The sequence below is a fragment of the Ruegeria sp. D4 genome, assembly GCF_056534475.1.
This window is the reverse complement of the sequence record NZ_JBQFPJ010000011.1, coordinates 1-57453: the sequence shown is the minus strand read 5'-3', so window position 1 is coordinate 57453 and position 57453 is coordinate 1. Positions and strand designations below refer to the sequence as shown.

50 protein-coding genes, 1 tRNA gene and 1 pseudogene (1 of these 52 only partly in view) are annotated in these 57453 nt (G+C 57.7%); 22 read left to right on the top strand and 30 right to left on the bottom strand.

Features of this window, described 5'->3' with window-relative positions; translation table 11 throughout:
- From ACR0MI_RS15150 to metG, 3 genes are all read right to left on the bottom strand, one after another.
- A protein-coding gene (locus ACR0MI_RS15150; protein WP_170616252.1) for an efflux RND transporter permease subunit crosses the window boundary here: on the bottom strand, positions 1-1053 show its beginning. Its footprint begins 2085 nt before the window's first position; only the first 1053 of its 3138 coding nucleotides appear in the window; it begins with the start codon at positions 1051-1053; the stop codon falls past the left edge of the window.
- 3 nt (positions 1054-1056) lie between these two features.
- Complete coding sequence (locus tag ACR0MI_RS15145; RefSeq protein ID WP_170616254.1) at positions 1057-2235, bottom strand: efflux RND transporter periplasmic adaptor subunit; 1179 nt, start codon at positions 2233-2235, stop codon at positions 1057-1059.
- A 237-nt stretch (positions 2236-2472) separates the two neighbouring features.
- A complete protein-coding gene (gene metG, locus ACR0MI_RS15140; protein WP_170616256.1) occupies positions 2473-4191 on the bottom strand; it encodes a methionine--tRNA ligase in 1719 nt (572 codons plus the stop codon).
- 176 nt (positions 4192-4367) lie between these two features.
- Between metG and ACR0MI_RS15135 the strand changes: the two genes are divergently transcribed.
- Positions 4368-5303, top strand: a complete 936-nt coding sequence (locus ACR0MI_RS15135; protein WP_170817264.1) for a hypothetical protein — start codon at positions 4368-4370, stop codon at positions 5301-5303.
- 118 nt (positions 5304-5421) lie between these two features.
- Here the strand turns inward: ACR0MI_RS15135 and ACR0MI_RS15130 are convergent, their stop codons facing one another.
- The 7 genes from ACR0MI_RS15130 to ACR0MI_RS15100 all read right to left on the bottom strand — a co-directional run bounded on the left by ACR0MI_RS15130 (position 5422) and on the right by ACR0MI_RS15100 (position 11614).
- Positions 5422-6645 (bottom strand): MFS transporter, encoded by a 1224-nt coding sequence (locus ACR0MI_RS15130; RefSeq protein ID WP_170616260.1) that lies wholly within the window; start codon positions 6643-6645, stop codon positions 5422-5424.
- 78 nt (positions 6646-6723) lie between these two features.
- Positions 6724-7320, bottom strand: coding sequence for a YceI family protein (locus tag ACR0MI_RS15125; protein WP_170817265.1), 597 nt, complete (start codon positions 7318-7320; stop codon positions 6724-6726).
- A gap of 133 nt (positions 7321-7453) precedes the next feature.
- Positions 7454-8074 (bottom strand): hypothetical protein, encoded by a 621-nt coding sequence (locus tag ACR0MI_RS15120; protein ID WP_170616264.1) that lies wholly within the window; start codon positions 8072-8074, stop codon positions 7454-7456.
- 60 nt (positions 8075-8134) lie between these two features.
- Positions 8135-8716: a TIGR02281 family clan AA aspartic protease gene (locus tag ACR0MI_RS15115; protein WP_170616277.1), complete on the bottom strand. Its 582-nt coding sequence runs from the start codon at positions 8714-8716 to the stop codon at positions 8135-8137.
- A 41-nt stretch (positions 8717-8757) separates the two neighbouring features.
- The gene (locus ACR0MI_RS15110) at positions 8758-9378 is read right to left on the bottom strand and encodes a MarC family protein (RefSeq protein WP_170616279.1); all 621 of its coding nucleotides are present in this window, start codon (positions 9376-9378) and stop codon (positions 8758-8760) included.
- Positions 9375-9767 (bottom strand): ACT domain-containing protein, encoded by a 393-nt coding sequence (locus ACR0MI_RS15105; protein WP_170616281.1) that lies wholly within the window; start codon positions 9765-9767, stop codon positions 9375-9377. Before ACR0MI_RS15105 ends, ACR0MI_RS15110 begins: the two co-directional genes overlap by 4 nt.
- A complete protein-coding gene (locus tag ACR0MI_RS15100) occupies positions 9764-11614 on the bottom strand; it encodes an ABC-F family ATP-binding cassette domain-containing protein (RefSeq protein ID WP_170616283.1) in 1851 nt (616 codons plus the stop codon). The genes ACR0MI_RS15105 and ACR0MI_RS15100 overlap by 4 nt, the downstream gene beginning before the upstream one ends.
- A 106-nt stretch (positions 11615-11720) precedes the next feature.
- Between ACR0MI_RS15100 and ACR0MI_RS15095 the strand changes: the two genes are divergently transcribed.
- A complete protein-coding gene (locus ACR0MI_RS15095) occupies positions 11721-12923 on the top strand; it encodes a multidrug effflux MFS transporter (protein ID WP_170616285.1) in 1203 nt (400 codons plus the stop codon).
- Positions 12924-13025: 102 nt separating this feature from the next.
- Positions 13026-13448 (top strand): nucleoside-diphosphate kinase, encoded by a 423-nt coding sequence (gene ndk, locus ACR0MI_RS15090; RefSeq protein WP_155143779.1) that lies wholly within the window; start codon positions 13026-13028, stop codon positions 13446-13448.
- 58 nt (positions 13449-13506) lie between these two features.
- Here ndk and ACR0MI_RS15085 read toward each other — a convergent pair.
- Positions 13507-13854: pseudogene (locus ACR0MI_RS15085) on the bottom strand (TfoX/Sxy family DNA transformation protein).
- A 283-nt stretch (positions 13855-14137) separates the two neighbouring features.
- Here ACR0MI_RS15085 and ACR0MI_RS15080 point away from each other — a divergent pair.
- The 3 genes from ACR0MI_RS15080 to ACR0MI_RS15070 are packed head-to-tail and all read left to right on the top strand — an operon-like array spanning position 14138 to position 16866.
- On the top strand, positions 14138-15655 hold the full coding sequence (locus ACR0MI_RS15080) for a CHAD domain-containing protein (RefSeq protein ID WP_170616290.1): 1518 nt from the start codon (positions 14138-14140) through the stop codon (positions 15653-15655).
- 3 nt (positions 15656-15658) lie between these two features.
- Positions 15659-16402, top strand: coding sequence for an AAA family ATPase (locus ACR0MI_RS15075; RefSeq protein WP_170616293.1), 744 nt, complete (start codon positions 15659-15661; stop codon positions 16400-16402).
- Positions 16399-16866 (top strand): CYTH domain-containing protein, encoded by a 468-nt coding sequence (locus ACR0MI_RS15070; protein ID WP_170616296.1) that lies wholly within the window; start codon positions 16399-16401, stop codon positions 16864-16866. Before ACR0MI_RS15075 ends, ACR0MI_RS15070 begins: the two co-directional genes overlap by 4 nt.
- On the opposite strand, the gene ACR0MI_RS15065 is transcribed toward ACR0MI_RS15070, so the two are convergent.
- From ACR0MI_RS15065 to ACR0MI_RS15025, 9 genes are all read right to left on the bottom strand, one after another.
- On the bottom strand, positions 16863-18233 hold the full coding sequence (locus ACR0MI_RS15065) for a sensor histidine kinase (RefSeq protein WP_170616298.1): 1371 nt from the start codon (positions 18231-18233) through the stop codon (positions 16863-16865). The genes ACR0MI_RS15070 and ACR0MI_RS15065 overlap by 4 nt on opposite strands.
- A complete protein-coding gene (locus ACR0MI_RS15060) occupies positions 18226-18906 on the bottom strand; it encodes a response regulator transcription factor (protein ID WP_170616300.1) in 681 nt (226 codons plus the stop codon). Before ACR0MI_RS15060 ends, ACR0MI_RS15065 begins: the two co-directional genes overlap by 8 nt.
- Positions 18907-19070: 164 nt before the next feature.
- The gene (locus tag ACR0MI_RS15055) at positions 19071-20507 is read right to left on the bottom strand and encodes a DegQ family serine endoprotease (protein ID WP_170616301.1); all 1437 of its coding nucleotides are present in this window, start codon (positions 20505-20507) and stop codon (positions 19071-19073) included.
- Between the two features lie 748 nt (positions 20508-21255).
- Entirely contained in the window at positions 21256-21858 is a 603-nt protein-coding gene (locus ACR0MI_RS15050; RefSeq protein WP_170616303.1) for a nucleotidyltransferase family protein, read from the bottom strand.
- 31 nt (positions 21859-21889) lie between these two features.
- Complete coding sequence (locus ACR0MI_RS15045; protein WP_170616305.1) at positions 21890-24307, bottom strand: GcvT family protein; 2418 nt, start codon at positions 24305-24307, stop codon at positions 21890-21892.
- Positions 24308-24454: 147 nt separating this feature from the next.
- On the bottom strand, positions 24455-25762 hold the full coding sequence (locus ACR0MI_RS15040; protein ID WP_170616307.1) for an HlyC/CorC family transporter: 1308 nt from the start codon (positions 25760-25762) through the stop codon (positions 24455-24457).
- Positions 25763-25824: 62 nt separating this feature from the next.
- Positions 25825-26778 (bottom strand): tyrosine recombinase, encoded by a 954-nt coding sequence (locus ACR0MI_RS15035; RefSeq protein ID WP_170616310.1) that lies wholly within the window; start codon positions 26776-26778, stop codon positions 25825-25827.
- A gap of 2 nt (positions 26779-26780) precedes the next feature.
- Positions 26781-28304, bottom strand: coding sequence for a hypothetical protein (locus ACR0MI_RS15030; protein WP_170616312.1), 1524 nt, complete (start codon positions 28302-28304; stop codon positions 26781-26783).
- Positions 28294-28443, bottom strand: coding sequence for a hypothetical protein (locus tag ACR0MI_RS15025; RefSeq protein WP_170619029.1), 150 nt, complete (start codon positions 28441-28443; stop codon positions 28294-28296). The genes ACR0MI_RS15030 and ACR0MI_RS15025 overlap by 11 nt, the downstream gene beginning before the upstream one ends.
- 79 nt (positions 28444-28522) lie before the next feature.
- On the opposite strand from ACR0MI_RS15025, the gene ACR0MI_RS15020 reads away from it, so the two are divergent.
- On the top strand, positions 28523-29110 hold the full coding sequence (locus tag ACR0MI_RS15020) for a shikimate kinase (RefSeq protein WP_170616314.1): 588 nt from the start codon (positions 28523-28525) through the stop codon (positions 29108-29110).
- Positions 29111-30223 carry a 3-dehydroquinate synthase gene (aroB, locus tag ACR0MI_RS15015; RefSeq protein WP_170616315.1) on the top strand — a complete coding sequence of 371 codons (1113 nt, stop codon included), beginning with the start codon at positions 29111-29113 and terminating at the stop codon, positions 30221-30223.
- Between the two features lie 13 nt (positions 30224-30236).
- Here the strand turns inward: aroB and ACR0MI_RS15010 are convergent, their stop codons facing one another.
- Together ACR0MI_RS15010 and ssb are read right to left on the bottom strand one after the other, a co-directional pair.
- On the bottom strand, positions 30237-31307 hold the full coding sequence (locus tag ACR0MI_RS15010; protein WP_170616317.1) for a site-2 protease family protein: 1071 nt from the start codon (positions 31305-31307) through the stop codon (positions 30237-30239).
- A gap of 18 nt (positions 31308-31325) precedes the next feature.
- Positions 31326-31829, bottom strand: a complete 504-nt coding sequence (gene ssb, locus ACR0MI_RS15005) for a single-stranded DNA-binding protein (protein WP_170616319.1) — start codon at positions 31827-31829, stop codon at positions 31326-31328.
- A 208-nt stretch (positions 31830-32037) separates the two neighbouring features.
- Between ssb and ACR0MI_RS15000 the strand changes: the two genes are divergently transcribed.
- The 3 genes from ACR0MI_RS15000 to ACR0MI_RS14990 all read left to right on the top strand — a co-directional run bounded on the left by ACR0MI_RS15000 (position 32038) and on the right by ACR0MI_RS14990 (position 34792).
- Positions 32038-32616, top strand: a complete 579-nt coding sequence (locus ACR0MI_RS15000) for a lytic transglycosylase domain-containing protein (protein ID WP_170616321.1) — start codon at positions 32038-32040, stop codon at positions 32614-32616.
- A gap of 97 nt (positions 32617-32713) precedes the next feature.
- A complete protein-coding gene (locus tag ACR0MI_RS14995) occupies positions 32714-33676 on the top strand; it encodes a LuxR C-terminal-related transcriptional regulator (RefSeq protein WP_170616338.1) in 963 nt (320 codons plus the stop codon).
- A gap of 129 nt (positions 33677-33805) precedes the next feature.
- Complete coding sequence (locus ACR0MI_RS14990) at positions 33806-34792, top strand: MBL fold metallo-hydrolase (protein ID WP_170616341.1); 987 nt, start codon at positions 33806-33808, stop codon at positions 34790-34792.
- Between the two features lie 119 nt (positions 34793-34911).
- Here ACR0MI_RS14990 and ACR0MI_RS14985 read toward each other — a convergent pair whose 3' ends face one another.
- The 5 genes from ACR0MI_RS14985 to miaA all read right to left on the bottom strand — a co-directional run bounded on the left by ACR0MI_RS14985 (position 34912) and on the right by miaA (position 42666).
- Positions 34912-36999, bottom strand: a complete 2088-nt coding sequence (locus ACR0MI_RS14985) for an ABC transporter ATP-binding protein (RefSeq protein ID WP_170616343.1) — start codon at positions 36997-36999, stop codon at positions 34912-34914.
- A gap of 97 nt (positions 37000-37096) precedes the next feature.
- On the bottom strand, positions 37097-38560 hold the full coding sequence (locus tag ACR0MI_RS14980) for an ABC transporter permease (RefSeq protein WP_170616345.1): 1464 nt from the start codon (positions 38558-38560) through the stop codon (positions 37097-37099).
- Between the two features lie 12 nt (positions 38561-38572).
- Positions 38573-39619 (bottom strand): ABC transporter permease, encoded by a 1047-nt coding sequence (locus ACR0MI_RS14975; protein ID WP_170616347.1) that lies wholly within the window; start codon positions 39617-39619, stop codon positions 38573-38575.
- Between the two features lie 135 nt (positions 39620-39754).
- Complete coding sequence (locus ACR0MI_RS14970; protein ID WP_170616349.1) at positions 39755-41425, bottom strand: ABC transporter substrate-binding protein; 1671 nt, start codon at positions 41423-41425, stop codon at positions 39755-39757.
- Positions 41426-41766: 341 nt separating this feature from the next.
- Positions 41767-42666 (bottom strand): tRNA (adenosine(37)-N6)-dimethylallyltransferase MiaA, encoded by a 900-nt coding sequence (gene miaA / locus ACR0MI_RS14965; RefSeq protein ID WP_170619027.1) that lies wholly within the window; start codon positions 42664-42666, stop codon positions 41767-41769.
- A 95-nt stretch (positions 42667-42761) separates the two neighbouring features.
- Between miaA and pyrH the strand changes: the two genes are divergently transcribed.
- The 9 genes from pyrH (at position 42762) to ACR0MI_RS14920 (ending at position 53236) form a co-directional block, all read left to right on the top strand.
- Positions 42762-43514, top strand: coding sequence for a UMP kinase (gene pyrH, locus ACR0MI_RS14960; protein WP_170616353.1), 753 nt, complete (start codon positions 42762-42764; stop codon positions 43512-43514).
- Positions 43515-43943: 429 nt separating this feature from the next.
- Positions 43944-45170: an aminotransferase class V-fold PLP-dependent enzyme gene (locus ACR0MI_RS14955; protein ID WP_170616355.1), complete on the top strand. Its 1227-nt coding sequence runs from the start codon at positions 43944-43946 to the stop codon at positions 45168-45170.
- A 48-nt stretch (positions 45171-45218) separates the two neighbouring features.
- A complete protein-coding gene (locus tag ACR0MI_RS14950; RefSeq protein WP_170616357.1) occupies positions 45219-46643 on the top strand; it encodes a cryptochrome/photolyase family protein in 1425 nt (474 codons plus the stop codon).
- 69 nt (positions 46644-46712) lie between these two features.
- Positions 46713-47921, top strand: a complete 1209-nt coding sequence (locus ACR0MI_RS14945) for an SAM-dependent methyltransferase (RefSeq protein ID WP_170616359.1) — start codon at positions 46713-46715, stop codon at positions 47919-47921.
- 16 nt (positions 47922-47937) lie between these two features.
- Positions 47938-48378: a TrgA family protein gene (locus tag ACR0MI_RS14940; RefSeq protein WP_170616361.1), complete on the top strand. Its 441-nt coding sequence runs from the start codon at positions 47938-47940 to the stop codon at positions 48376-48378.
- A 28-nt stretch (positions 48379-48406) separates the two neighbouring features.
- Complete coding sequence (locus ACR0MI_RS14935) at positions 48407-49522, top strand: NUDIX domain-containing protein (RefSeq protein ID WP_170616363.1); 1116 nt, start codon at positions 48407-48409, stop codon at positions 49520-49522.
- A gap of 70 nt (positions 49523-49592) precedes the next feature.
- Complete coding sequence (locus tag ACR0MI_RS14930) at positions 49593-50627, top strand: cysteine synthase A (protein WP_170616365.1); 1035 nt, start codon at positions 49593-49595, stop codon at positions 50625-50627.
- Positions 50627-53056 (top strand): DUF3772 domain-containing protein, encoded by a 2430-nt coding sequence (locus ACR0MI_RS14925; protein WP_170817269.1) that lies wholly within the window; start codon positions 50627-50629, stop codon positions 53054-53056. The genes ACR0MI_RS14930 and ACR0MI_RS14925 overlap by 1 nt, the downstream gene beginning before the upstream one ends.
- 90 nt (positions 53057-53146) lie before the next feature.
- Positions 53147-53236 (top strand) — tRNA-Ser (locus ACR0MI_RS14920).
- Between the two features lie 334 nt (positions 53237-53570).
- Here the strand turns inward: ACR0MI_RS14920 and ACR0MI_RS14915 are convergent.
- Genes ACR0MI_RS14915 through ACR0MI_RS14905 form a run of 3 tightly spaced genes read right to left on the bottom strand, consistent with a single transcriptional unit; the run spans position 53571 to position 55875 of the window.
- On the bottom strand, positions 53571-55232 hold the full coding sequence (locus ACR0MI_RS14915; protein WP_480854766.1) for a recombinase family protein: 1662 nt from the start codon (positions 55230-55232) through the stop codon (positions 53571-53573).
- Positions 55229-55636, bottom strand: coding sequence for a DUF2924 domain-containing protein (locus tag ACR0MI_RS14910; protein ID WP_170504183.1), 408 nt, complete (start codon positions 55634-55636; stop codon positions 55229-55231). The genes ACR0MI_RS14915 and ACR0MI_RS14910 overlap by 4 nt, the downstream gene beginning before the upstream one ends.
- Positions 55633-55875, bottom strand: coding sequence for a DUF3489 domain-containing protein (locus ACR0MI_RS14905; RefSeq protein ID WP_170504181.1), 243 nt, complete (start codon positions 55873-55875; stop codon positions 55633-55635). Before ACR0MI_RS14905 ends, ACR0MI_RS14910 begins: the two co-directional genes overlap by 4 nt.
- Positions 55876-55979: 104 nt before the next feature.
- Between ACR0MI_RS14905 and ACR0MI_RS14900 the strand changes: the two genes are divergently transcribed.
- Both ACR0MI_RS14900 and ACR0MI_RS14895 read left to right on the top strand, forming a co-directional pair.
- The gene (locus ACR0MI_RS14900) at positions 55980-56111 is read left to right on the top strand and encodes a hypothetical protein (protein WP_480854764.1); all 132 of its coding nucleotides are present in this window, start codon (positions 55980-55982) and stop codon (positions 56109-56111) included.
- A gap of 114 nt (positions 56112-56225) precedes the next feature.
- On the top strand, positions 56226-57407 hold the full coding sequence (locus ACR0MI_RS14895; protein ID WP_480854762.1) for a DNA methyltransferase: 1182 nt from the start codon (positions 56226-56228) through the stop codon (positions 57405-57407).
- Positions 57408-57453 lie beyond the last annotated feature (46 nt).

Genomic DNA, 57453 nt, shown 5'->3' with positions numbered 1-57453 from the left:
AATGAAGGTCAGGATCAGGGTCGAGACCACATCGTTCAGCGATTGCTGGACAAAATCGGTGGTGTTGAACGGCACCTGATATTCGACATCTGTCGGGAAGGCGCGAGACAATCGTTCGAGTTCCGCCTGCACACGCTCGGACACGGCCAGCGCGTTTGCTCCGGGTGCCTGATAAATGCCAAGCACGGTGGCCGGTACAGATTGGAAATACCCCGAAGCCGAGTAGAACTGGGCGCCAAGTTCAACCCGCGCGATATCCCGGACCCGAACGATCGAGCCCGCATCACCGGTCCGAATGACAATTTCACCGAATTCGGCAGCCGATGTCAGGCGTCCCTTAGTCTTGATCGTGTACTGGAATGTTTGTCCTTCCGGCACGGGCGGCGACCCGATTGAACCTGCCGAAACTTCGATATTCTGTTCGCGGATGGCGTTGATCACATCGCCGGGCGTAATGGACAGCGCGGCCATCTTGTCGGGATCCATCCAGATCCGCATGGCGTATTCCAGATTGGTCAGAACATCCGCCTTACCTACACCCTGCACACGCGCCAGCGCGTCCTTCAGGTTAATTGAGGCATAGTTCGACAGGAAGACGCTGTCATAAGTGCCATTGGGCGATGTCAGCGTTACAAGCAGCAACATGTTTGTCGATGCTTTCTGTGTAACCACGCCGGATGCAGTCACTTCGGTCGGCAATGACGACATGGCCTGCGCCACGCGGTTTTGCACGTTGACCGAAGCGATGTCAGGGTCGGTGCCCACTTCAAACGTAATGTTCAGCGAATACGATCCGTTATCGGATGAGGTTGACGTCATGTAGATCATGTCGTCCACACCGTTAACCTGCGCCTCGATCGGGGCGGCCACGGTGTTTTCCACGGTTTCAGCGTTCGCGCCTGTATAGGTCGTCGTGACGCTGACGACAGGTGGCGTGATGTCAGGGAACTGGGCGACCGGCAGGACAAGGTAGCCGATGCCGCCCATGATCGTCAGAACAAGCGAGATGACAAGCGCCAGCTTGGGCCGGCTGATGAACAGGGCTGAGAACATCCGTTATTCTCCCGGTTGCTCGGATGCGACAACCGCATCCACCGCGACACCCGGGCGAACCCTTTGCAGCCCTTCGACGATGACGCTTTCTCCCTCGCGCAGCCCGTCAAGCACGATGATGGCGGTGCCGAATGTATCGCCGGTGGTGATATAGCGTTGTTCGACCATCTGTTTGTCGTTGACGACCAGAACGAATTCGCCGCGCTGATCGCGTTGCAGTGCAGCCTGCGGGACCAGAACCCGCAAGGTCGGCTCCAGTGCCTCGATATGGACATTCAGGAATGCACCGTCGAGGATCAGGCGGCTTTCGTTGTCGAACTGGGCGCGAACGGTGATGGCACCGGTCAGCGGGTCAATGCGGTTGTCGACAAATACGATCTCGCCGGTTTCGTCCAGCTCTGTGCCATTGGGCAGCGTCACCCTGACCACCGGGCTTTTGTTGCTTTCGGCCAGGGATGAGGCGTTTTCATCGACGGCCTGCAGAACCGTGGTGAACTGTTTTTCGTTCAGCGAGAAATTGACATAGATCGGCGCTTCGCTGACCAGATTGACAAGTGGCGGATTGGTCGGGCCGACGACGTCGCCGACACTGGTGGATACCCGTCCGATCCGGCCCGTGAAAGGCGCGTGAATTTCAGTGTAGCTCAGGTCCAGTTCTGCCTGTTGAATGGCGGCATTGGCCGCTTTCACCTCGGCCTCGGCGACCAGTTCGTTGGCGCGGGCAATATCGCGTTCCGATTCCGGCGTCGCGTCGCGCTTGTACAATTCTTCCTTACGGGCCAGATCGACCTTGGCCAGTTCCAGATTGGCCTCGGCGCGATCCAGATCGGCTTTGCGAGCCTCCAGAGTGGCCTGATACAGGTCGGGTTCAATAGTGAACAGCAGGTCGCCCTGGGTCACGGAGGCTCCGTCCTCGACATTCTGGCTATCTAGGAACCCGCTGACCCGGGCGACAATATCGACCTTGTCGATGGCTTCGGCGCGCCCGATAAACACGGCCTCGTCAGTGATTTCCTCGGAATAGGCGGCCGCGATGGAAACCTTGGGCGGCGGCGCGTCGCTTTGTTCCTGTGCCAGTGCAGGTTGTACCATGCCCAAACAGGCCAGAACGGCAAAATACTTGCCAAGTGTCCTGACTGCTCCGCTGCTACGGAAAATCGGGTGCTTTGCTGCAAGGGACATGGAAAGAGCCTCGTTCAATCTATGGATTAGGCGCCGCGATGGCATGTGTGCCTTTTTTGAGTCGGCGGAATTACGTGGCAGGATGGCCGCTTTAAGACAATATCTCAAGTGTCTTGAATGTGTTCCCTTCCACTATGCATGCAGAGATTTCTCCGCCGATTGGTACATTTAGGTCGGTGCCCAAACAAAAACGGGGGCTCAAGCGGCCCCGTTTCGGTATTTCACATAGATGTTCGGTCAGGTGCGCGTTCCGGCAAACCGCGTTTGCCAGTCTTCGCGTTGTTCGTCGGTGATCTTGGCGAACAAAACCTCGGGCACTGTGAACGCGTGACCGGCGGGCAGGGCGTTGAGTGCGTCGGCGACATTGTCGGGCCAGCCGGTGTCCAGCGTGTTCATCGCGCTCAACATCCGGGCCGAGGTGTGGGGGATGAACGGCGCGCTTAGAACTGCATAAAGCCGGATCAGGTTCAGACCCAGCCGGACCTGCGCGGCAGCCTGTTCAGGGTCTTCCTTGAAGGTCGACCAAGGGGCGGCGGCTTGCAGATATTCATTGCCCGCAACCCAGATGGCCCGCAATTCTTGCGCGGATTTGCGGACATCCATCGCCTCCATGTGACCTTCATAAGCGCGAACACGTTTGGTGAGCTCCACAATCAGCGCCTGTTCCCGGTCGCCGAAGGCACCGCCTTCCGGCACGGCCTCGCCGAATTTCGAGCGGCAGAACTTGGTAATACGGCTGACGAAGTTGCCCAGCACATCGGCCAGGTCCTTGTTCACGGATTGCTGGAAGTTTTCCCAGGTGAACTCACTGTCGCTGCTTTCGGGCGCATGGCTCAGCAACCACCAGCGCCAGTAATCGGCAGGCAGGATCTCCAGCGCCTGATCCATGAACACACCACGACCTTGGCTGGTTGAGAACTGTCCACCATCGTAGTTCAGGTAGTTGAAGGATTTCAGATGGTCCACCATCTTCCAAGGCTCGCCCGATCCCAGAATGGTTGCCGGGAAAGACAGGGTGTGGAAGGGCACGTTGTCCTTGCCCATGAACTGAACGTAACGGACATCATCGGCACCCTTGTCGGTACGCCACCAGCGTTCCCAATCGGCGTCGGTCCTGCCGTTCGCATCCGCCCATTCCTTGGCGCAGGCGATGTATTCAATCGGCGCGTCGAACCAGACGTAGAAGACCTTGCCTTCCATCCCCGGCCAGTCCTGTTCGCCTTTCTTGACCGGAACGCCCCATTCCAGATCGCGGGTGATACCCCGGTCTTGCAGGCCGTCGCCGTCATGCAGCCACTTTTTGGCAATCGATGTGGTCAGGATCGGCCAGTCTGTCTTGCTGTCGATCCATGCATCCAACTGGTCTTTCATCGCTGATTGACGCAGATACAGGTGTTTGGTTTCGCGCACTTCCAGATCGGTCGAGCCGGATATCGCCGAGCGCGGCTCGATCAGGTCGGTCGGGTCCAACTGCTTGGTGCAGTTCTCGCACTGGTCACCGCGCGCGCGCTCGTAGCCACAGTTGGGGCAGGTGCCCTCGATGTAGCGGTCGGGCAGGAACCGTTTGTCGGCGTTGGAATAGACCTGTTTCTCGCTGACTTCGCGGATCAGCCCGGCGTCATCCAGTTTGCCTGCAAAATGCTGCGTCAATTTCTTGTTCTGCTCGCTGGAGGAGCGTCCGAAGTGATCGAAGCTCAGGCCAAACCGCTTGGCGATATCGGCCTGAATGCCGTACATCTCGGCGCAATATTCCGCGACCGGTTTTCCTGCCTTGGCGGCAGCCAGTTCGGCCGGTGTCCCGTGTTCATCGGTGGCGCAAAGGAACATGACCTCATTCCCCCGGCCACGCTGGTAGCGTGCGTAAAGATCAGCAGGCAATTGCGAGCCGATCAAATTGCCGAGGTGTTTGATCCCGTTGATGTAAGGGATCGCCGAGGTGATGAGAATCCGAGCCATTTTCCGTTTCCGCGTATCTGTCTGCGCGCCCGTCTACAGTATGAATCTCGCCAGCAAAAGACCGGTTACACCGATAGACGCCCGAAAAGACGCGTAAGTGCAGAAGCAATGTGGCCTTCGCGCGGTGGTCTCGGACCATGTATGATGGTCGCGCAAATTGTTAACGGAGGTTTGAAATGAAGCTATTCGGGGTTCATCGCCTGATACAGGTGTCCGCCATTCTGTGTCTGACAGCATTCGCCACGCCGAGCGTTCAGGCTGACCAAAGCAAAGCCATGGATGCAATTGAAAGCTTTGACAAGGCGATGCTGTCGGTTTTTCGCCGTGGCCAGGATGCACTAACGTCTCAGACCCGACCGGTCATGGTGATCGCGCGGGATGTTACGATCCTGTCCGAGAATGGTCAGGTGTCCTTTCCCAGGGGCGCGCCAAACTATCTAATATTCAAGTCCACATCCCACGTTCTTTTAGGGATCATCGGTGCCGTCACCCCCTGGCCCGAGGAAGATGACGCTGATGCAAGGTGGAAAGAGGACTTTGCAGCCATTGCGCAAGAAATCGACACGTTGTTGCCGTCGTTGGAGGGCCTTGACCTGCCTGAAAACGAGATTGCCCGACAACGACAGATGCTTGAGGCCGCGCGCACCTTCACCAGCGGGGCGGTGAAGCGCGGTACCCTCACGCCGCAGGACGTAGCAAACGCTATCAACGAGATGCGTCCGGTTTGGGCGGCCAACATGCGCCAAGCGGCTCGGGCCGAGCTGTCCACGTTGCACAAGGCCGTGTCAGATGCGCGTGCCGCTATCAGTAAAGAAGACTGGGACAAAATGTATGTCGTTCATCACGGCGGGTCCAATGTTACGGGGACCAATGTCGTGGAACTGTATCTGGAGCGCGTGATGCCGCAGAAAGTTGCGGCGGGCCAGGTCATGTTTGCGGAAAACGCGCATGGCAACGAGGCGATGGCTGATTTCGTCGGCTATGAGAGAATGCAACGTCACGTGGGGGCCTGGGCTTTCGGAGATCCGGGGCGAATGGAAGTTGATCTGCTGGGATATGAGGCAGGTTCAATTCTGGATGAAATGATCCCGTCTTCTCCGCCTTCGGACTAGCGTCCGGGGCTTAGTTTCTTACACGACTGCTTGAACAACCAACTATGCCGCGGCACGTCGTGAAAAGGCGCAGGCCGAACACTGTCGAACCCGGGCCGGGGCTTTCCCGGCCCTTGTTTTATCGACCTTCACGCGACCGTTTCAGCAGACGGCCGACCGTGAACGAGGTGCGGGGGGCATAGACATAGTTGGTCCGTTCTTCCGGCGTTGGCCGCGATCTCATCCGAGCCAGGCCAAACCCGATCAGGAACACATGGCCCAGCGCGACAAAGGCAAACAACGCTCCGGGACCGAATTCCTGGATCAGTGTAGACGAGACATAGGGCGAGGCGATTGCGCCAAGGGCGTACCAGAACATCAGGGCCGCAGAAAGTTCGACCCGCTGTTCGGTTGTGGCAAAATCGTTGGCGTGTGCGGATGACACCGAAAAGATCGGGAATGTCGTGAAGCCGAACAGTCCTGCAGCCAGCATGACACCTACCGTGCCTGTGTCACTAGCCGCCATCGTTACCCCACAACTGAGCACCGCCGCGAAGGACAACCAGATCAGTACCCAGCGTCTGTCGTATTTGTCCGCAAGCCATCCCATCGGGTATTGCGCCAACGCCCCGCCAAGCACGAACGAGGCCAGGAAGAACGCGATCTGATCCACGCCCAGACCCACTTCTTGCCCGTATACCGGGCCGACCATCCTGAACGATGCAGAACTCAGCGCGGCCACAATAACGCCCGCCACCGCCAATGGAGAGCTGCTCCAGGCCAGTTTTGGTCGTAGTCGCGGCGCGTCGGGTGTTTTGGGCTGGCTGGCCCGGGTCAACGTCAGCGGCAGCAACGCGGCGCAGCACAGGATGGCCAGCAAATTGTACGAGACATAAGAGGCAGGCGGCAGGACCGCGATGATCAGCTGAGCGCTTAGGGACGCCCCCATATCCACGATACGATAAGTGCCCATGGCGCGCCCGCGTGTCTCGTTCGTGACCTTGGCGTTCAACCATGCCTCGATCACCGTATAGCTTCCCGCAACGCATGTGCCCGAGGCTACGCGCAACGCGGCCCAGATATATGGATTTTCAGTCAGTGTGTGTCCGATCAGCCCCATGGCCCCCAGCGCGGTGCACACGGCAAAAGCGCGGGAATGGCCGACGTTGCCCATCAGACGCGGAGCCCACCAGCATCCTACGAAAAAGCCCAGGAAATGGGCCGAACCCAGCATACCGATCTGCTCGGTGGTAAAGTTGAGCGTCAGACCGGAAATTGCGTCCAGTGGACCCACGCCGCCTGTCGACAGTTGTAGTAAAATGACAGAAAGAAACAGGGCCGCAAAGGAAATGAGTGTACGCATGATGTTCTCAACTTGACTGTCCAGGCCGGGATTTCACGCACGTTATCGACCTTGCGGAGTCGTTTTTGTCAAATCCCTTCAGTCTTTACCTTTGATTTCGGCACGAATGTCCAGCCCCACTGTGTCCTGCACCAGATCGGCATAGCCCGACGCGCCAAAATCGTGCCGGTTCAGGGCGCCGCGCAGGCGGATCGACAATTCGTTCAGGTCTTGGGTCGCAGTGCCGCGCTGACGGTACAGCGCGGCCTGCAGTGTGATCGGACGTGTGATGCCGCGCAGGGTCAGATCGCCGGTAATTTGCGCGCCGTCTGAGATTCGGCCACTTTGGCCAAGTTGAATGCGGGTCGATCTGAAACGGATGGTCGGATAGGTGCTGGCGTCCAGCACACTCGCGCTCAGCATCGGTCCTTTTGCAATGGGCATTCGGGTTCGCGCCTTGGCAACATCCATGAGGACATCGACCTCGCTGTTGGCAAGGTCTGACAGGTCAAGGGCAATGCTGGCCGACCGGATCGGCATGGTGCCGGATTGCAGGATTCCGGCCAGGTCGAATGTAAAGCTGACTGTGGTTCCGTCTGGAACAAGTTCGTAAGGGCGCAGGGCCGCCTGTGCCGGGTGCGGCAGGGCTGCTGCGGCCAGACCGGCCAAGACGTCGCGTCGGGTCAGGCGCGTCATGCGGTGCCGTATTTGCATTGGAAATTGACTTGTCTGGTTAACATCGGGGCCCTGAGGTGGATTGGTTAGCTCTGACCCTCAGCTAGAGCCCGGCTTTGTGTTTGGCCAATCACATCCTTCGTGAATGGCCCGATCAGGCCGGAACATCCTGCGCTTCGGTCCGGTGCAGGTGCAGGCCCGCGCGCGGTTTGGTCTGGGTGGCTTGCCAGCTGACCGGGGGCAGGGCGCGGGCGCGGCGGCGGGTCAGAGTCCAGGACCGGGCCTCGCCCTTGTGGTTCGCCGCCATGTGCCAGCGCGTCTCGACACCTTGCGCGCCGCCATCGCCGGGTGTCAGCAGCAGCCCGAGCGGTGCCCGCCCCATCGCGCCGCCCTGTTCTGCGGCCAGATGCATCCGTCGTACCGGTGTCAGCCCGGGTGCACCGGGCAGGTCGCCAATGATCAGCGGGATGGCCCCGCTGCGCAACGCCTCTTCCATGCACCACAGCAGGTCTTCGGCGCGGTTGGGGCGGACGAACAGGAAACGCGCGGGGTCGGCAAAAGGCATCATCCCGTCAGGGTTCAGCTGGCCGGGCTCCCACGCGGGGGAAATCCACAGCACCGGCCCCTGTGCCTGACCCGCCAGCCACATGGCAAAGCTGCGTCGGGCAGGGCCGCAGGCCTCGTGCACGCGGGCCAGTTGCAGGGTGATATGAGGGTGCAGTTTTATCCCCGGCGCCTCGCGCGCGGGTTTGCGGCCAAGAAGGTGTGCAGACATGCCGTCAGGTTAGTATGTTCTTGTTTTGTTCTCAAGGTCGGATGTGATCCCGGAGGTTATTTAACGAGACAGGATCAGACGGCCATCGGCAAACTGGATGTTCGAGAAACGATGCAGATAATCCATGCCCAGAAGGGACTGATGCAGCTCGCCTTCGTTGATCCAGGCCGAGATGTTGCGGTCTACGATCGGGCCAAGCTCGAGGCTGTCCAGACGTACGGGCGCTGTCCGGACTTCTCCGTTCGCGGTGGCGGCGCGGCCAAAATAGTTCAACTGATCCGGATCAATGCCGACGCGCCTTGCGTCTGCAGAACTGAGGACAATCTGACTAGCTCCGGTATCTACGAGAAATGTAATCGGCTCTCCGTTCACCAGAACTGGCAGGTAATAGTGCCCGTCATAAGACCGGGGAACCTCAACCGTGTCGCCGGTTACGGACATCTGCGCCGAAGGGCCCACGGTTGAACGGATGTCTTCCCACAGGCCCACCACAGCTATCACGCCAATAAAGATGAACACCCAGGCCATCATCTGTTGCAGGGTCTTGTTCAGCGACTGCCGGTTCTGAGAGATGAACCAGACCACCACCGCTGCGCCGAGCAGGCTCAGATACGCCAAACGTGCAATGCTGTCGCCATCCATACCGTTATCCCAACAATATTACCTGAGTGATATATGGGGATTCAGGACGCAAATCCAAAGGCCTTAAGGCCATCCAGGATGAACTGAACCGACAATGCCGCCAGCAACATGCCCAGCAGGCGGGTCAGTACGTTCAGCCCGGTTTTGCCCAGAATACGGGCCACAGCGCCGGATGTCAGATACATCACGAACACCATCGCCAGCACGACCAGCATCACACCGATGACGACGGCCAGCCCCTGTATGCCGGGCTGCTGACCCGCCAGCAAAATCATCGTTGCAATCGCGCCCGGGCCTGCAATCAAAGGAATGCCCAGCGGAAAGACTGACGGATCCGGGTGTTCTTCTTCCTCGGCGCTGGTTTCACGCCGTTTTGTTCGGCGCTCAAACAGCATGTCGAGCGCTGTCAGAAACAGCAGGACGCCACCTGCGACCCGGAATGCCTCCATCGAGATACCGACAAACCCCAGAAGCGCTTCGCCAAAGGCGGCAAACATGGCCAGAATGACGCCCGCCGTCAGACACGCGCGGATTGCGATCGAGCGGCGCGTGTTCCAATCCATGCCCTGGGTCAGCGCCACAAAGATCGGTGTTTGCGCAGGCGGGTCGAGCACCACGAATAGCGTCGTGAACGCGGTAATCAGGAATGCGCTGTCTATCACTGTTTGCTGCTCCGTTGCAGGTCTTGTAGGACACGCAAGGCGTCTTGCGACTGCGCTGCGGGGACATAGATGTGGTCGTGGTGATATCCCGCGACCATGTTTGCAGGTATTCCCTGCCGCGCCAAAGCACCAGATACGGCGGCGGTAAGGCCCACGCCCTCCAGCGAGGAATGAACCTGCAATGTGATGCAGTGCATGGCGACCGTGTCTTGTGGCGCGCTGTGAATCGGGACGATCAGGGACAACCCCTCCGCCTCGACGCAGCTTGCACGTGTTCCGTCAGGCCAGGGTTTGTTGTCAGGCCAGACCACAAAGGCAAACGCACCAGGCTGCAAAACGGGGCGCATGCCGGAAATCATGGCATTGGTGTCCTTGACGGGTTGGGTCATGCGGATTCCGCCTGTTCCAGTCGTTCGGCGGCCGCAACCCACAAGGTCTCGGCCTTTTGCATGGCTTCGACAACCTCGGCAAATTTGCGGTTCCAGGATTCCAGATCGTTGATCCGGTCGTCTTCATACAGCGCTGGGTCTGCCAGTTTGGCCGACAGCTTCTCGTGCATGTCGCTCAACTTCTCGATCCGGTCCTCACATTTGCGCAGATCAGCGCGCAGGGCCAGCATCGCCTCGCGCGACGGGCGTTTGGGTTTGGCCGCTTGCGGTTTTCCCTTAAGCGGTTTTTCTCGGGCCAGCAGCATGGCGCGATAGGCTTCAAGGTCGCCGTCAAAGGGCTTGACCGTGCCGTCCGATACCAGCCAAAGCCGATCTGCGACCAGCGACAGCAAATGCATGTCGTGGCTGACCAGAACAACCGCGCCGGAATATGCAGTCAGCGCCTCGACCAGCGCCTCGCGGCTTTCGATGTCCAAGTGGTTTGTCGGTTCGTCGAGGATCAGCATATGCGGCGCGTCGATCGTTGCGATCAGCAGCGACAGGCGGGCCTTCTGTCCGCCCGAGAGGCGGCCGACCACTGTCTCGGCCTGATCGGCGTTCAAACCGAATCCGGCCAGACGAGACCGCCACTTGCCCGGCGCCTCGTTTGGGCGCAGGCGGCGCAAGTGATCCAGCGGCGTTTCATCAACATAAAGCTCATCCACCTGATGCTGGGCGAAATAGCCGATCCGCAACTTGTTGCTGCGGGTCATTTTGCCGGCCATCAGGGGCAGGCGGTCGGACAGCAGCTTGGACAGGGTCGATTTCCCCTGACCGTTCTTGCCCAACAGCGCAATGCGGTCGTCCTGGTCGATGCGCAGGTTCAGACGTCGCAGAACCTCGGTCTCACCATAGCCCGTCACGCCGCCTTCGATCTGGATGATCGGAGGAGATAGCTCCTCGGGGTCAGGAAAGGAGAATGCGCGTAGCGCGGCTTCTTGCGGGGTCGAAACCAGTTGGATGCGTTCGATCATTTTCAGGCGCGATTGGGCCTGAACGGCTTTAGAGGCCTTGTACCGGAACCGGTCCACAAAGCTTTGCAGATGGGCGATGCGCGCCTTGGCCTTGGCGTTCTCGGATTCAGCCTGCGCCAGCCGCTCGGCGCGACGCTCGGCGAATTTGTCATAGGGCACCGCGTAATAGGTCAGCTTGCGGTCTTCCAGATGAAGGATCGATCCCACCGCGCGGTTCAGCAGACCCCGGTCGTGACTGATGATGATGACCGTATGCGGATATTTTGCCAGATAGCTTTCCAGCCACACCGCACCTTCGAGGTCCAGATAGTTGGTCGGTTCGTCCAGAAGCAGCAGATCGGGTTGCGAAAACAGCACCGCCGCCAGTGCAACGCGCATCCGCCACCCGCCTGAGAAATCCGAACAGGGCCGCAACTGGTCTTCATCGTCAAAACCCAGTCCTTTCAGGATCGAAGCCGCGCGCGCCTCGGCCGACCAGGCGTTGATGTCGACCAGACGGGTCTGGATATCGGCAATCCGCGCCGGGTCGGTGGCTGCGTCGGCCTCGGCCAACAGCGCGCTGCGTTCGGTGTCGGCGGCCAGAACCGTATTGATCAGCGAAACATCGGAGGAGGGGACTTCCTGTGCCACCCCGCCAATCCGCGCGCGACTGGGCAGTTTGATGTTGCCCGATTCCAGCGCCAGCTCCCCACGGATGAGGCGGAAGAGGGTGGTCTTGCCTGTGCCATTGCGCCCGACAAGACCCACCTTGTGGCCGTCAGGTATTGTTGCGCTGGCCCCGTCGAACAGGGGACGGCCTTCTACCGCGTAGGTTATGTCTTCGATCCGTAACATGAGCCGCTCATAACAGAGGGTGAAATTGGCCGCCAGCAGCTTGACATGTTCAGCACGCGATCAATGTGATAGCGCTGACATGATTTCACCCGGAACGGATTGTTGAATGAGACCCGCGCGAACGCCTCCATCCCTGATCACGCTGGTCCTGATCACTGCGTTGTCGGTTCTGTCGCTGAACATGTTTCTGCCATCTCTGCCTCATATCGGCGAGGACTTGCAGGCAGATTACGGTCTCGTGAACCTGTCTGTTGCAGGGTACCTGGCGCTGTCTGCGGTTTTGCAACTGATCATGGGGCCTTTGTCCGACAGGTTCGGTCGCAGGCCGGTATTGCTGTGCTGCATGGGACTTTTCGTCATCGCCTCAATCGGCTGCGCCATGGCCCAATCGATCTGGGTGTTTCTGGGTTTCCGAATGTTGCAGGGCGCTGTTATCGCGGGGCAGGTTCTGGCGCGCGCCGCCATCCGCGACATGCATCCTCCCAATGAGGCCGCCAGCAAACTGGGTTATGTCTCGATGGCCATGGCACTGGCGCCAATGCTTGGCCCGATGCTGGGCGGAGTGCTTGAGATGTTGTTCGGCTGGCGGGCCGGATTTGTTCTGTATTTCCTGATGGGAACAGGCCTTCTGGCGCTGGTCTGGGTCGATCTGGGCGAGACCAACACCAACACAACCGCAACATTCCTGGCCCAGATGAAGCTCTATCCGCTGCTGTTCAACTCGCGACGGTTCTGGGGGTATTCATTCTGTGCCGCCTTTTCCATCGGCGGGTTCTACGCCTTCATCACCGGTGCACCACTTGTTGCGGCGACGTGGTTCGATCTGAACCCGGCCTTGCTGGGGCTAGGGATCGGGATCATCACGATGGGGTTCATGGCCGGCAGCTTTCTGACCGGACGGCTTGCAGCCCGCACAAGACTGAGCACCCTGATTCTTGCAGGGCGAGTGATCGCTTCGGTTGGCCCCCTAATCGGCCTGATGACGTTTCTTGGGGGCGTGGGGACTGTCTGGTCCTTCTTTGGTTCCGCCGTGTTTGTCGGGTTTGGGAACGGGCTGACCGTGGCCAACGCGACCGCCGGTCTGATGTCCGTGCGGCCCCAGCTTGCAGGCAGCGCAGCAGGTCTTTCGGGCGCTATGACGGTGGCCTTGGGTGCGATCCTGACTTCGGCCACCGGGGTACTGGTCACCCCCGGAAACGCACCCTTCATCGTGCTGGGGATGATGGGCGTCAGCAGTTTCGCGGGCCTTCTTGCCGTGCTCTATGTGCGCTGGATCGACCAGCGTGACCCGTTGCCCGACACGATCTGATCCGCAAAGCATCATAGTGCTTTTCATAAGGGACAGACCATGCTAGGCGGCGCGCGATAGATTTCGGCGCGGGTCCGCGTCATATAGTAAGGAGAGGCCGACATGGCACTGGAACGCACATTCTCGATCATCAAACCCGATGCAACCCGCCGCAACCTGACTGGCAAGATCAACGCCAAGTTCGAAGAAGCCGGCCTGCGCATCGTTGCGCAAAAGCGCATCCACATGACCAAGGAACAAGCCGGCAAGTTCTACGAAGTACATGCCGAGCGTCCGTTCTATGACGAACTGTGCGAATTCATGTCGTCGGCTCCGGTCGTTGTTCAGGTTCTGGAAGGCGAAGGCGCCATTGCAAAGAACCGTGAAGTCATGGGCGCAACCAACCCTGCAGACGCAGCAGCTGGCACCATCCGCGCCGAGTTCGCTGAATCGGTTGGCGAAAACTCGGTCCACGGTTCGGACGCACCTGAGACAGCAGCGGTTGAAATCGCTTACTTCTTCTCGGGCATCGAGCTGGTCGGCTAAGCCACCACTTTGGTGAACAGATTAGGCCGCCTCCGGTTTCGGGGGCGGTTTTTTTTGTTCAAACTGGCTTGAGGTCATTCGACGTGATGCGCACTCCGATGGCGTCGAGGTCCGAAACCAACTTCGATTGCGGGGCGGTCTTTGTATTGGCCTTGATCGCATCGAACCTTTGACGCAGCGCTTTCTTTTCCTCGCCTTTGCAATCGTTCTAGGGGCGGCCCTGCAATCCCATGACAAGTACATAGTAGCCAATGAAATGCGGTCGTGACCCTGCGTGAAGCAGCCGGGCATACGCCGCGTCGGCCCCCAGTTCGCGCAACTCCTGCGCCGAATGAATTCCAGCGCGTGCGCATGCCTGTTCAAAGGCAGGGCCGAGGTTGCGGATGGATGAAACAGGATCTGACATGCCCAAGTCTTATCTGGACGCCGCGATGCTGTCATCCGGTTGATGGAGTGTCGCCGGCCTGAAGGATAACATTGACGCAATGCTTGCCTGATCACCCAAGCTACGGTTTCATGGTGCCATATTGCCGTGAAGTCTCCGATGTTGGAAAATCAAGGAAACCGGTAACAATCGGTAGCCGAATACAATGTCGCGAAAGCCGGGTGATCGAAGAAGTGAGTGAGACAGAAATCATGGAAACTTTTTTGATCGATGAGCCCCGCGTGCCTCTCAAGGACCGACCCTGATGGTGCAACTGGCCGGAGTGTACGTTGTTGAAGGGAAATTTGACCCGCTTGCGTTCAACAAGGGCCTGAAAGGGCTGGCCTTACGGGTTGAAGGTGGGAATCCGCCGCAGTCCTTCAACTGGCTGGATTGCCACGATCAATCGCTCAGGTCGGCAGGGTCGATCTTGCTGGAGGTCGGCGAAACACTGCGGCTTTTGCAGGGCAATGCAGGATTTCCGGTTCAGAAGGGCACAGGCACGGGAAAGTTCGTTCAGGATCTATCGGACGGTCCGGTACGTGATGCATTGAACGGATTTCCAAAGCTGCGTGCATTGATGAACCTTGGTGCAGGAGATTTGGAAATCCAGGAATTTGCCGCAGTTGACAATTTGGAAAAGACGCGTGTGCGCGGCGAACTGATTTCGCTGAAATCCGAAAACAGGCAGGCGACATTGGTGCGAGTTCGTTCCCTGCGCGGATATGAACCCGCCTATGAAACGATCTGCGCAGCATTGCAGGAAATGGCCGGGGACGAAGGCGGTCTTGATGTCGTTTACCCCATCCTGTTCCCTGAAACGCCCCCGTATCAATCCAAACCTATCGTACTATTGGGAAAAGAAGAGCCTTCAATCGAGGTTGCCGTGGATCTGATGCGCACCTTTCTGGCTGTTGCGCGGCGGAACGAAGCGGGTGTTATTGCCGACATTGATACCGAGTTTCTTCACGACTACCGCGTTTCGTTGCGGCGTGTCCGCTCGGTTCTCAGCCTGTTCAAAGGGGTCTTTTCACCTGCGCATACGAATGCCCTCAAGCGGCAATTTTCCGACCTTATGGCCCCGACCGGTCGGCTGCGGGACTTGGATGTTTACCTTTTGGAAAAGGATATGTATTTCAGCTTGATACCGCCCAATCTTCATGACGGTGCCGAGGCCATGTTTCGGCAATTCCAGACGGAACGTGCGCAGAAACTTTCAAGCCTGTCCCGTCGGTTCCGCAGTGCAGCCTATCAAAAGCAGATGGATGACCTTGCGGCGCTGCTTGCAGCTCCCCAGTCTTTGCAACCCGGGCCCAACGCCGAACGCGGCGCTTATGAATATGCTTGCGCCCTGATCTGGAAACGCTACCGCAAGGTTTGCAAAAGGGCGCGGCGTATATCCCCCATGACCCCGGATAAAGCGGTCCACGATCTCAGGATCGACTGCAAGAAACTCAGGTATCTTATGGAGTACTTTGCACCACTTTTTGATGCAAAGGCATTCAAGTCGATCATCAAGCCATTGAAAAAGTTGCAAGATAATCTGGGGCGTTTCAATGACTGTTCAGTCCAGCAGGACGCGCTGCTAGGGTTTGTGACTAAACAGTCGAACACACAAGGCCGGGTGGATGCCCAAATGGCCTTGGCCGCTGGTGGGCTGATTTCGGTGCTTGATCAGCGGCAAAAATCCGAACGGGATCGTGTGATCGCCAATTTCAACCATTTTGACAGCCCGGACATCCGGCATCTTTTCCGCAGCTTGTTTCATCATAAGGGGGACTGAGGATTGAAAACCATTGCCTGCTACAGCAACAAAGGTGGTGTGGGAAAAACCGCGACCTCGGTCAATCTTGCGTATTCCTATGCGCGTTCGGGTCAAAACGTGCTGCTGTGTGATCTGGATTCCCAAGGGGCGTCAGGATTCTACCTGCGGGTAAAGCCGTCAAAGAAGCTGACTGAAGCACGATTCTTCGAGGATGTGGAAAGGTTTACCAAATCGATCCGCGCCAGCGACTTTGACCGGCTGGACGTCCTGCCTGCTAACCTGACCTATCGCGATTTCGATGTTTTCCTGTCGCGAATGAAAAACAGAAGATCCCGGTTGAAGAAAGCCCTGGTTGCGGCGGGCAGTGACTATGATGTGGTCATTCTGGACTGTCCGCCAAACTTTTCGACATTGTCCGAGAACGTATTCAAGGCTGCCGATCAGATTGTGGTTCCAGTCATTCCGACGACCTTGTCGGAACGGACATTCGATCAGCTGATCGGTTTTTTTGAACAGAAAAAACTGCCCAAAAAGAAGCTCAAGGCCTTCTTTTCCATGGTGCAACGGCGCAAGACCCTTCATCTGGAAACGATGGATGGAATGCGAAAGCTGTATCGCAAGAGGTTCATGAAAACGGTCATACCCTTCGCAGCCGATATTGAACGCATGGGTATGCACCGCGCGCCTGTCAGCGTTTATGCGGGCTCGAGCGTGGCAAGCCGGGCCTACAAGGCGCTGTTTGACGAGTTGGAAGCCCTGACATGAGCACGGAAATCGAACGTAAGTTTCTGGTGGCTGAACGGCCTGATCTGACAGAAACGCGCAAGGCCTTGGTGCGGCAGGGCTATCTGACTGCGCCAGACGATTCCACCGAACTGCGGTTGCGTCAGAAGAACGACGTTCATTACCTGACACTGAAGGGAAAGGGTGCAATGGTGCGTGTGGAAAGAGAGGCTGAAATCACACCCGAACAATTCAACACCTTCTGGCCCGAGACCGAGGGCCGCAGGGTCGAAAAAGAGCGCTATACCGGGGAGTTGCCGGATGGTCGGGTGTTTGAGCTGGACGTGTTTCTGGGCGATCTTGCGCCCTTGTCTCTGGTCGAGGTCGAGTTCACATCGGCGGCCGAAGCAGAAGGGTTCAGGCCGCCAAGCTGGTTCGGTACAGATGTGACCGGGGACAAGCGTTATAAAAACAAGATGATGGCGATTGACGGGATTCCCGACTAACCCTTTCGCGCCAGCGTCAGTGTTGCTTCAAGCCCCGGATTGCAATTGCGTGCCGAGAATTTGCCCCCATGCATATGCGAAATCGCCGCGACCAGCGCCAGACCCAGTCCGGAATTGCGTTCGGTGCGCGCGGGATCGAGCGTGACGAATGGCAGTTGCAGGCGCGGCAGATCCTCGGGCGGAACACCGGGGCCCTGGTCTCTGACGCTAAGAAGAACGTAATCCTTTATTCCGGACAGGTTTATCGTAATATCAGACTCTTCGGGCGCGTATCTCATCGCGTTTTCGAGTAAGTTTGACAAAGCCTGGGACAGAAGCGGTCGATGCCCCTGAATAGGCTTTGCTTCGCCGGATACTAAAAGTCGGATACCCTGGTCCGCCGCGACAGGCTCGTACAGGTCCACCACGTCGCCCACCAACTGTTGCAGGTCAACTGTTTCGAACTGTTCCCGGCCCAGACCGGCCTCGGCGCGTGAAATCTCGGTCAACTGACCCAAAACCCGCAAAACGTGGTCGATTTCACCGGTCGCGCGGGCGATGTCGACTTCTCGGTCCAGACCACTCTTGCCGGGATCGGTCAAGGCTTCGATCCTTTGCCGAAGCCGCGAAAGGGGCGAGCGCAAATCATGGGCAATCGAGTTTGATGTCGTGCGCAGGTTGCTGATCAGTTCTTCGATCCGGTCCAGCATGTTGTTCAGGGTGCCTGCGACCTGATCGAATTCATCCCCCGTGCCGCGAATAGGAATGCGGCGGCTCAGGTCGCCGGACACGATGTTGTCCGCGGTGTCCGCAACATCCTTGAGACGGGAAAACACCAGCCGGGTTAACAACCATCCGGTCAGCAGGCTCAGAACCAGTGCAATGGCCAGGGCGAGCGCCACTGATTGAAACAGCACACGGTCGAACTGCTGTCTGGCGGACGCGTCCCGTCCAACCAGAAGCCTTTCACCGCCGGGCAGCCGGACCGATGCCGCCGAAATCGGAACAAACTGATTGGATTCGGTTTGCCGCACCTGAAGATCGACCCATCCGCTGCCTGCAGTCACATCGTCGGGCCATTGTGCGAGATTACCGGCAAGAGGTGTTCCAAACCTGTCCGTCAACAAATACAAAGCGTCACGTTCGGCCGCGTTCGCAAGACGGCGATCAATGGCTGATATCAATCCGATCATTCCGCGTCTGTCGTATTCGTCCGCCAGCCCGGTCAGCTCGGCGGTTACGACAGACCGCGTTTCGCCTTCGATCGTTCTGTTTGCCGTCAAATAGACCAGTCCTAGAACGGTCGCAGTCAGCAATGTGCTGAGGATCATGCTGGCCAAAACAAGCCGCGTACGCGAATTTCGCAGGGACAGTCGCAGGTTAGCCATCAGAAATCATGTAACCGGCCCCCCGGACAGTTTCAATCAGGGGCTGGGCGTCGCCTTCATCCAACTGACGGCGGAGTTTTGAGATATGGACATCGACGACATTGGTATTGGGATCAAAGTGGTAGTCCCACACGCCTTCCAGCAGCATGGTGCGGGACACCACGCGGTTCTTGCGGCGCAGGAAGAATTCCAGGATCTGGAACTCGCGCGGGGTCAGGGAAATTTCACGACCGTCGCGCGTGACCTTGCGGGTCAACAGGTCCATTTCAAGGTCCCGGCAGTTTAGCGTCGGGTTTTCTTCGGCTTCCTGAGGGCGGCGCAACAATGCCTCAATCCTTGCATGCAGTTCCTGAAACGAGAATGGCTTGACCAGATAATCGTCGGCACCGGCGCGCAAGCCCTTGACGCGCTCGTCAACGGCGCTCATGGCGGTCAGCATCAGTACGGGCGTCTTCAACCCGGCGGCGCGCATGGATTTGATCAGAGACAGCCCGTCAAGACCCGGCAGCATCCGGTCAAGGACGACAGCGTCAAATCCTCCGTCAGTTGCGTGATACAGCCCCTCACGGCCATCGGCCGCAGTTTCGACAACATATCCTTCTTCGCCAAACCCCTTGGCGATAAAGTCCCGCGTCTCTTCGTCATCTTCGACGATCAGAAGGCGTCTGCTCATGATCGAGGTTCCTTTCTGCCGGGATTTAAACACAAATTTCAGATAAAGCACATGCCGGGTGCGACCAGGCACACCCGGCAGTGCCGGCAGGCTGCGGACAATTCAGACCCGCCGGCGAGGCGCGCGCCAAATTTCCCCATCACGTGGCACGCGCATGTTTCAGATCAGGCGATTTCGACCGCGACGAAGATCTGGTTGCCACCGCGATTGATCAGAACCAGCGCAGGATCAGTCTTTTCGCTGTCCAGCGCCGCCTTCAGGGCCTCCGGAGTGATCGTGTCCTGACCGCCCAGTTTGACGATTACGTCACCGCGCCGAAGCCCTGCTTTTTCAGCCGGGCTGTCCGGCGACATGTCGGTCACAACGACACCTTCGACGGATTGGTCAACGCCCATTTCGGCCCGCGCGGTATCTGTCAGCGGGGCAACTGTCACACCAAGGGATGTACCGGACAGGGTCTCGTCAACCGCCTTGTCGGGTTCCGCCGATGCGGACTGATGCTGTCCGATGGTCAGTTTGACCTGTTCCTCCTTGCCGTCGCGCAACACGGTCAGCGTGCTGTCCGTGCCGACCTTGGTCGTGCCGACCAGAAGCGGAAGCTCGCTGCTGGAATCAACGCTCTGGTCATTGAAGCTGAGGATCACGTCGCCCTGCTGCAGGGCGCCTTCCGCAGGGCTGCCGGGTACGACATCCGACACAAGTGCGCCTGCTGACGAATCGATCCCCAATGCGGCCGCGAGTTCGGGGCTTACGTTCTGGATCGAGACACCCAACCAGCCGCGGCTTACCTGACCATCATCCAAAAGGTCTGCAGTAATGTGTTCGACGATATTCGAGGTTACGGCAAAGCCCAGACCGACCGAGCCGCCGCTGGGTGAGTAGATGGCCGAGTTCACGCCGATCACTTCGCCTTCCATGTTGAACAGCGGGCCGCCCGAGTTGCCCTTGTTGATGGCCGCATCCGTCTGGATGAATTCAGCATATGGCCCTTGCGAGATGTTGCGGCCCTTGGCCGAAACGATACCGGTGGTCACGGTCGAATGCAGACCGAACGGATTGCCGATAGCGACCACGTCTTCACCCACGCGGATTACTTCACTATCACCCATCTTGACGGCCTGCAGGTCCTCGCCCGCGTCGATTTTCAGAACGGCGATATCGGTCAGGGGGTCTGTCCCCACGATCTCGGCTTCGAAGGTTCGGTCATCGCTCAGACGGACCGTAACCGTGGCGGCATTGTCTACGACATGGTGGTTGGTGACGATGTAGCCGTCCTCATCCAGCACAAATCCCGAACCCAGCCCCTGGGTCGGGCCGCGTTGGGGGGCGTCGAAACCTTCAGGCATGCCGAAGCGCTTGAAGAACTCACCGAACGGGTGGCCTTCGAAATCAAACTCTTTTCCCTGAACCGGGGTAGGGGCGGCCTGTTGTTTGGCGATAATGGTCACGACCGATGGCGAAACGGATTCGACCAGGTCTGCCAGGGCTTCATCGGCCAACGACGGCAGGGCGGTCGAGGCCAGCATGGTTGCGCCCAGGGCGCTGGCGCCGATCCAGCCAGACGTTCGTGGCAAAAGAAGCGAGGATTTTCGGATGCTCATTTAGTTCTCCTGTTAACATCACGCGGTTACACCCGCGCGTTGAGACAGAAGATGCCGCTTCAGGTTTGGGCTTTCATGATCGCGAAATTAAGAAATCTTAATTCAGCCACATTCGGGCCTTCCTTTGTTACCAATCAGGTCAACCGATACCGGTCGTGAAAAGGGATCGCAGCTCACGAATCGGTGTATTGTTGCCAAAATCGCTGTCAATGGATGAAAACTGTTGAATTGAATCTGTTTGGTAAACAAAGGGGTCGCGCAAAGTTGTGCGGATCAGTAAATCGCTTTCAGGTTGTGAAGAGATATTATCTACTGACTAGACCTGAGTGTAACGCATTTTCTTTTTGCCGTTATTGATCACTCCAAGCAATCATAAAACATCGGTTTGTAACTTGGCCATAAGAGCGTAATCGCGTTAAAGTTGATCTTCAATAAGCGAGATGTTGCGCAAAAACTACCTGAATTCCTCGAAATTAACCGTTTCTTCCAATTTTAGATTGTTTGAAAGGGTCGGATAAGCGACGATGAAATTGTCCAAGCGAGGGGGAGCCAGAAGCACTAGGGGGTGCTGAAGGCTTACTCAGTACCAGAAGCGCTGAGCGGCATGTTAACGAGGGGGTCTTGTTTAGGTTCGGCAGCGTAATACCCGATAGCCTTGTAAGGTGGTTGGGTCGCGCTTTTGGAATTGGTGAAAAGTGGTAGTCTTGCTTTTGGGCAACCGGCCCGGTCGACAACGACCGGGCCGCGTCTATTTCGGGGGCCGTGTTCTGTGCCACTCGTCCCAGTCTTCTGGTGTATCCAGATCCAGCAGCGCGTTGCGTCCGGGCAGGCGGTGCAGATGAACCCTGTTGGAATTTGCACGCACAACGGATTGCGCGCCCTCGTCGCCCTTGAGCTGGCTCAGTAACGAAAAAAGCTTGTGGTCGAAAATGACAGGGTGCCCCGGCTTTCCGTTTTCTGTTGCACCGCGCCAGATCAGTTTGTCCGGATGAGCTGTGACACAGGCTGCGACCGCCTCCAGATCATTGCCTGTTAATTCCGGAAGGTCCGCCAGCAGAACCATGACGGCTTTGGCTTCGGTTGGGATAGCGGCCATGGCACCGCGCAGGCTGGCGTTCATGCCTTCATCGGCATCCGGGATTTCCACCGCATGAACATCGAGTCCCTTTACGGCCCCGTAACGCGCATGCGGGGCGGGAGGCACCGCAACAAAGACCGGCCCGACTGCCAACGCAGCCCGGGCCGAGCGGCGCAATAAAGGGATGCCGTCGACATCCTGCATCAGCTTGTCCGTACCGCCCATGCGGCTGGATTGCCCTGCGGCCAGAAGAATGACGGGTATCTGATTCATTCCGCCATCATGCTGGGGCTGCAGCCCCGAGTCATCCCCGCATCCGCGCACCATCCGCATCGAACAGCGGTTTTGAGATCACGTGCGCCTTGCGCATCTGGCCAAGTATTTCGATTTCAACTTCAAGTCCGTCGTGGGCGCGGTCAGCGGGCAGAAACCCCAGGGCGATAGATTTACCGGCGTAATGTGAATATCCGCCGGACGTGCAGAACCCGACAACTTCGTTGTCCAGCCAAATCGGTTCGTATGCGTTTACATCCGTGTCCTCCGCGTCGACTTCAAAGGCTACAAGCTGGCGTGTGGCACCGGCTTCCTTTTCGTGCTCGGCTGCCGCGCGGCCAATGAAATCAGCGTTTTTTGTAAACGAGATGAACCGATCCAGTCCGGTTTCCGCAGCAGTGTAATCCGGTGAAAACTCACGCATCCACGAGCCGAAAAACTTATCCAGACGCAGGCTCATCATTGCGCGCATGCCAAACGGCACCATTCCAAACGGTTGACCGGCCTGCCACAAGGTCTGCCACAACTGTCGTTGGGCCATTGGTTCGCAGAACACCTCGTACCCCAGATCGCCGGTATAGCTGACCCTCTGAACAATGCAGTCGGTCATGCCCACCGTCATGCGGCGTACATCCATGAACTTCCGGCCTGATACGTCGTCCCGCGTACAGGCTGCCAGAACATCGCGGGCCAGGGGGCCCGCGACCTGAAATCCGTTCAGGCGATCGCTGATGTTTTCAATCTCGACATGTCCGGTTTGGTTCTGCCGGAACCAACGCATGTGAAACGCCTGGCTGCCGTAAGAGGCGGTCAGTTGAAATTCTGTTTCACCCAGACAGGAAATGGTGAAATCACCGATCAGTTTTCCTTTGGGAGAAAGCATCGGAGACAGGGACAGCCGCCCGACTTGCGGAATTCGTCCCGCCATGATCCGGTCCAGCCAGGCCCGGGCATCAGGTCCCGTGACGCGGTATTTTCCGAAGTTGTGAACCTCGTTGATACCTACGGCTTCACGAACCGCGCGCACCTCGCGGCCGGTGGCCTCGAATGCGTCAGAACGACGGAAAGACGGGGTTTCGTAGTCCGGTTCATCACCCTGGGCAAAGTAGTTGGGAACTTCCAGCCCGAATTGCTGGCCCCAGACCGCGCCCATGTTGCTGAAAATGTCATACATCGGTGTGGTTCGGTTTGGACGCGCAGCGGGCAGTTCCTCGTTCGGGTAGGCGACGCTGAACCTTTTCTGATAGTTTTCAATCACCTTCGGGCGGGTGTAGCCGGGGCTTATCCAATCGCCAAAGCGGGCAACGTCCATGGCAAAGACGTCCCGTTCGGGTTCGCCTTCGATCATCCACTGCGCCAGCGTCAGGCCAACGCCACCGCCCTGGCTGAACCCGGCCATCACGCCACAAGCTGACCAGTAGTTGCGCATGCCCGGCACCGGCCCGACCAGAGGGTTCCCGTCAGGTGCAAAGGTGAACGGGCCGTGGATCACGGATTTCACGCCCGCTTCGGCCAGAACGGGGAAGCGTTTATAGGCAAATTCGATACTGTCAGTGATTTTGTCATAATCATCGGGCAGCAATTCGTGGCCGAACTCCCACGGGGTTCCGTCCACGGCCCAAGGCTTGCAGGGCTGTTCATAGAAACCGATGCAAAGACCGCGTCCTTCTTGCCGCAGATAGCTTTCGCCAGCGGGGTCCATCACATGCGGGTGTTCGCCGCCTGCGTCAATGATTGCTTCGATCTGCGGGATCGAGTCGGTAACGAGATACTGGTGCTCCATCGGATGCAGCGGGAAATAGATACCCGCCATCGCCCCGACCTCGCGGGCCCACAAGCCGCCAGCGTTGACAATATGTTCGGCGTGGATCGTACCCTTGTCGGTGACGACATCCCATGTGCCGTCAGATCGTTGCCGGGTTTCCCGGACCATGCAATGGGTTTCGATCGTGGCCCCGCCCATCCGGGCCGCCTTGGCATAGGCATGGGTCGTACCGGACGGGTCCAGATGCCCGTCGAGCGGATCATACAGCGCGCCGATGATGCCTTCGGTGTTGGTGATCGGCGCAATCTTGCGGATTTCTTCGGGCCCGACGATTTCAGTGTCCAGTCCCATGAACCGATGTTTGGCCCGTTCAGCCAGAAGCATGTCAAACCGGTCCTGATTATCGGCAAGCGTGACTCCACCCACGTGATGCAGCCCACAGGACATGCCTGTGATCTCTTCCAGCTCTTTGTACAGGCGGATGGTGTAGCCCTGAAGGGCAGCCATATTGGTGTCGCCGTTCAGTGTGTGAAACCCCCCGGCCGCGTGCCAGGTGGATCCGCTGGTCAACTCTGACCGTTCCAGCAGCATAACATCTGACCACCCAAGTTTGGTCAGGTGGTACAGGACCGAGCATCCGACGACACCGCCGCCGATCACGGCAACCCGGGTTGTGAGATTCATGATTTGCTCCACAAGGTTTTATGCCAGTCTGTATCGGCGGGCAGGGGATGCAACGCCAAATACGACATTGGGTGTCGCTTGGGCACGCAAACAATCGATTGCGTTGGGAGGCCGGACTCCTGCGGCTGGCTGCTATAGCATCCTGCTTCAGAGTGGGCGGATCTTCAGCCCGGTGATCCGGTTGCCTTCCCGCGCGGTGACTTCAAAGCGGAACCCGTGGAAGGAAAAGACCTGTCCGACAGTCGGGATCATCTGCGCCTCGTGAATGACCAGGCCGGCGACGGTGTTGGCCTCTTCGTCGGGCAGGGTCCATTCCATCGCGCGGTTGACGTCTCGGATCGTCATCGCGCCTTCGACCAGAAACTGCCCGTCATCGGTCCGCGTAATCGCTATTTCTTCGTCCAGATCGAACTCATCGGCGATTTCGCCCACGATCTCTTCAAGAATGTCCTCAAGCGTGATCAGGCCGCGGAGCGAGCCGTATTCATCGACAACCAGTGCAAAATGACTGTGCATGCGCAGGAATTCCCGCATCTGATCGTCCAAAGTAGTGGTTTCGGGAACGAAATACGGATCGGTGGCTACCTTGGAGATGTCGAAGGACTTCAGCCGGTCTGTGTCGCCGTCGTGTCCGCCCACCTGGGCATACATGGCGCGAAACAGGTCCTTGGCGTGCACGACGCCGACAATGTTCTCGGGCTCGTCGCGGAAGACGGGCAAGCGGGTGTGCGGGCTTTCCAGACATTGTTTCAGAATTTTTTCGGGCGCGTCGTCCGCATCGATCATTTCGATATTGGATCGATGCAGCATGATCTCTTCCACCGCGCGATCGCCCAGATCAAGCGCGCCCAGAATACGGTCCCGGTCTTCTTTTTCGACCACGCCTTCGGAATGTCCCAGATGCAGGGCGCCCGCGATTTCTTCGCGCACGGCAAGGATGTTGCTGTTGGGGTCAATCTGAACGCCAAACAGGCGCAACACGCCGCGCACCAGCAGACGCACCGCCGCGACGACAGGGGAAAACACCGTCACCACGATTCCGATGATAGGAGCCACCGCGGCGGCTGCTTTTTCCGCGTTCGTGATGGCATAGGTCTTTGGCAGAACCTCGGCAAAGATCAAAACCAACAAGGTCATCACCAGCGTTGCCAGCGCCACACCGCTTTCGCCGAACAGTCGCGTAAAAAGTGCCGTTGCCAGCGAGGCGGCAAGAATATTGACCAGATTGTTGCCCAGCAGAACCGAACCGATCAGGCGTTCATTGTCGTCGGTAATGTCCAACGCTTTTTGCGCACCGCGTGATCCCTTGTCGGCTTGTACCCGCAGCTTGCCGCGGGATGACGCGGTCAATGCCGTTTCGGATCCCGAAAAGAAGCCTGACAGAACAAGCAAAAATAGGATTGCGCCGGTGGTGAACCAAAAAGCGCCGTCGATCAGTGAAGAAGTGGGTTCCATTGTTCTTTATTGTTGATGCGGTTGCGATTGTTATGGGGGTGCCACCCCTCCGGATCAAGGGTTTAGCCCTTGTTGTCCGGGTCTTTCGCCAGCGGGTGATGCTCCAACACCAGTTCTGACAGGCGTTCGTCCAGAACATGAGTGTAGATTTCCGTGGTCGCCACATCCGCATGACCCAGCAAGGTCTGGATCGACCGAAGATCTGCGCCATTGGCCAAGAGGTGGGTGGCAAAAGCATGGCGCAGAGTGTGCGGTGTGACCTTTTCGGGCGAAACACCGCCCTGAACCGCCAGTTCCTTGACCAGCAAAAAGAACCTGTGCCGTGTCAAATGGCCGGACTTGCCCCGGGACGGGAACAGAAACCGGGATCTTTGCCCACCTTTCGCGACCGTTTGGTCTTCGGCCTCGTCCCGCAGGGGCAGCCATGCCGCCAACGCATCGCGGGCAGGCGGGGACAGGGGCACCATCCGCTCTTTCCCGCCTTTGCCCAGAACCAGAAGCATGCGCGGATCGCCACGCGCCGATGAAACCGGCAGCGAGACCAGCTCGGTCACACGCATTCCCGTGGCGTAAAGAAGCTCCATCAGGCAGGTATTGCGAACCCGATCCGCGACACTGCGCCCGGTTTGGCGTGCGGCGTCCAGCAGCCTGTCGACCTCGGGTACATCCAGCGTTTTGGGCAATCGTTTGGGCCGTCCGGGACCCTTGATCTGAATGGCCGGGTTGGTGTCGCGCCAGCCTTCCTCGAAGGCGAACCGGTACAATTGCTTGATGGCCGATAATCGCCGCGCGCGGGTCGAGCGAGACAGCCCCTGTGCGTCGCAATCGATCAGATAGGCTTCGATCCGGTCCCTGTCGGCGTCAGCGAAACTCGAAGACCGCCGCTCCAGCCAGGCCGCAATATCTTTCAGATCACGCCCATAGGCCAGCAGGGTGTTGGTTGCCGCCCCAAGCTCGGCCGCCTGAGCCTGTAAAAAGGTGGAAATCCATAGGTCCTGAGTGGCCGGGGATGCCATTCTCAAACCCCTTGAAGGATCAGCAACTGAAGCGCCGCGCGACGGGCTGTATCTTCAAGTCCGACGCGGCGCAAAGTGGCGATGGCCGCGGTCAGGTCCACAAGATTTCCGCGTGCACCATGGGCAAAAAGGGTCATGGCCTCCAGAATGGCCTCGCCCAGCTGATCATTGACCAGCAAGGTTTCGATGTCGGATGGGATCGGTGCGGCCCAGACAAACCCCTCGGCAACGGCATCTGCAAGTGGAGATGGTGATTTGGCACGACCGGGATCACCTTGGGCCAGTGCTGCCAGAAACTGTGTTCCTTGTTCCGTTTCCGGTATGTCAATTGCAGCGGTTTCGTACAATTCAGACAAAAGCAGAATGCGCCAGCGCAAGGCTTCGGATGCTTCATCTGGCAGCGTAACCCGCGACAGCCGTTCGGCAAACAGTTCGGCAAAAGGAACTTCCAGCCCGATGTCGTGCATCTGGTTCCAGACCGTCAGCAGGGCTTCGGCAATGGAGTAGGGGTTCCCGGTTTCAAGCGCGCTTTCAAACCGTTGAACAGCCGCAACCCGATCCCAGACCGCGCCCGACGCCGCAGGTTTGCGTTCGGTATAAAGGCCAAGCAACTGATTGGGGGTCAAAGCGCCGATTCTCGTCAAACGTTCGGCTGCCTCGATCTGGGCTTTCCAGCCTGCAACATCGCGCAGGTCCGCGTTTGCAAATGCTCGGGGCAAAGGGGCCGAGGGCAAGCGTTCGCCAATGGCTTCAAACAGCCGGAAACTCAGCGGATCGGGGTTTTCAGGCTGCGGCAGATAGGCGGCCCCTTCAAACAGTTCAGGGCTAAGGAAGCGATCAAGAACCGCCAGATCTTCGTCGGGCAGAATTTGCAACGCATGCGCGGCTTCCAGTGTCAGCGCGGCCGAGACCCAGTCTCCGCGGCGCGCCTTGCAGAAGATTTGAGCAGCGTAGTCGGTCGACAGATAAGGCTGTGCAATCAAAGCGGTGCAGCTGCGGTCCTCGTCGCCAGTCAGAAGTGTGGCGTCAAACCAACGCTGAAATCGCGCTTGGCTATCGGTTGGTCCGGCAAGCTGAACCAGAGACTGGGCAGGATCAGCGGCCCCCAATTGCATCAGCCGGTCCAGGCGGGCCAATAACAGCGTTTCTTCCGCTTCTGGTCCCGAGGGCGCCCGCGCTTCAGATAGCAGCAGGGTGAACAGCAACCTTTGCATGGCTGCATTGTATTTGACCGGAACATCCGCAATCAGCTCGGCCAAACGATCTGGATCGCTGTTCTGCCACAGATCGACGGGCAGCCCGGTGACCGATGATGACACGAGGCCCAGCGGTTGCGACAAAGCCTCGAGCGGTGTGACCTGGACGTCGGGCTGAATGCCGGTCTGGGTAACCGGGGGTTCCAGCAGAACTGTACCTGGCAGGTTTTCGGGCGGATCGGTCAACCAGTCAATGGCCGAGAGAGGTTCCTGTTGCGCTTGCGCCGTACCAGCCAGAACCAGCAAAACCGCCGCTGCTTTAATTCGCATCCAAATCAACCGGTTCGCGTATTTCACTTTGCGGGGCAGAGAAGTCCGCGCCGAAGTAGGGGCCAACATAGGTATAGGCGACCAGCCCGATGAAACTCAGGCAAATGATATATATAACGAACTTGATCAAGCGGCCCATGGCTCAACGCTGCCTCAATTTTTGATTTTGACCAAGTTATAACTGGCAATTTTCACAAGATCACGTCATTCACGGTGAAATGAGCGAAATTAAGCATAACACCCGCACGGTTGACCCGTCAGCAGGCTTTGCACTGCACAAAACGGTTGTTTTGGTGGGAATGATGGGTGCAGGAAAGACGGCCGTGGGTCGCGCCCTTGCTGCGCGGCTTGGCGTGCCCTTTCTGGACAGCGATGCCGAAATCGAATCGGCGGCGAATATGACGATCCCGGAAATCTTTGAACGCGATGGTGAAGCCTTTTTCCGGACCAAGGAAAGCCAGGTCATCGGGCGTCTTCTGGATGAGAAAAAAGGCATCCTCTCCACCGGCGGTGGCGCATTTTTGTCGGGGGATAACCGACGGATGATCAGCGAACGTGGGGTGTCGGTCTGGCTGCGCGCCGATCTGAATGTGTTGTGGAACCGCGTCCGGCACAAAGACACGCGCCCCTTGCTGCGCACGGCTGATCCGCACGCGACCTTACGCGCCTTGTATGAAGATCGCGTGCCGGTCTATGCGCAGGCTGATCTGACCGTTGTTTCGGACGGCGAAATTTCGATCGACAATATGGTGAACCGGGTAATCGAGTCTTTGATGACGCGCCCGGACGTTCTGGAACAAAAATAAATGCATCAAACCGTAAATGTGGAACTTGGAGATCGGTCTTACGACGTTGAGATTGGACCCGATCTGTTGGCGAAGTCCGGAGAGTTTATCGCGCCCTTGCTGCATCGGCCAAAAGTGGCGGTTTTGACGGACGAGAATGTCGCCGCATTACACCTGGATGGTTTGCGCGATGGGTTGCAACCTGCAGGCATCAGCATGAGCGCGCTGGCACTGCCCGCCGGCGAGGCGACTAAAAGCTGGCCTCATTTTGAACGTGCGGTCGAATGGCTGCTGGCGGAAAAGATCGAACGGCGCGATGTCGTTGTCGCACTCGGCGGTGGCGTCATTGGCGATCTGGCCGGATTTGCCGCTGCGGTGTTGCGGCGCGGTGTGCGGTTCGTGCAGATCCCGACCTCGCTGCTGGCGCAGGTCGACAGCTCGGTCGGTGGAAAGACGGGCATCAACGCACCCCAAGGCAAAAACCTGATTGGCGCGTTTCACCAGCCCTCACTGGTGCTTGCGGATACCTCGGTCTTGGGCACCATGACACAGCGGGACTTTCTTTCGGGCTACGGGGAAGTGGTAAAATACGGCCTGTTGGGCGATGCCGCGTTCTTTGAGTGGCTTGAAACGAACGGGCCTTCGGTATCGGCGGGCGATATGCAGGCCCGTGTGCACGCCGTTACCCGGTCCGTCCAGATGAAAGCCGACATCGTTGCGCGCGACGAGACTGAGCAGGGTGATCGAGCCTTGCTGAATCTTGGTCATACATTCTGTCACGCGCTCGAGGCGGCAACGCGATATTCGGACAGGCTTTTACATGGGGAAGGTGTCGCCATTGGATGCGCCCTGGCTTTTGAACTGTCCTCGCGGCTGGGGATATGCTCGCAGGAAGATCCCAGCAGGGTGCGGGCACATCTTCGGGCGATGGGGATGAAAACGGATCTGGCTGACATTCCCGGTGAATTGCCGGGGGCCGAGGCTCTGGTGGATCTGATGGCGCAGGACAAGAAGGTCATTGATGGACAATTGCGGTTTATTCTGGCGCGCGGGATAGGTCAGGCTTTTGTGACCTCTGATGTTCCGCGCGATGCGGTCCTGTCCGTGCTTGAGGATGCTCTTTCAATCAGCTGATTGAAAGGCGCATTCAGCGGCCGCGCAGAACCATCAGCTCACCAATATTTTCGCGTGTGATATACCCAATCATGCGCCCACCGGCAGTTCGAACGGCAATTGCGGGTGCGCCTTTGTGCAGACCATCCAGAACGGTTTCCAGGCCACTGGTCAATTGAACCGACGGAATATCCGTCTCCATAATCGAAGTGGCAGGGTCTGATCTGGGACGATCTCCCTCAAGAGCGGCAAATAGGCGGTTGCGGGTCACGAATCCCAATAGGGTTCCGTCGGCTTCAATCACCGGAAACTCGTGCTGCGTGGTATGAATGACGGCCTGCGCCGCAGTGTCGAGCGTATCGTCGGGCGAAAGCGGATGAAATTCGGTGATCATGGCGTCGCGCGCCAATACCCGCCGGGCCACAGATCGCATTGCGACATCCTGACTTTCCGCGTTGGCCGCGATGAAAACAAAGACAGCTATCAGCACCAGAATGGGGTTGCCTGTATTCAGGCCCAGAAAGCCCAACCCAATCGCCACAACTTGCCCGCCCATTGCTGCGACGCGGGTGGCTTTGACCCGGTCCATCTTGAGGCATAGCAGGGCCCGGAAAACGCGTCCGCCATCCATCGGAAATGCCGGGATCATGTTGAATGCAGCAAGCAGGAGATTGATATAGGCCAACCGGTTCAGAAGTCCGATATGGACCGAGTCGATCTGGGCCATCGTTTCAATGGGCATGCTGGCCCCAAAAGTGACCAGCACAAACCAGATCACGATATTGACCGCCGGCCCGGCCAGCGCCACCCAGACCTCTTGCATAGGCTTTTCCGGCATGCGTTCAAGCCGAGCAAGGCCACCGATGGGCAAAAGGGTTATGTCGGGGGTTTTGATGCCGAACCGCCGCGCCATAAGCGCGTGCCCGAACTCGTGCGCCACCACACAGGCAAACAGCAGCAGGACAAAGATGATGTTTTGCAGGGCTGCGTTCCATCCACCCTGCGTATAGGCCGCGAACCCGATCCAGGCGAGCAACAGGAAAAAGGTGACATGGACCCTCAGTTCGGACCCGAGCAGCCGGCCGAGAGAGAAGGACCATGTCATGATATGTCTCCGCTATGCTTAGAACGGAATCTCGTCGTCGTCGATTCCGCCTGATGCAGGGGACGGTGCGCTGGACTGGCCGCCGTAGGAGTCGCCATAGCCTCCGCCGGCCTGACCACCGCCATAGCCACCGGACTGGCTTCCGCCATATCCACCACCGCCGCCTTCACCGCGGGCATCCAGCATGACCAGGGTTGAGCCAAATCCTTGCAAAACAACTTCGGTCGAATAGCGCTCCTGGCCAGACTGGTCCTGCCATTTACGCGTCTGCAACTGACCTTCAAGATAGACCTTTGAGCCTTTGCGTAAATACTGCTCGGCCACGCGAACCAGACCTTCGTTGAAGATTGCAACCGAGTGCCATTCGGTCCGTTCGCGCCGCTCACCTGTATTGCGGTCCTTCCATGTCTCGGACGTGGCGATGCGAAGGTTGCAGACCTTGCCGCCATTCTGGAATGTTCGCACTTCAGGATCGCGGCCAAGATTGCCGACCAGAATGACCTTGTTGACTGAACCCGCCATGTATTTCCCCGTACTGTTCTGACTTGATCGCGCCCGAATCTGGCGCCTGTGTTCCTGAGCGACCCTATACGGACTGCGATCCGGTTGAAACCGAGTTGATGGTTACAACACCCGGCGGGAAAACTCTCAGGATTTGTTTACCAAGCTTTCATTATTGGCTGGAATACCTATACTCCGGCAGAGTTTTGAGTGAGCAGGATAAGCATAAATGCGGTCTATGATTGGTGGCTTCTTTGTTCTGGGCCTCTTGCTGGCGTCGGTTCCAGCCAGTGCGCAGACGTTGTCCAGCAAAAGCCGCAAGGACATATTCCTAAAGCAAGCCAAAGTCCTGGATAGCAGATCCGCGACCCAGTACCGCGGGTCCGAGCGGCTCAAACCGAAATCCGCCCAGGGGAAATTCAACAAACGTTATACCGGCAAATACCGGGGGCAATATCTGGCGCTGGCCCGCGACGCTGCGCGCAAGCACAGCATCCCCGAAGATCTTTTCCTGCGGCTGGTGCAGCAGGAAAGTGGCTGGAACCCGACAGCGAAGTCCCACAAGGGGGCGCTTGGGCTGGCGCAACTCATGCCACAGACCGCCAATCTGCTGGGGGTCGATCCGCTTGATCCAAAGCAAAATCTGGAAGGTGGCGCGCGGTACCTGTCGTGGCAATATCGCAAGTTCAAATCCTGGCCACTGGCTTTGGCGGCGTATAACGCCGGCCCCCTGGCCGTGGAAAAGCACGGGGGAATACCGCCATATGCGGAGACCCAGAACTACGTGAAGGTGATTTGGGGCGGCTGAAATGGCCTCGCTGCACTGCGGAGGGGCGGCTTCTTGATCGCCGGGTGACGGTCGGCCTAACCTGAGAGGGAAAGCTCCACCACCAACGAGGCATCCGATGCCACACAATCGCCCGGACATCCCGCAAGGTACAATGGCCAATTGGCAGCGGTTGGTGGATCTTGTGGCGCAGCTTGCCGATGTTCCGGCCAGCCTGATCATGAAGACGGATGCGCCCGATCACAGGGTTCTGGTCACGTCCGAACACCCGCAAAACCCCTATCCCGTCGGCATGAATTTTCAACTGCACCCGAAGCTGTATTGTCAGGGCGTCTTCGAACGCGACGGTGAACTGGTTGTCGAGGACGCGACATGTGACCCGGTCTGGAACGAAAATGAAGACCTTGAACACGGCATGTCCTTTTATATCGGGTTGCCGCTGAAGTGGCCGGACGGCGAGATATTCGGAACGATCTGCGTGCTGGACCGCCACCGCAACCGCCGCGCGCTGCTTTTCCGCGAGGGATTGATCCAGTTCGCCCGCATGGTCGAAGCTGATTTGGCTTTGTTGCAGGAGGTTTATCTGCGCCGCGCGCTTGAGGCGAAACTGAATGAGACGCTGGCGCAACTGGAAGACAGGGTTCAATCCCGCACGAAAGAACTGCGAGAGACCAACACAGCCTTGCGTGTATTGTTGTCCAGCCTCGACGACGACCGGAAGAAACGGGACCAGAAGATTGTCGAGCAGGTTCGGGCCATGGTTCTTCCGTATCTGCACAAACTGCGCGATCATCTGAACGCAGAAGACGCATCTCACGCGTATCTGGATCTTGCCGAGGATAATCTGAAACAGATCACCTCGGATATCTCTGACAAGTTGTCGGACGCGTTTTCGATCATGACACCGACAGAAATTGAAATCGCCCAGCTTGTTATGACGGGAAAGACCACCAAGGACATAGCCAAGGTTCTGTGCCGCGAAACTTCGACTATTGATTTTCACCGAAACAACATTCGCAAGAAACTTGGCCTAGAAGGCCGCGATCAGAACCTGCGCAGCCATCTGCTCACGATTTCGTGAAGGCTCAGTATGGGGAACGCCCCCATATTACCCCCCGATATTTCTCGTCTGAGAATGGATACCTTTGCTTGTTAGCCTGCCTGTGAAGGTGCGGATCGTACCGCACCTAACCAACACGGAGGTCAACACATGGATCGCAAGGATCTGAAGCCAACAATCATGAATGGATCACGGGACACACTGGCACCCGGCCTGTCGCGCCGATCATTCTTTCTGGCTGCTGGTGCGGCAGGTGTGGGGGCAGGGGTGTCTCTGGTTGCCGGATCGCCGGTACAGGCGCAATCGCAAGCCTGGCTTCAGCCCGGGAACAACAACCACGTCATCGACCTGCAGGGCTCGACCGGTCAGGCTTCGACCGGCGCTGTGGGGATTGATTATTACGGTCACTGCGCAATCAAGATCACATCGCCAAACGGGGCGACGGTTCTGTTCGACCCGTGGCGTGACGATCCGTCCGGTGCATGGGGTCTTTGGTTCCGCAATGAGTTTCCGCAGATATCCGTGGACATAACCATGTCGACCCACGCGCATTTCGATCATGATGCGATCGAACGGCCGAGTTCGACCATGGTGCTGGACAGGATGGTGGGAAACTTTGAATTTGCCGATCTCAAGATTACCGGGTTTGCGGACAAGCATGCCTGCGTTGCGCCGGGCTGGTATGACTGGACCAATGCGCTGGCGGAATTCGGAGCCGAGGCCTGCCCGCCGAACAATGTCGGCCACATGGACATGGTCGTCTACCTCGTCGAAACCGGCGGGATCCGCACCCTGATCTGGGGCGACAACCGCCACAATCCGCCGCAGGAATTCTGGGATGCCATCGGGCAGGTGGATGTTCTCACCCTGCCGGTGGACGGATCCCAGCACATCCTCAGTTATGATCAGGGCAATGATATCGTGGCCGGGCTGAAACCCAAGGTAATCATCCCGACCCATTACCTGAACGAAGTGACGTCATACACGCTGACAACGTTGCAGTCCGCAGATGAATGGGTGAAGGCGCAAAAGAGCCATACGATGCTCGACAGTGCCGGTCTGAAACTGGAGGCCGGCGAGGTCGCAGGCATGGATCAGGAATTCATGCATTTCGGAAACAACGTCCTGACCGGGTGAGCACAAATCTGGCCGGGGCTACCACTCACAACATATCCCGGGCGCCGTCCCAAAAATATGCGGCGCAAAAAAACAAAGGCCGGTCTGACGACCGGCCTTTGTCAATCGATTCACGTTGTCTATTCTGCGGCAATCTTGATGACCGGCTCCATTCGGGCAAGGATATCCTCGGCCAGATGACATTTGACCTGATGACCGTCTGCCAGTGTCTGGACGGGCGGGACGCGTTGCTCGCACAGCCCATCCGGAACCTGTGACTTCCACCGACAGCGGGTCTGGAACGGGCATCCCGGCGGCGGGTTCATGGCCGACGGAATATCGCCTTCCAGAACGATGTGCTCCTTTTGGATCGACGTATCCGCGATGGGCACCGCGCTCAGCAGGGCTTCGGTATATGGATGATATGGTGGCGCAAAGACCTGATCTGTGGTCCCAAGTTCGACCACATGGCCCAGATACATCACCATCACACGGTCGCTGAGATAGCGCACGATCGACAGATCGTGACTGATGAACAGCAGCGTCGTTTTCTGTTTGCGCTGAATTTCCATCAACAGATCGGTCACGGCAGCCTGCACCGACACATCAAGCGCGGATACGGGCTCGTCCGCCACAACGATGCGTGCGTCACCGGCAAAGGCCCGGGCAATACCGACCCGTTGCTTCTGGCCACCCGACAACTGACGCGGCATGCGGTCGGCGAAGGCGCGGGGCAGTTTCACCAGATCCAGCAGTTCCAGCATCCGCTTCTTGCGCTCTGCCTCGGAATTGCCGACGCCAAAGATCTCCAAAGCGCGAATGATCTGACGCCCCACCGTCATCGAGGGGTTCAGCGTATCAAACGGGTTCTGGAACACCATCTGAACTTCGCCAACGGTCTTGGCGTCACGTTCCTCGATCGGGACCTGTTCGATATTGCGGTTATCCAGAAGAATCTGACCGTCGGTGGCCGTTTCAAGCCCCATCAGGACCTTGGCAAAGGTGGACTTGCCGCAACCGGATTCACCCACAATGGCCAGCGTTTCGGATTCATGCGCCTCGAAACTCAGCGTTTCGTTGGCTTTCACCACCTTCTTCTCGCCGCCACCGAACAAGGCGTTCGCCGCAACCTCGTAGTACTTCTTGAGGTTGTCCATCTTGAGAACGGTTCGGCCGATCTCGGCCTTCTCCTTCTGTTCGCCCACAGTGATCGGGGCGTTCCAGTCGATCTCCTGGAATTTCAGACAGCGCGTGTGGTGCCGGTCATTGCCGGGCACCGCCTGCATCAGGATGTCCTGCGCATCACAGCGCCCTTCCTCGAAATAATCGCAGCGCGGACCAAAGTTGCATCCCGGAGGCCGCTCATGGGGCAAGGGGAAATTCCCGGGAATGGCGACCAGCGGGCGCGAATTCTTGTCCGCCCCCGGCAGAGGTATCGAACGGAACAACGCCTGTGTATAGGGGTGCTGCATCTCGTCGAACACGTCCTTGATCGAACCGCGCTCGACAGCCTCACCCGAATACATCACGCACAGCCGGTCGCAGGTTTCCAGAACCAGACCGAGGTTGTGCGAGATAAACAGCATCGAGGTGCCGTATTTCTTGCCCAGGTCCTTGACCAGTTCGACGACCGCCGCCTCGACCGTCACGTCCAGTGCGGTCGTCGGCTCGTCAAGGATCAGCAATGCCGGTTTCGACATTAGCGCCATGGCGATCACGATCCGCTGCTGCTGACCGCCCGACAACTGGTGCGGGAATGAGTTCAACATCCGCTCGGGGTCGGGCAGACGCACATCGGTGACCACCTCCAGCGCACGGGCATAGGCCTCTTCAGCGCCCACACCCTCGTGGATCATCGGCACTTCCATCAGCTGCTTGCCGATCTTCATTGCCGGGTTCAGCGAGGCCATCGGCTCCTGATAGATCATCGCGATCTCGTTGCCGCGAATGTCGCGCAACTCCTCAGTGGTCATCTCGGACAGATCGCGGCCCTTGAACTTGATCGTACCACCCACGACACGCCCGTTCTTCCCCAGGTCCTGCATGACACCCAGCGCAACGGTCGATTTCCCGCAACCGGATTCACCGACCAGTCCCACGGCTTCGCCTGGCTGCACACTGACCGAGAAATCCATTACGGCGGGAATTTCCCGCAGGCGGGTAAAGAATGAAATCGACAGCTTGTCGATCTCCAGGATCGGGCCGTCATATTCCGCCAGTTTGTTCATTGTTTCCTACTCCCTGATGAAGCTGTTCAAGCGACCAACTTCATCTTTTCGAAAATACTCCGGGGGTCCGGGGGCAGGGCCCCCGGCCTCGATCACATCAGTCCTTCAGACTTTCTTCGCGCAAACCATCTGCCAGCAGGTTCAAACCAAGAACCAGTGACAAGAGCGCAAGTGCGGGCGGAAGGGCCGGGTGCAGATAGATCGACAACAGCTTGCGCCCCTCGTTGATCGTCGAACCCCAGTCCGGGCTTTCAGGCGGCAAACCCAATCCGAAGAAACCCAACGTTCCCAGAAGGATGGTGGTATAGCCGATACGAAGACAGAAATCGACGATCAGCGGGCCGCGCGCGTTTGGCAGGATTTCCCATAGCATGATGTACCAGGGACCTTCACCCCGGGTTTGCGCCGCCGCAACATAGTCGCGTGTCTTGATGTCCAGCGCGAGGCCACGGACGATACGGAACACGGTTGGTGAGTTCACAAAGACCACCGAAACGAACACGACCAGAATACCGCCCGGAATATCGAACAGATCCAGATAAGTCGGCAGGCCCCAGATGCGATAGTCATCGGTGTTGATCACGTAACCGCCTGTCGAAATCAGCGACAGGTACATCCAGATCGCAACGCCCAATACTCCGATCAGAAGTGGCGTTCGGAATTTTGGCCGCGTGTAATAGCGCGAGTTCAGCAGCACCCCAAGGAACAGGATCGGGAACAGGAACAGGACGGCCGCCATGTAGTTCGGCACACCTGTCGCGACGATCTCCGGAGTGACCAGCAGATAGAACAGCAGGATCACGGGGAAGGCCAGGATCAGGTTGGCGAGGAACGACAGAAACGTGTCCAGCCGTCCGCCATAGTAACCGGCCGGCAGACCCAACGTGATCCCGACCATGAATGCAAACATGGTGGCCAGTGGTGCGATCTGCACAACGATCCAGGCGCCCTTGACCATCCGGCTGAACACATCGCGCGCAAGATTGTCTCCACCCAGCAGATACCAGGCGAATTCGCCTTCCTCCAGGTTTGGCAGCGGAGTGCCGGGGACCTTGTTCTTCATACCCGAGACTTGCGCCAGCGGGTCGTGCGTCACGATCAGGTCCATCGCTCCGAAGATCCCGGTAAAGACCCAGAACATGACAAGGCCAAAACCGATCATGCCGATTGGGCTGTCGTACAGTTTGCCGTACAGACCCAGCCGCCGCTTGAAGGCGATCGACATGGCGTAAAGTATGATCAGTGACACCCAGACAGGCAGGAATTGTTGCGAGATGGCCCCGATGATACCGGCACCGGTTCCGAACAGGATGCCCAGCACGATATAGGCAAGCACCAGGCCGACTGAGGCCAGAAAACTAAGGCGCAATGACGACTGTATCAGCCCACGCACCCCGCCGGCCGAGCTGAGCGTGCCATCCGGATTGACGCTCACCTGGGCTTCGGGCAGGACGATACTGGCCAGAATCCAGACCAGGATCGACAATACCAGTACCGCAATCGCGATCATCAGCAGGGGATTCAGAAAGGCGATAGAGCCGGTCCAGCTTAGAGGTTCCATGTTCTATCTCCCTTACGAAATGCGGATGCGCGGGTTGAGGTACACATAGCCGATATCCGAGATCAGCTGCGTGATCAGCACCACGAAGACCGACACGACCGAGATTGCCAGCAACAGCTGAATGTCGTTGTTGCCCGCGGCTTGCACCAGCGCCCAACCGAAACCCTTGTAGTTGAACAAGGTTTCGACGATCACGACACCATTCAGCAGCCATGGGAACTGCAGCATGATGACGGTGAACGGCGCGATCAGTGCGTTGCGCAATGCGTGTTTCATCACGATATTGCCGAACGATACCCCTTTCAGACGGGCGGTCCGGATGTATTGAGCGGTCATCACCTCGGTCATCGAGGCGCGGGTCATCCGGGCGATATATCCCATCCCGTAAAGGGCAATGGTCAGAACCGGCAGAAAGAAGTTCTCGAATGTCGGGGTGTCCATCGCCTGTGTTGCCGTGCCCTTGAACCATTTCAGGCCGACCGTGGACGAGGTGAAGATCGCGATGAAGATAACACCGGACACATATTCAGGTGTCGCTGTCGTGATGATCGAAAATGTCGACAGGGAACGGTCCAGCGCCGATCCTTCCCGCATCCCCGCCAGTACACCGACCAACAGTGCCGAAGGAACCATCAGGACCAGAACCCAGAACATCAGATACCCGGTATTCCCCAGACGCTTGGCGACAATGCTGCCGACGTCGTCCTTGAATACGGTCGAATAGCCCCATTCACCCTGCAGAACGCCGCAATAGCTGGGCGTCGTTTCCGGGGTCGTTCCAGGGCGTACACAGGTGCCGACAAACTGTCCGTCCGCCAGCGTGTTGGTGAACCCGGGGGCAACACCCAGCCATTGGCCGTATTTGATCAGCATCGGCTCTCTGTAGCCGCGGTTTTCAAGCCAGGCTTCCACCTGCTCGTCCGACATCCGCTGGTTGCCCTGTGTCTTGGCCAGTTTTTCAAGATTCGGGTAAAGATTGGTCAGAAAGAAGACCACGAATGTCAGACACAAAGCTGTAAGCAGCATCACGCCTGACCGACGGAGGATGAAAAGTCCCATGATGGCCCCGTTGTTCAGGTGTTCCGCAGATCATTGGACCATTATCTGGCCTCGGACATCCGACCCCGTGTCGGCTAGTCTGCGGCTGGAAAGGGGCGCCCCGATCAGGCGCCCCCGGTTTGCAGTCGGCAGTGTTTAGGCTGCCCAACCCCACTTGTAGTGGTGGTGTTCGAACGACACGTGCATGTCGGTGCCCACCAACCCGTCCTTCATGTGACGGTAGAGTGCGCGCCAGTATGGCTGGATCGTCACACCTTCTTCCTGGATCAGCGCGGCGCCACGTGCAGCGACCTCGCGGCGTTTGTCCGCATCCGCGATGGCAAGCGCTTCGTCGAGGATCGCGTCGAAGTCAGGATTGGACCAGCCGAATTCGTTCCAGGCTTCGCCCGATTTGTAGGCCAGCGCCCAGATCTGAACACCCAGTGGACGGTGGTTCCAGTTGGTCGAGCTGTAGGGATACTTCACCCAGTCGTTCCAGAACGTGTTGCCCGGCAGAACGGTCCGTTTGACGTTGATGCCCGCATCGCGAAGCTGCGCCGCCACGGCGTCTGTCGTGTTGCGGCGCCAATCGTCGTCGATCGAGATTAGCTCGTGCTCGAAATCGGCCATACCGGCCTCTTCCATCAGCTTGCGCGCACCTTCCGGGTCGACCTTCTGCGGCGGCAGTTCAGGGTATTCCGGGTGGATCGGACCGACGTGATGGTTTTCGGCAGTTGTGCCACGGCCGCCATAGCCCAGTTCCAAACAGACCGAGTTATCCACGGCCATCTGAAGCGCCTGGCGTACACGCTTGTCCGCATAGGGTTGCTTGCCGTCAACTTCGGCCAGCTGGTTCGGACGGATTACAATCGAAGCCATGGTGATAACTTCGGATTTCACGTAGCCGAGGCCGTCCATGACGTCGATGAATTCACCAACCGACTCGTACAGCATGTCGACTTCGTCAGATTCCAGAGCCGCCAGCCACGCAGACGGGTCGGTGCCGTAGTCAATGTATTCGATACGGTCGAGCGCCGGACGGCCGAAAACTTCCTCGCCCCACCAGGTATGATCCTCGTTGCGGACAAGAACACCTTTGACGCCGACTTCCAGTTCGCTCATCAGATACGGACCGGTGCCCACGTTGTTCAGCAGGTCATTTTCGCTGAAGGACTGGTGAACGATCGCCGCCGGATAGTCAGACATGCCAGCAATCAGCGAGATGTCGGATTTGGGCAGGTTCAGCTTTACGGTTGTGGGGTCCACAACCTCGATGCCACCTTCGATCGCCTGACCCGTCCCTTCATCGACCAGCGTTGCAAAGCGACCCGCCATCGAGTTGGTTTCCGAGGACTTGTCGCACCAGCGCGCAATGTTGAACGCCACATCGTCGGCCGTGAAGTCGTCGCCATTGTTCCACTTCACACCCGGACGAACCTTGAGGGTATATTCTGTCGCGTCGTCGTTGATTTCCCAGCCTTCCAGCAGCATGCCCCGGAATGTACCGTCCGAGTTGTACTCGACCAGATATTCAAGAGTACCGCGGCTGTAGTTGCCGATTTGCGACCAGTCATAGGTGCGCGGGTCTTTCAGTGCGCGAACCTCGGTCTGAACACGAATAGTTCCGCCTTCCTGTTTGGCATCTTCACCAGCGGCGCGCGCCGGAGCTGCTAGGCCGATCATGCCGTATGCCGCAGCAGCCGTAACACCCAGCCCCGTGGCGCGGGTCAGGAACTCGCGGCGGCTTAGCTTGCCGTCACGGTATTCCTGCGCGTGCATCTCTGCCGCCCAGTGAACTGGTGCCCCGGTCATGGTACGATTTTTCATCAAGATGTCTCCCTGTGGTACATTTGTCGATTTAGTGTGCTCGGAATCAGGCAGACCGGCCGGTCGCATTCAACGAGCATTTGGGTCTTCTTTTTTGGATTCTCACATTCCCCATGAACGTATTCCGCACCAGAATTCGGATTACGTCAATGTTCGAAATCGGCATACAGAGTACAAAAACGACATATGCGCCCCGTTCATCCGGGCGAGTCGCGGCGTGATGGAACTTTTGGAAATGAATACATTCGTACACAAAGTCGTTCGCGACCGGCGAGATTTGGCAAGCCGTGAAGCAACATATTCAAGATGCGCCAGAGTATCCGGCACTCAGTTAGGAATGTTTAGTATCGTTTTGAGAAGTCTACGGGATTCCACTTTCCCATCCTGGCCCTGAACCACGTTCGCTGACGCTTGGCAAACTGCCGCGTGGAGATTGTGGCGCGTTCCCGGGCCTGATCCATAGTCATACGGCCATCAAGGTAGGCAACCAGCTCCGGGACACCGATGGCTTTGCAGGCCGGCAGGGTCGGATCATACCGATCCAGCATCGCTTCAACCTCGTCCAAGGCCCCTGTTTCCAGCATGAGATCAAAGCGACGAATGATACGGTCCAGCAGCCAGTTTTTGTCGACGTCAAGAACAATGGGAACGGTATCAGATAAGGCAAGAACCGGGGGCGGGGTGTCTGCCTGCCACTGCGACAAACTGCGGCCGGTTGCGGTCTTTACTTCCCACGCGCGCTGAACGCGGGCGCGGTTGTTGATGTCCAGCTTGTCCAAAGTGTCGGGATCGACATCTGCGATCAGAGCGGGCAGTTCCATCTTATCCGCTTGCGCCCGCACTTCGGCTGGGGTCGCGGGAATTTCGGCCATTCCTTCAGTCAGTGCTGAAAAGTACAGCCCGGTGCCGCCCACAATTATGGGACGCTCAGCTGAGTTCAAAAGGGGTTTGACCTCGCGCAGCCAGTGTCCTGCCGAATAGATCTGGTCAAATGGTATGTGCCCGTAAAGACGATGTGGCGCGCGGGCTTCTTCCTCGACCGAGGGGCGCGCTGAAACCACCCGCCAGCAATCGTAAACCTGGCTTGCATCGGCATTGACGATGACACCACCGAACTTTTCGGCAATCTGCAGCGCAAGCGCCGATTTTCCTGACGCAGTGGGCCCGGCGATCAGAACAGGCTTGTCATCCGGAACGGGGGGCAACATGTCCCAAAACCGCGATGAGATTGCGTTGGCCATCTGGACTGCCTTATTCCTAACGTTCCGCATTGAACCTGCGGTGCTTTTGCTTCATTTTGCGCCGGAATTAAACCTGTGCCAGCCCGGAGCGCAACATGAGCCAATCCCCTTCGACCGAGACAACCGAAACCCCCAAGACAAAATACAAGCGCGTGATGCTGAAAATATCGGGCGAAGCGCTGATGGGGGATCAGGGGTTCGGCCTGCATCCGCCCACCGTTCAGCGTATCGCGCAAGAGGTGAAATCCGTACACGATCTGGGCGTCGAGATCTGTATGGTCATCGGCGGCGGCAACATTTTTCGGGGCCTTAGCGGTTCGGCGCAAGGGATGGAGCGTACGACGGCGGATTACATGGGAATGCTTGCCACCGTCATGAACGCATTGGGCATGCAGTCCGCGCTTGAGGAAGTGGGCGTATTCACACGGGTTATTTCCGCCATCCGGATGGACGAGGTGTGCGAACCCTATATTCGCCGCCGCGCCGTGCGACATCTCGAAAAGAAACGGGTCTGCATTTTTGCTGCCGGAACCGGAAACCCCTATTTTACAACGGATACGGCAGCCACGCTGCGGGCTAACGAAATGGCGTGCGAAGCCATCTTCATGGGCAAAAACGGTGTAGACGGTGTTTATGACAAGGATCCCAAGGTTCACGCCGACGCACAGCGCTATGACACCGTTAGTTATGACGATGTTCTGGCAAAACGCCTGCGGGTCATGGATGCCTCGGCCATTGCATTGGCGCGCGACAACAACCTTCCTTTGATCGTGTTTGGATTGGACGAACCTGGCGGTTTCCGCGGCATTCTTGCCGGTGAGGGAACTTATACCAAGGTTCAGGGCTGACAATCTGCTGAATGTCAAAAATCGGGCCGGTTCAAATCCCCGGCCTGTTTGCCTTTTTTGTCCGATTTGCGGTTCTGTTCATTGAAATGAAACCGCTGCTTTTGCAGGACGCTCGCCTCGCTTGCATAATCAAGAATATCGGCAGCAAATCTCTGATGAGCTTGAGATCCGATGAAGTCCTGACCGAGGTAGCGAAGTTGGACGGGTGTCTTTTCCCTTCACGTTCCGGTTGACCAACGCGAATGCGGCTGGCTAATTATCCGGGATCTTCGTTTGGGAACGTCCCGACTGAAGATCTGCCTGCACTTCCTTGTTTTCATGATAAGGTTTGCGGCTGGGCTGGAAGACCTGCCATGATTTCTGAGGGATCCGGGATCATGCCCGGGCACCTTGCCCCTGATGCGCAGCATGACGAGAAAGTAGCGAGCCATGACCAAACTGGATATCGATTTTGTTCGGGCACAATTCCCGGCCTTTTCTGAACCCGGCCTTCAGGGGCAGGCGTTTTTTGAAAACGCTGGCGGGTCTTATACATGCAAACCGGTCATCGACAGGCTGACGCGGTTCTACAGGCAGCGCAAGGTTCAGCCCTATGCACCTTTCGAGGCCAGCCGCCTGGCGGGCGAGGAAATGGATGAGGCGCGCGCCCGCATGGCCGCCATTCTGGGCGTTGACACAGATGAGCTGAGTTTTGGTCCGTCTACCACGCAGAATACATATGTCCTGGCGCAGGCGTTTCGGCAGTGGATGAAGCCGGGTGAGGCGATTGTTGTTACCAATCAGGACCACGAAGCGAACTCCGGACCTTGGAGGCGCCTTGCCGACGACGGGATTGAAATCCGCGAATGGAAAATTGATCCGGATACTGGTTCCTTGAACCCACAGGATCTGGAAGACCTTCTGGATGAAAAGGTGCGGCTGATCTGTTTCCCGCATTGCTCGAACGTTGTGGGCGAGATCAACCCTGTCACGGAAATCACCGCTATTGCCCATGCCGCAGGTGCATTTGTTTGCGTCGATGGTGTCTCTTACGCGCCGCATGGTTTTCCGAATGTTGGAGAACTGGGGCCGGATATCTATCTGTTTTCAGCTTACAAGACTTATGGTCCTCATCAGGGGTGCATGGTCATTCGCCGCACGCTTGGGGAAATGCTTCCGAACCAGGCGCATTTCTTCAACGGTGATGCTTTGTACAAACGCTTTACCCCGGCAGGGCCGGATCATGCGCAGATCGCTGCAAGCGCGGGCATGGCCGACTATGTCGACCTTCTGTGCGATCACCACGGCGGGCCTGACACCAATGCAAGCGCGCGCGGTGAATTTGTTCACGACCTGATGCGCGCACATGAAATGGACCTACTTCAGCCGTTGCTGGATGCGGTAAAGGACCGCAACACGGTTCGCCTGATTGGCCCGGCAAACGCTTCGATGCGGGCACCTACGGTTGCGATATCGCTGAACCGCAAGGCGGAATCCGTTGCCCGTGATCTTGCCGATCATGGTGTTATGGCGGGTGGCGGTGACTTTTACGCTGTCCGCCCGCTTCAGGCGATGGGGGTCGCGCCGGAACACGGCGTATTGCGTGTCAGTTTCACACACTACACTTCGAAACAGGAAGTCGATCAGCTTCTGGACGCATTGGATAAGGTTTTGTGATCCAATATCCGCCTGATTTCGTAGTACGAATAAACACTTGGGGCGGATATGCAGAAAGACAAAGCGCCAATACTATTATGGTTTCGCAGGGATTTGCGCCTGTCCGACCATCCCGCGCTTTGCGCTGCCGCAGCGACAGGCCGACCCGTCATTCCGGTTTTCGTATTTGACGACCTTGTGCGCGGTCTGGGTGCAGCCCCCAAATGGCGCCTGGGTCTGGGGCTCGAGGCGTTCGCCAGCAGGCTTCGGGACGTCGGTAGCCGCCTGATCCTTCGGCGCGGCAATGCGCTGAACGTTTTACAAGAACTGATAACCGAAACCGGCGCCGCATCGGTTTTTTGGACCCGCGCTTATGATCCGGATGCCATCGCCCGTGACACTCGTATCAAGGCAACCCTGGCAGATGGCGGTATTGATGCAAGGTCGTTCGACGGACATTTGCTGTTTGAACCGTGGCAGGTCGCAACCAAATCCGGACAACCCTTTAAGGTTTTCACACCGATGTGGCGCGCGGTGCGGGAGAAGGAAATACCTGTTCCGCAGGGCGCGCCATCACGGCTGAAAAATCCTGACAATTGGCCGGAATCCGAGGATATGGTCGACTGGTCCTTTGGCGCTGCGATGAACCGAGGAAGCCGGGTCGTTCGACCGTATGTGCAACCTAGTGAAAGGGCCGCCAATGATTGCCTGCTAGAGTTTCTGGATCGGATCGCACGATATCAGGAACGACGCGATTGTTTGGATGTAGACGGCACCTCGAACCTGTCCGAATATCTGTCACTGGGCGAGATTGGGCCGCGAACGGTGTGGCACGCCGTTCAGAACGCCTCGATGATGGGCATTCCCGGAACCGACGCCTTTCTGCGGCAATTGATCTGGCGGGAATTCGCGTATCATCTGATGTATCACTCGCCTCGGTTACTGACGAACAACTGGCGGCCCGAATGGGATGGATTTCCTTGGTTTGAGGATGACCAAGCCCCGTCGGTAATGGCGTGGAAGCAGGCCAGAACCGGCGTTCCAATCGTGGATGCCGGACTTCGGCAGATGTATGTGACAGGCCGGATGCACAACCGCGCGAGGATGGTTGTGGCAAGCTATCTGACCAAACACCTCATGACACACTGGAAAGTCGGGATGAACTGGTTTGAGGATTGCCTGATCGACTGGGATCCGGCCTGTAACGCGATGGGTTGGCAATGGGTCGCAGGTTCGGGGCCGGATGCGGCGCCGTTCTTTCGGATATTCAATCCGCAGACGCAGGCACAGAAATTCGACCCGGATGCGGTTTACAGGCAACGATGGATCGCGGAAATCCAGGATAATCCACCGAAGACCGCGCTGGCATACTTTGAAGCTGCGCCCAATTCATGGGGGCTGACACCGGACGCACGTTACCCTTCGCCAATTGTGGATTTGGCTGACGGTCGAAAACGAGCTCTGACAGCTTATGAACAGGCGAAAAGTCGGTAACGAACTGAAAACTTGCCAGAAACAGAAACTCGGCCTAGCTTATTTCTACGACCGCACAGGGGAGAGCGGATGATCCTGACCACGACTGAAGGGCAGAAGAACCTGCCCAGATATTTTTCACAAGTGCTGAAAATGCTTGGCCGGATGGAAAATGGGCGGCTGGATATTGTCTTGCCTGATGGTCGGGTGTTTCGAACCGAAGGCGCAAAGCCCGGGCCGGTGGCGCAGGTCGATATTCATGATCCGGATGTTTTTTCCCGATTGGTTCGCGAGGGTGAGCTTGGTTTTTCTGACGCCTATCTGGAGGGCGGTTGGAGCACACCTGATCTGAGATCGTTCATGGATCTGGTACATCTGGAATCAGAGGCCGTTTATGACGATTTCACCGGTCGGTTTCTGGTTCAGGCTTACGAAAGGCTTCGGTTCTGGTTGCATCGAAACAACCGCAAGCAGGCCCGAAAAAATATCTCGTACCACTACGATTTGGGTAATGATTTCTATTCCCTGTGGCTGGACGATACGATGACCTATTCCAGCGCATTGTTCGAGACCGGGCAGGAAAGTCTGGAAAATGCGCAGATCGCAAAATACGCAAGCCTTGTGGACGAAATGGGTGCCAAGCCGGGGGATCACATACTGGAAATCGGCTGCGGCTGGGGTGGTTTTGCCGAATATGCCGCAAAGGAACGTGGGCTGCGCGTCACAGGCCTTACGCTCAGCCAGGAACAGTTGAACTTTGCGCGGCAACGTATTGAAAATCTTGGGCTATCGGATCAGGTGGAGTTCAAACTTCAGGATTACCGCGACGAGCAAGGGCATTATGACGGGATCGCGTCGATTGAGATGTTCGAGGCGGTTGGGCAGAAGTACTGGCCTGTCTACTTCGAGACAGTCCGCGACCGGCTGAAACCTGGCGGTCAGGCCACGCTTCAGATCATTACGGTGGGTGATCACCGCTGGGATTATTACAAGAATGGCGTTGATTTCATTCAGAAATACATATTTCCCGGTGGAATGTTGCCGTCGCCAACGATCCTCAGGCAAGAAATTGAACGCGCCGGGCTGAGTGTGATGAAGTCACGCGAATTCGGTAAAAGCTACGACCTGACTCTTCGACGCTGGTATGAGACGTTCAATGCCAAGTGGGAAGAGATTTCCCAAATGGGCTTTGATGAGCGTTTTCGCCGCATGTGGAATTATTATTTGACTGCATGCGGCGCGGCCTTTGACACCGGCAATTGCGATGTGACACAGATCACTATAGCAAAACCGAGTTAACGAACGGACCCCTCGTATGCCCAGTGCCTCACGTCTAGTTGCCGCTGTATGTCTGGTGGTGGTTGCCTTTATTGTCTCCACGATGATCATCGAAAACGGGGACGAGGGTAAGGATTACGGCTATTTCACTCTGGTCAACATTGCGCTTGGGTTCGTTTGCGGATGGAAAATCATGGGCAAGCGGGCTGGTCGCGGATGGACGGCAGGTGTCAACAACGGACTGACCGGTGTCGCATCTTTGGTGTTCTGGGGACTTTTCGTGCAGGGCACCTATGAGATGTTCCGCCTGGCGATGCGTCACAGGTATGACGGCCCGTTCGAGGCGGTGCTTGCGATTTTCAAGCTTGGTGTCGAGTTTGGCGAGCAGCTGATTGTTCCAAACATTCTGGTGACGCTAGCGGTGGGCGCTGTCATAACCGGGTTGGCGACCGAAGAAGCGAGTCGCCGCTGGCGTTAAGCGACTGAACAACGAAAGCTCTATCCCCGTGTCTGATCTATTTTTTTACGGCACACTCAGGTGCCAGCCGTTGTTGGAACGTGTGCTGGGCCGCCCGCTGTCTGAATTGAAGATATCTGAGGCCAGATTGCCCGACCACACCGTCTATGGGGTGAAGGGGCAAAGCTTTCCGATGATTGTCAGCGAGAATGGCAGCCAGGCCGAAGGTTTGCTGGTGCAGGGGTTCGGCCCCGAGGATTTGAAACGGCTGACTTACTACGAAGGCGGTTTCGATTACGATCTCAGCCCCCGTGACCTTGAGTTGCCTGACGGAACGAAGGCGACGGCAAGCGTATTCTTTCCAGAACCCAACCTTTGGACGCCGGACCAACCCTGGTCCCTGAAGGACTGGTTTGGAGATTGGGGAGAACTGACGCTACTTGCCGCAGATGAGGTGATGGCCCACTACGGCAAGGTCGAAGCCGCTGAGATTGCGCGAAGTTTTCCAGCCATCCGGACCCGGGCCTGGGCCAGGTTGGCTGCGCGCCGGCGTCAGACCGGTGATGCGCGCGATACGGCGCAGGACGTGATCGTCCATGATCGCAAGCCCGCCTACATCAACTATTTTGGGATTGATGAAATCAGGTTTCAACACCGCCAATACGACGGATCAATGGGTCCGGTTCTCAACTACAATGGGTTGATGCAGGGCAGCGCCGTCGTTGTTCTGCCCTACGATCCGGTACGGGACACGGTCTTGCTGGTCGAACAGTTTCGCGTGCCGGTCTTTTTGATCGACGACCCGGAACCCTGGATGTGGGAGCCGGTCGCGGGCATGATCGATCCCCGCGAAACGCCCGAACAGGCGGCAATTCGCGAAACTCAGGAAGAAGCGCACGTGACCCCCAGCGCGCTGGAGTACGCCGGAGGGGTGTATTCTTCCAGCGGTTCGTCGACCGAGTTCGTCCATCTGTATCTGGGATTGGCTGACCTGACCGAAACGACCGACAACGGTGGACTTTCTTGCGAGGGCGAGAACATCCGCAGCCGGATATTCTCGTATGCCGAATTTATCGAAATGGTTGACAGTCATGCCTTCAAGGACATGCCTCTGCTGACTTTGGCCCATTGGCTGGCACGACATCGCGACCGGTTGCGCGGTTAAGTTTCGTTGCTTGTGGTTGCTGCGGCGCGCCTGTAAATCTCTGACGATACCAAATTGAAATGAGGGCACCATGCGCATTGCACGAGATCTTGCCGACGCAGTAGGGAAAACACCGTTGATCCGGCTGCGCCGCATCAGTGAAGAGACCGGTTGCGAGATCCTCGGCAAGGCCGAGTTCATGAACCCGGGGCAATCCGTCAAGGACCGTGCCGCTCTGTTCATTATCCGTGACGCAATTGCCCGGGGGGATCTGAAGCCAGGCGGGACAATTGTCGAGGGTACCGCAGGTAACACCGGTATCGGTCTGGCGCTGGTTGGCGCATCGATGGGGTTCAAGACTGTCATCGTGATTCCCGAAACCCAGTCGGAAGAGAAAAAGGACATGCTGCGTCTGGCAGGTGCCCAGTTGGTTCAGGTTCCTGCGGCGCCTTATCGCAACCCGAACAATTTTGTGCACTATTCACGGCGTCTGGCCGAAGAACTTGCGCAATCTGAGCCCAATGGCGCGATCTGGGCCAATCAGTTCGATAATGTTGCCAACCGTCAGGCGCATGTGGAAACAACGGGCCCCGAGATCTGGGAACAGACCGACGGCAAGGTCGACGGATTTGTCAGCGCCGTAGGTTCGGGTGGTACGCTTGCCGGTGTGGCCGAAGTGCTGCAGCCAAAGGGGGTGAAGGTGGCATTGGCCGATCCGATGGGCGCCGGGCTGTTTTCCTATTACACAACGGGTGAGATCGCGATGGAAGGCGGATCGATTGCCGAGGGTATCGGGCAGGTTCGGATCACCAAGAACCTTGAAGGGTTCACGCCTGATTTTTCCTACCAGATCACAGACAACGAGGCGTTACCCTATATCTTCGACCTGCTCCGTGAGGAAGGTCTGGTAATGGGCGGTTCAACCGCGATCAACATGGCGGGTGCGGTCCGGTTAGCCAAAGAAATGGGACCAGGTCATACCATCGTAACCATCCTGTGCGACTACGGCACTCGCTATCAGTCCAAACTGTTCAACCCCGATTTTCTGCGTGAAAAAGAGCTGCCGGTTCCTGATTGGATGACCGATGCGCCACGCAGTATCCCGGGCGTGTTCGAGGACGTATGATGCGGCAGCAGGTCCGCCTGTTCCTGGCCCTTGTTGCGGTGTGTTTTGCCGTACTGGGCGGTTCTGCGTTCGCCCAGTTGTCTGATCGACAGAGCGAATACTATCAAGGCTGGGTCAAAACGGCGGATCGGGCCGAAGCGGTAATCGAGGCCAACAAGGCCTCAAACGCGGCTCTTGAAAATTTGCGGAGTGAAATCAGCGACTATCGCGAAGATTTCAACAATGCGCGGAGCGCGAATACAGAACGTATCAAAACGCTGGAAGGCCAACTGAAGGCGCTTGGTCCGGAACCGGAAGGTGATGCAACCGAACCGGAAGACATCGCCAACCTTCGAAATCACCTTGAGGAGCAGCTAAACAGTCTGCGGGTCCCTAGGATAATCTCGGAAGAGGCTTTCAGCCGGGCGAATGGTCTGATCTTCGAAATTGATCAATTGCTGCGGGACCGTCAGGCAAAAGAACTGCTGGAGCGCGGTCCGTCTCCTTTGAACCCTGCCCATTGGGGTCCCGCCTGGACCGATGTGAACGAAGCAGCGCGCAGTCTGTTCAATGAGGTGCGCAGAAACTTTCAAACAGACGTGGTGCATGAACGGTTTCGCGACCGCGGGTTGGGCATTCTTGGCCTGGTCGTGATTGCAGGTGTTCTGCTGTTTTATGGAAAGCGATGGTCTGAATCCGCCGGTGAATATCTGCGGCGTCTGGGCGGGCAGGGCAGTGGTGTCTGGGCTTTCCTGACCTCTCTGCTGCGGATTATTCTGCCGTGGTTTGGCGTTGTGCTACTGGTAACGGCAGTGTCGCTGACGGGCATTTTGGGCCTGCGCGGCGCTCTGCTGATGGAAAACGTGCCTTATTGGGCAGGGATCATACTTTTCTACGACTGGATTGGCCGACAGTTCCATGTTCTGCAGGAAGCGCAGGGTTATAGGAAGCTATCGAGGCAAAGGGTAAGAGAGTTACGAGTTCATCTAGATCTGTTGGCGGGGTTCCTGATCCTGCACGAACTGGTGAAGTTGTTTGAGCAGATCGAGAATATCTCTGACGCGACACGTGCGGTGGTCGCGTTTCCGGTTATTGTCGGAACGGCGCTGTTGTTGCTGCGGGTGCGCCAAGTCCGAACTGTGGATACTTCAACCGACCCAGATGAACCGGCTGCAACCGCTCGCGCTGCCGGGTTCAGTCAGCTGGTCGAGTTCATTCGCAGAGCCTTGTTCCTGCTGGGGATCGGCAGTCCCATACTCGCTGTTCTGGGATACACGAACGCGGCTGAAGCGATTGTTTTCCCGGCTGTAAAAACACTGGTCCTCATTGCCGCATTGCTGATTTTTCAGCGTTTCCTGGCTTCGGTCTACGGATGGTTCAGCGGCAAAGGTGAGGCCGCCAAGGATTCGCTTTTTTCCGTTCTCGTCGGATTTGCCATGGCCATTCTGGCGATGCCTATTCTCGCGCTTTATTGGGGCGCGCGCAGGACGGATCTGCAAGAGATCTGGTCCCAGTTGTTGCAAGGGTTCGACATCGGTGGGGTGACAATCTCCCCCAGCAATTTCTTCACCTTTGTTGTGGTCTTCGCCATCGGGTATGGCCTGACGCGCATGTTGCAAAGCGGGTTGAGGAACTCGCTGCTGCCCAAGACCAGTATTGATCCGGGCGGGCAAAACGCGATTGTGTCCGGCACCGGTTACGTCGGTATTTTCCTGGCCGCGTTGATTGCCATCACGATTGCAGGCTTCAACCTTTCATCGCTTGCGATTGTTGCTGGTGCTCTTTCGGTCGGCATTGGCTTTGGTCTGCAGACCATCGTATCGAATTTCGTCTCGGGCATAATCCTGCTGGTCGAGCGTCCCATCTCCAAGGGGGACTGGATCGATGTGAACGGAATGATGGGCTACGTCCGCGACATCTCGGTTCGATCTACACGGATCGAGACGTTTGACCGAACGGATGTGATCGTTCCCAACTCGGACCTGATCAGTGGCGTGGTCACGAACTACACCCGCGGCAACACGATCGGGCGGGTGATCGTGCCTGTTGGTGTGGCTTATGGCACCGATACCCGGCTGGTCGAAAAAATTCTGGGCGAGATCGCAAATGCGCACCCCATGGTTCTGGCAAATCCAGCGCCCAGCGTCGTGTTTCAGGGGTTCGGTGCGGATTCGCTGGATTTTGAAATCCGCGGCATTCTTCGGGATGTGAACTGGGTTCTGTCGGTGAAGTCTGACATGAACCATGAAATCAACCGGCGGTTTGTCGAAGAGGGGATCGAGATTCCGTTCGCACAGCGCGATGTCTGGTTGCGCAATCCAGAAGTATTGAAGGCAGGGGAAGCCCAAACCAACCAGAAATCAGCGGAAATCCCCTCCGCAACACCATCAACCGCGCCGGTCGAGATGACCGAAGCCGACATGCCTGATGCCGATGGGGACGAGGTTTGACCTTCTTAACCGTGCTGTTGTTTTCCGGTGAATTTTCACCCTAATCGGGCCTTGCAAATCCCCCGGCGATAGTCCAAATATCCCGCTCACGGAGAGGTGGCCGAGTGGTCGAAGGCGCACGCCTGGAAAGTGTGTAGGCGGGAAACCGTCTCCAGGGTTCGAATCCCTGTCTCTCCGCCACACACCCAATTTACCGAGAGACATTGATGTGTGTAGCGGATTTTGTCCCGTCATTCCGGGTGCTTACGCCATTATCCATTTCTCAGAAACGCCACCCAGAGACGGTGTTTGCGCGTAATCCCCGGTGCGTCTCTGCAGGGCTCAAACCGGGGGTCGGTTTTGCCTCAGATTTTCCCTGCTAGCAGGGAATTTACAGGGAATTTTCTCCCAAAAGCGCTTCTATTGCTGATTGCGGGAAAGGGAATTCTATCTGTATCAACGGGTTAGAGCGCAATTCCCTGGGGTGCCAAGCAGGGAATTTGCAGGGAAATCCGAGCGAGCGTCATGGGCGCGATCAAGTAAACCCGTAAAGCTGCTCCTGAAGGGTCCAATCGAGCGGAACCGGCCTGGCCAGAATGCGCTTGAGTGTGAGCTCCGGAGGGTGGGTGCCATCCCGGATTGCAGCCTGGATTTTCGGTGAAAGAAATGCGAGCTGTCCACGGGTGCGAATGAACACTGTCTGACGGCCGGCCTTCAGTGCCACTGTCTTTATCCGGTCGCCGCTTTGCAGGTCTGCCGCCCAGCGATGCGCGTCCGCAAGTGTGCGCAGAAGGATTGGGTCTGGCTCTGGAGGGCGCACGCCGATTGCCAATTTCGCCTCAACACCACGCCGACGCAGATGAAACGGCGCGGTGATCTCAAGCAGGTCTGATGAGAGATCGGATTTGGATATTCCAAGGAACTTGCAAAGCTTGGATGGATCCAGTGCGAGATTTATGGTCGTCGACGTGACAACACCGCGAATGAGCAGGTGACGCAAGAGGTCAGACTTATTGGCGCGCAGTTCTGAGGCAATCGCTCTTGCGCGATCTTCCAGCGCGGGGTCCTGGCGCAGATCCGGTGTGGCGCGCAACGTGTGCTCGCGGGCCGCCTGTTCGAGATGTCCGGCGATTGCTGTGGCCACCGCGGTTTCCAACTTGCGTGCAGGCAGGCGCCAACCGGTCGGATCGGGTCCATTGCCGATCAGCCGGTTGGAGACATAGTAGGGATGACGTTTCCCGGCCTTGATGCAGTGGGTTGGGGTTAAGCGATCCCCGGTTTCGTCGCGCAGCTTGCCGGTGAGTAGGGCAGCTTCCGCATCCGTTTTGCGCCCGCGCTGTCGTCCCGAGGCCAGTTGCAGCTTCTCCTGGACACGCTGCCACAGATCCTGGTCGACGATGGCAGGGTGCCGCCCGGGCCAGGTTTTCTCTTTGTGCCGGATCTGGCCAATATGGACCGGGTTGGTCAGGATCTTGTGGATCTGGCCGGTTGAGAGAGAGCCACCGCCTTGTTGCCGTCCAGAACGGAAGCGATGAAGCTTGGAGCGCAAACCCATGCCAGCGGCCGCGCGCGCGACATCCGTGATCTTGCCGTGGTGGTCATAAAGTTCGAATAGCGTTCGGATTGTCCGGGCCTCAGCGGCATTGACAACCAATTCCCGAACCCGCTTGTCGGGATGCGGATCATAGCCCAGCGGCGGCACGCCGCCCATCCACATGCCCAGCTTCTTTGACGCGGCGATCTTGTCGCGGATCCGCTCGGCGGTGACCTCGCGTTCGAACTGGGCAAAGGAAAGCAGTACATTCAGGGTCAGGCGCCCCATGGAAGAGGCGGTGTTGAAGGCCTGGGTTACGGACACAAAGGAACAGCCTGCCGCATCCAGCCGGTCAACAAGGCGGACAAAATCAGCAAGGGATCGGGTCAGGCGGTCGATCTTGTAAACGACCACCATGGCGATGCGGCCTGCATCGATCTCCGCCAGCAACCGGGTCAGGGCAGGGCGCTCAAGGGTTCCGCCGGAAAGACCACCATCATCAAAGCGGGTCTTGGCCAGCACCCAGCCTTCCTGTTTCTGGCTGGCGATGTAGGCGGCACAGGCTGCAAACTGCGCATCCAGCGAGTTGAAATCCTGGTCCAAACCTTCATCAGATGACTTGCGGGTGTAGATGGCGCAGCGGATTTTGGGTTTGGCTGTCATTGCCCGCCCTCTTTCAAGCCGAAGAACCGGGGGCCGGACCAGCGCGCGCCGGTAATGGCGCGGGCGACCGACGAGAGGGACCGATGGGTCTGACCGTTCCAGCGGAAACCACATTCAGTAACCTCAATGCAATGCGTGACCCCGTTCCATTCGCGCAGCAATCGCCCGCCTGGCTTAAGACCTGAACATTGAGTTTTTGATTTGCCACCGATCTGCTTGTCGAGATCGGCCAGAAACCCTTTGGGCAAGCCGCCCAACTGGCGGGCCTGCACTTCAAAAGCCAAAAAGCGCCGCAGGAAGGACTGGCTCAAACCCTTGGGCGCCGGGCCCTGAAACATATCCGACCAGGCAGCAACCAGGGCTTCCCGGTCCATGGCTTCAATCTCTGCAACATTCGGCGTCATGCGCGGTCCGGGGCTGCGGTGATGCGGTAAGCGACGGCGCCTCCGTTGGTCCCGGGGGGCAGTTTGTCGATTGTATAGCCGTCCTTACGCAGGGTACTGAGGGCGGCGCGCACCGAATGCGGCTGCCAACCGGTGGCTTTTTCCAGGCTGGAAAGCGTAGCGCCGGACTTGCGGTTGAGCAGCCGATGGATGGTGACTAATTTGGTCTCTTTGCGTGAGTTTGAAGAAGTGTTTGGCATAACGGTCTCCTTTGATTTGCAGCGCGATAAGTGGCGCCGCCGTCACCGAGGAGAGCCCGGGCATTTGGCCGGGCGTACGTCCAGTGACGCTCTGTTTGAAACCAATGTCCAGTCTTTTGTTGACGGTGGAACTAAAAGTCGAAAATGGATTTGTCAACCAAGGCAATGAGTTAGGGGTTGATATTAAAGCTGGCTTGCGCTACCAATCATTTAATTTATCGCGGCAGGAAGCTTAGCGTCTGACGACAATTTACCCCTTGGGGTACTTAGAGTGTCGGTTGGTGTTAACTTCCCGCGATGTATCTCCAGCCTTTCTCTCGTGCCCCGGCCCAAGCCAAGGAGGCACGACCGTGAAAGATGAAGAAAATTCCGAAACCGGCGCTGTGAATGACAGCACCTATGAAACGGTTACTCCGTCGACAGAGTCACCTGGATCGAAGAGGAACGATCCGTTTTGCGACATCACGGTTGAATGGATCGCGCTCGACCTAATCGACGCGTCACCTCGGCGTGTGCGTGGCGGGCTAAAGGATCAGGAGGACGCGGTCCTCAGAGCGATCGAGAGGTTTGGGTTCCGCATTCCGATCCTGGTAAGAAGCAAACCAAGGGAGCAACGCTACGAGGTGATCGATGGGCATGTCCGCCTTGCGGCGGCGCGCCGCCTCGATGCAGGTAAGGTACCCTGCATCCTTGTTGACGATCTGCCGGACGTGGAAACCCGTCGCCTGGCCCTGTCGCTCAACAAGCTGCAGGAAACGGGCATATGGGATACCGACAGTCTGCGCCTTGAAATCAATGAGATCATCGAAATCAGCGGTGAGATCGAGATCCCCGGCTTTGCCATGCCGGAAATCGAAGCCATTCAGTTTGGCGTAGGTGAGATGGGTGCGCCCGATCCAGATGATGATCTCTCCGGGTTCGCGGGCGCACAGACGAAACCCGTCAGCCGCCCGGGGGATCAGTGGCGCCTCGGTGATCACGTCATTCTTTGCAGCTCGGCGAGGGACGCCACTGGTCTTGCGGCGGTGCTGAACGGACAGGTCGCTGACGCCGTCTTTACCGACCCGCCTTACAACGTGCAGATAAACGGCCATGTGCGGGGGTCAGAGCAGGGCTTTGAAGAGTTTGCCGAAGCCTCCGGCGAGATGAGCCGCGAGGCGTTCACGGAATTCCTCGTTGAAACCCTCGGCAATGCTTCCACCGTTCTGCGACCGGGCGGCGTCACGTTCGCGTGTATCGACTGGCGGCATGTCGGCGAAATGAATGAGGCGCTGGATGCGCTGAAACTGACCCTGCTTAACATCTGTGTCTGGATCAAATCCAACCCTGGCATGGGCAGCCTCTATCGCAGCCAGCACGAGCTGGTCTTTGTCGCCCGAAAACCGGGGCAGGGGCATGTCAACAACGTCCAGCTTGGCAGGCACGGGCGGAACCGCTCGAATGTCTGGCACTACGCTGGGGCGACGGGAGGGGCAAAGGACGCCGATTGTCTAGCCCCCTCGTTCGGCACCACTAAATTGAGGTTTCTCTAATAAGGTTTCAGGCACAGGTGGGCGCATGTTCAGAGCATGATGTGGC

What these genes read in the sequence shown, in the direction of transcription:
- ACR0MI_RS15145 (WP_170616254.1), bottom strand. Translation starts at nt 2,235, where the DNA reads ATGTCCCTTGCAGCAAAGCACCCGATTTTCCGTAGCAGCGGAGCAGTC.
- metG (WP_170616256.1), bottom strand. Translation starts at nt 4,191, where the DNA reads ATGGCTCGGATTCTCATCACCTCGGCGATCCCTTACATCAACGGGATC.
- ACR0MI_RS15135 (WP_170817264.1), top strand. Translation starts at nt 4,368, where the DNA reads ATGAAGCTATTCGGGGTTCATCGCCTGATACAGGTGTCCGCCATTCTG.
- ACR0MI_RS15130 (WP_170616260.1), bottom strand. Translation starts at nt 6,645, where the DNA reads ATGCGTACACTCATTTCCTTTGCGGCCCTGTTTCTTTCTGTCATTTTA.
- ACR0MI_RS15125 (WP_170817265.1), bottom strand. Translation starts at nt 7,320, where the DNA reads ATGACGCGCCTGACCCGACGCGACGTCTTGGCCGGTCTGGCCGCAGCA.
- ACR0MI_RS15120 (WP_170616264.1), bottom strand. Translation starts at nt 8,074, where the DNA reads ATGTCTGCACACCTTCTTGGCCGCAAACCCGCGCGCGAGGCGCCGGGG.
- ACR0MI_RS15115 (WP_170616277.1), bottom strand. Translation starts at nt 8,716, where the DNA reads ATGGATGGCGACAGCATTGCACGTTTGGCGTATCTGAGCCTGCTCGGC.
- ACR0MI_RS15105 (WP_170616281.1), bottom strand. Translation starts at nt 9,767, where the DNA reads ATGACCCAACCCGTCAAGGACACCAATGCCATGATTTCCGGCATGCGC.
- ACR0MI_RS15100 (WP_170616283.1), bottom strand. Translation starts at nt 11,614, where the DNA reads ATGTTACGGATCGAAGACATAACCTACGCGGTAGAAGGCCGTCCCCTG.
- ACR0MI_RS15095 (WP_170616285.1), top strand. Translation starts at nt 11,721, where the DNA reads ATGAGACCCGCGCGAACGCCTCCATCCCTGATCACGCTGGTCCTGATC.
- ndk (WP_155143779.1), top strand. Translation starts at nt 13,026, where the DNA reads ATGGCACTGGAACGCACATTCTCGATCATCAAACCCGATGCAACCCGC.
- ACR0MI_RS15080 (WP_170616290.1), top strand. Translation starts at nt 14,138, where the DNA reads ATGGTGCAACTGGCCGGAGTGTACGTTGTTGAAGGGAAATTTGACCCG.
- ACR0MI_RS15070 (WP_170616296.1), top strand. Translation starts at nt 16,399, where the DNA reads ATGAGCACGGAAATCGAACGTAAGTTTCTGGTGGCTGAACGGCCTGAT.
- ACR0MI_RS15065 (WP_170616298.1), bottom strand. Translation starts at nt 18,233, where the DNA reads ATGGCTAACCTGCGACTGTCCCTGCGAAATTCGCGTACGCGGCTTGTT.
- ACR0MI_RS15060 (WP_170616300.1), bottom strand. Translation starts at nt 18,906, where the DNA reads ATGAGCAGACGCCTTCTGATCGTCGAAGATGACGAAGAGACGCGGGAC.
- ACR0MI_RS15055 (WP_170616301.1), bottom strand. Translation starts at nt 20,507, where the DNA reads ATGAGCATCCGAAAATCCTCGCTTCTTTTGCCACGAACGTCTGGCTGG.
- ACR0MI_RS15050 (WP_170616303.1), bottom strand. Translation starts at nt 21,858, where the DNA reads ATGAATCAGATACCCGTCATTCTTCTGGCCGCAGGGCAATCCAGCCGC.
- ACR0MI_RS15045 (WP_170616305.1), bottom strand. Translation starts at nt 24,307, where the DNA reads ATGAATCTCACAACCCGGGTTGCCGTGATCGGCGGCGGTGTCGTCGGA.
- ACR0MI_RS15040 (WP_170616307.1), bottom strand. Translation starts at nt 25,762, where the DNA reads ATGGAACCCACTTCTTCACTGATCGACGGCGCTTTTTGGTTCACCACC.
- ACR0MI_RS15035 (WP_170616310.1), bottom strand. Translation starts at nt 26,778, where the DNA reads ATGGCATCCCCGGCCACTCAGGACCTATGGATTTCCACCTTTTTACAG.
- ACR0MI_RS15030 (WP_170616312.1), bottom strand. Translation starts at nt 28,304, where the DNA reads ATGCGAATTAAAGCAGCGGCGGTTTTGCTGGTTCTGGCTGGTACGGCG.
- ACR0MI_RS15025 (WP_170619029.1), bottom strand. Translation starts at nt 28,443, where the DNA reads ATGGGCCGCTTGATCAAGTTCGTTATATATATCATTTGCCTGAGTTTC.
- ACR0MI_RS15020 (WP_170616314.1), top strand. Translation starts at nt 28,523, where the DNA reads ATGAGCGAAATTAAGCATAACACCCGCACGGTTGACCCGTCAGCAGGC.
- aroB (WP_170616315.1), top strand. Translation starts at nt 29,111, where the DNA reads ATGCATCAAACCGTAAATGTGGAACTTGGAGATCGGTCTTACGACGTT.
- ACR0MI_RS15010 (WP_170616317.1), bottom strand. Translation starts at nt 31,307, where the DNA reads ATGACATGGTCCTTCTCTCTCGGCCGGCTGCTCGGGTCCGAACTGAGG.
- ssb (WP_170616319.1), bottom strand. Translation starts at nt 31,829, where the DNA reads ATGGCGGGTTCAGTCAACAAGGTCATTCTGGTCGGCAATCTTGGCCGC.
- ACR0MI_RS15000 (WP_170616321.1), top strand. Translation starts at nt 32,038, where the DNA reads ATGCGGTCTATGATTGGTGGCTTCTTTGTTCTGGGCCTCTTGCTGGCG.
- ACR0MI_RS14995 (WP_170616338.1), top strand. Translation starts at nt 32,714, where the DNA reads ATGCCACACAATCGCCCGGACATCCCGCAAGGTACAATGGCCAATTGG.
- ACR0MI_RS14990 (WP_170616341.1), top strand. Translation starts at nt 33,806, where the DNA reads ATGGATCGCAAGGATCTGAAGCCAACAATCATGAATGGATCACGGGAC.
- ACR0MI_RS14985 (WP_170616343.1), bottom strand. Translation starts at nt 36,999, where the DNA reads ATGAACAAACTGGCGGAATATGACGGCCCGATCCTGGAGATCGACAAG.
- ACR0MI_RS14980 (WP_170616345.1), bottom strand. Translation starts at nt 38,560, where the DNA reads ATGGAACCTCTAAGCTGGACCGGCTCTATCGCCTTTCTGAATCCCCTG.
- ACR0MI_RS14975 (WP_170616347.1), bottom strand. Translation starts at nt 39,619, where the DNA reads ATGGGACTTTTCATCCTCCGTCGGTCAGGCGTGATGCTGCTTACAGCT.
- ACR0MI_RS14970 (WP_170616349.1), bottom strand. Translation starts at nt 41,425, where the DNA reads ATGAAAAATCGTACCATGACCGGGGCACCAGTTCACTGGGCGGCAGAG.
- miaA (WP_170619027.1), bottom strand. Translation starts at nt 42,666, where the DNA reads ATGGCCAACGCAATCTCATCGCGGTTTTGGGACATGTTGCCCCCCGTT.
- pyrH (WP_170616353.1), top strand. Translation starts at nt 42,762, where the DNA reads ATGAGCCAATCCCCTTCGACCGAGACAACCGAAACCCCCAAGACAAAA.
- ACR0MI_RS14955 (WP_170616355.1), top strand. Translation starts at nt 43,944, where the DNA reads ATGACCAAACTGGATATCGATTTTGTTCGGGCACAATTCCCGGCCTTT.
- ACR0MI_RS14950 (WP_170616357.1), top strand. Translation starts at nt 45,219, where the DNA reads ATGCAGAAAGACAAAGCGCCAATACTATTATGGTTTCGCAGGGATTTG.
- ACR0MI_RS14945 (WP_170616359.1), top strand. Translation starts at nt 46,713, where the DNA reads ATGATCCTGACCACGACTGAAGGGCAGAAGAACCTGCCCAGATATTTT.
- ACR0MI_RS14940 (WP_170616361.1), top strand. Translation starts at nt 47,938, where the DNA reads ATGCCCAGTGCCTCACGTCTAGTTGCCGCTGTATGTCTGGTGGTGGTT.
- ACR0MI_RS14930 (WP_170616365.1), top strand. Translation starts at nt 49,593, where the DNA reads ATGCGCATTGCACGAGATCTTGCCGACGCAGTAGGGAAAACACCGTTG.
- ACR0MI_RS14925 (WP_170817269.1), top strand. Translation starts at nt 50,627, where the DNA reads ATGCGGCAGCAGGTCCGCCTGTTCCTGGCCCTTGTTGCGGTGTGTTTT.
- ACR0MI_RS14915 (WP_480854766.1), bottom strand. Translation starts at nt 55,232, where the DNA reads ATGACAGCCAAACCCAAAATCCGCTGCGCCATCTACACCCGCAAGTCA.
- ACR0MI_RS14910 (WP_170504183.1), bottom strand. Translation starts at nt 55,636, where the DNA reads ATGACGCCGAATGTTGCAGAGATTGAAGCCATGGACCGGGAAGCCCTG.
- ACR0MI_RS14905 (WP_170504181.1), bottom strand. Translation starts at nt 55,875, where the DNA reads ATGCCAAACACTTCTTCAAACTCACGCAAAGAGACCAAATTAGTCACC.
- ACR0MI_RS14900 (WP_480854764.1), top strand. Translation starts at nt 55,980, where the DNA reads ATGTCCAGTCTTTTGTTGACGGTGGAACTAAAAGTCGAAAATGGATTT.